52 protein-coding genes and 2 pseudogenes (1 of these 54 running past the window's edge) are annotated in these 55,438 nt (G+C 71.0%); 25 read left to right on the top strand and 29 right to left on the bottom strand.

What is annotated here, in order from left to right:
- Nucleotides 1-395: 395 nt before the first annotated feature.
- From ACFYY6_RS01220 to ACFYY6_RS01210, 3 genes are all read left to right on the top strand, one after another.
- Complete coding sequence (locus ACFYY6_RS01220) at nucleotides 396-1,976, top strand: methylmalonyl-CoA mutase family protein (protein WP_351629917.1); 1,581 nt, start codon at nucleotides 396-398, stop codon at nucleotides 1,974-1,976.
- 88 nt (nucleotides 1,977-2,064) lie between these two features.
- Nucleotides 2,065-2,730 carry a leucine efflux protein LeuE gene (gene leuE / locus ACFYY6_RS01215; protein ID WP_351524351.1) on the top strand — a complete coding sequence of 222 codons (666 nt, stop codon included), beginning with the start codon at nucleotides 2,065-2,067 and terminating at the stop codon, nucleotides 2,728-2,730.
- 137 nt (nucleotides 2,731-2,867) lie between these two features.
- A complete protein-coding gene (locus tag ACFYY6_RS01210) occupies nucleotides 2,868-3,314 on the top strand; it encodes a DUF397 domain-containing protein (protein ID WP_389191170.1) in 447 nt (148 codons plus the stop codon).
- Between the two features lie 14 nt (nucleotides 3,315-3,328).
- On the opposite strand, the gene ACFYY6_RS01205 is transcribed toward ACFYY6_RS01210, so the two are convergent.
- The 4 genes from ACFYY6_RS01205 to ACFYY6_RS01190 form a co-directional block, all read right to left on the bottom strand.
- Nucleotides 3,329-3,643: a helix-turn-helix transcriptional regulator gene (locus tag ACFYY6_RS01205; RefSeq protein ID WP_351524353.1), complete on the bottom strand. Its 315-nt coding sequence runs from the start codon at nucleotides 3,641-3,643 to the stop codon at nucleotides 3,329-3,331.
- On the bottom strand, nucleotides 3,640-4,029 hold the full coding sequence (locus ACFYY6_RS01200) for a type II toxin-antitoxin system RelE/ParE family toxin (protein ID WP_351524354.1): 390 nt from the start codon (nucleotides 4,027-4,029) through the stop codon (nucleotides 3,640-3,642). The genes ACFYY6_RS01205 and ACFYY6_RS01200 overlap by 4 nt, the downstream gene beginning before the upstream one ends.
- 194 nt (nucleotides 4,030-4,223) lie before the next feature.
- Nucleotides 4,224-5,645 carry a polysialyltransferase family glycosyltransferase gene (locus ACFYY6_RS01195; RefSeq protein ID WP_351524355.1) on the bottom strand — a complete coding sequence of 474 codons (1,422 nt, stop codon included), beginning with the start codon at nucleotides 5,643-5,645 and terminating at the stop codon, nucleotides 4,224-4,226.
- Nucleotides 5,645-6,622: a glycosyltransferase family 2 protein gene (locus tag ACFYY6_RS01190; protein WP_351629909.1), complete on the bottom strand. Its 978-nt coding sequence runs from the start codon at nucleotides 6,620-6,622 to the stop codon at nucleotides 5,645-5,647. The genes ACFYY6_RS01195 and ACFYY6_RS01190 overlap by 1 nt, the downstream gene beginning before the upstream one ends.
- A gap of 209 nt (nucleotides 6,623-6,831) precedes the next feature.
- Here ACFYY6_RS01190 and ACFYY6_RS01185 point away from each other — a divergent pair, with 209 nt between their 5' ends.
- The 4 genes from ACFYY6_RS01185 to ACFYY6_RS01170 all read left to right on the top strand — a co-directional run bounded on the left by ACFYY6_RS01185 (nucleotide 6,832) and on the right by ACFYY6_RS01170 (nucleotide 11,614).
- Nucleotides 6,832-8,181: a DUF6716 putative glycosyltransferase gene (locus ACFYY6_RS01185; protein WP_389191167.1), complete on the top strand. Its 1,350-nt coding sequence runs from the start codon at nucleotides 6,832-6,834 to the stop codon at nucleotides 8,179-8,181.
- A 166-nt stretch (nucleotides 8,182-8,347) separates the two neighbouring features.
- A complete protein-coding gene (locus tag ACFYY6_RS01180) occupies nucleotides 8,348-9,601 on the top strand; it encodes a cytidylyltransferase domain-containing protein (protein ID WP_389191164.1) in 1,254 nt (417 codons plus the stop codon).
- A gap of 13 nt (nucleotides 9,602-9,614) precedes the next feature.
- Nucleotides 9,615-10,547, top strand: a complete 933-nt coding sequence (locus ACFYY6_RS01175; protein WP_389191161.1) for an N-acetylneuraminate synthase family protein — start codon at nucleotides 9,615-9,617, stop codon at nucleotides 10,545-10,547.
- Nucleotides 10,548-10,558: 11 nt separating this feature from the next.
- The gene (locus ACFYY6_RS01170) at nucleotides 10,559-11,614 is read left to right on the top strand and encodes a hypothetical protein (protein ID WP_351524360.1); all 1,056 of its coding nucleotides are present in this window, start codon (nucleotides 10,559-10,561) and stop codon (nucleotides 11,612-11,614) included.
- Between the two features lie 130 nt (nucleotides 11,615-11,744).
- Here the strand turns inward: ACFYY6_RS01170 and ACFYY6_RS01165 are convergent, their stop codons facing one another.
- Entirely contained in the window at nucleotides 11,745-13,124 is a 1,380-nt protein-coding gene (locus tag ACFYY6_RS01165) for a N,N-dimethylformamidase beta subunit family domain-containing protein (protein ID WP_389191158.1), read from the bottom strand.
- Nucleotides 13,125-13,736: 612 nt separating this feature from the next.
- Here ACFYY6_RS01165 and ACFYY6_RS01160 point away from each other — a divergent pair.
- A complete protein-coding gene (locus ACFYY6_RS01160; protein ID WP_389191155.1) occupies nucleotides 13,737-14,354 on the top strand; it encodes a hypothetical protein in 618 nt (205 codons plus the stop codon).
- Nucleotides 14,355-14,596: 242 nt separating this feature from the next.
- Nucleotides 14,597-15,823 carry an amidohydrolase gene (locus ACFYY6_RS01155; protein ID WP_351630023.1) on the top strand — a complete coding sequence of 409 codons (1,227 nt, stop codon included), beginning with the start codon at nucleotides 14,597-14,599 and terminating at the stop codon, nucleotides 15,821-15,823.
- Between the two features lie 288 nt (nucleotides 15,824-16,111).
- On the opposite strand, the gene ACFYY6_RS01150 is transcribed toward ACFYY6_RS01155, so the two are convergent.
- The gene (locus ACFYY6_RS01150; RefSeq protein WP_351629891.1) at nucleotides 16,112-16,282 is read right to left on the bottom strand and encodes a hypothetical protein; all 171 of its coding nucleotides are present in this window, start codon (nucleotides 16,280-16,282) and stop codon (nucleotides 16,112-16,114) included.
- Between the two features lie 599 nt (nucleotides 16,283-16,881).
- Between ACFYY6_RS01150 and ACFYY6_RS01145 the strand changes: the two genes are divergently transcribed.
- The 6 genes from ACFYY6_RS01145 (at nucleotide 16,882) to ACFYY6_RS01120 (ending at nucleotide 24,179) form a co-directional block, all read left to right on the top strand.
- Nucleotides 16,882-17,922 carry a BMP family ABC transporter substrate-binding protein gene (locus ACFYY6_RS01145; RefSeq protein ID WP_351522770.1) on the top strand — a complete coding sequence of 347 codons (1,041 nt, stop codon included), beginning with the start codon at nucleotides 16,882-16,884 and terminating at the stop codon, nucleotides 17,920-17,922.
- Between the two features lie 355 nt (nucleotides 17,923-18,277).
- Nucleotides 18,278-19,858, top strand: a complete 1,581-nt coding sequence (locus tag ACFYY6_RS01140; RefSeq protein WP_386608767.1) for an ABC transporter ATP-binding protein — start codon at nucleotides 18,278-18,280, stop codon at nucleotides 19,856-19,858.
- Complete coding sequence (locus ACFYY6_RS01135) at nucleotides 19,855-20,994, top strand: ABC transporter permease (RefSeq protein WP_351629886.1); 1,140 nt, start codon at nucleotides 19,855-19,857, stop codon at nucleotides 20,992-20,994. Before ACFYY6_RS01140 ends, ACFYY6_RS01135 begins: the two co-directional genes overlap by 4 nt.
- A complete protein-coding gene (locus ACFYY6_RS01130; RefSeq protein ID WP_389191152.1) occupies nucleotides 20,991-22,280 on the top strand; it encodes an ABC transporter permease in 1,290 nt (429 codons plus the stop codon). Before ACFYY6_RS01135 ends, ACFYY6_RS01130 begins: the two co-directional genes overlap by 4 nt.
- Complete coding sequence (locus tag ACFYY6_RS01125; protein WP_073781624.1) at nucleotides 22,277-22,678, top strand: cytidine deaminase; 402 nt, start codon at nucleotides 22,277-22,279, stop codon at nucleotides 22,676-22,678. The genes ACFYY6_RS01130 and ACFYY6_RS01125 overlap by 4 nt, the downstream gene beginning before the upstream one ends.
- 223 nt (nucleotides 22,679-22,901) lie before the next feature.
- Entirely contained in the window at nucleotides 22,902-24,179 is a 1,278-nt protein-coding gene (locus ACFYY6_RS01120; RefSeq protein WP_351629880.1) for a thymidine phosphorylase, read from the top strand.
- A 202-nt stretch (nucleotides 24,180-24,381) separates the two neighbouring features.
- Here the strand turns inward: ACFYY6_RS01120 and ACFYY6_RS01115 are convergent, their stop codons facing one another.
- Nucleotides 24,382-27,654, bottom strand: coding sequence for a S8 family serine peptidase (locus ACFYY6_RS01115; protein ID WP_351630020.1), 3,273 nt, complete (start codon nucleotides 27,652-27,654; stop codon nucleotides 24,382-24,384).
- A gap of 445 nt (nucleotides 27,655-28,099) precedes the next feature.
- Between ACFYY6_RS01115 and ACFYY6_RS01110 the strand changes: the two genes are divergently transcribed.
- Nucleotides 28,100-28,501 carry an STAS domain-containing protein gene (locus ACFYY6_RS01110; protein WP_386608764.1) on the top strand — a complete coding sequence of 134 codons (402 nt, stop codon included), beginning with the start codon at nucleotides 28,100-28,102 and terminating at the stop codon, nucleotides 28,499-28,501.
- Between the two features lie 131 nt (nucleotides 28,502-28,632).
- Here ACFYY6_RS01110 and ACFYY6_RS01105 read toward each other — a convergent pair whose 3' ends face one another.
- The 3 genes from ACFYY6_RS01105 to ACFYY6_RS01095 form a co-directional block, all read right to left on the bottom strand.
- On the bottom strand, nucleotides 28,633-29,631 hold the full coding sequence (locus ACFYY6_RS01105) for a sigma-70 family RNA polymerase sigma factor (RefSeq protein ID WP_388648448.1): 999 nt from the start codon (nucleotides 29,629-29,631) through the stop codon (nucleotides 28,633-28,635).
- Between the two features lie 231 nt (nucleotides 29,632-29,862).
- Complete coding sequence (locus ACFYY6_RS01100) at nucleotides 29,863-30,579, bottom strand: L,D-transpeptidase family protein (protein ID WP_351522783.1); 717 nt, start codon at nucleotides 30,577-30,579, stop codon at nucleotides 29,863-29,865.
- Nucleotides 30,580-30,734: 155 nt separating this feature from the next.
- Entirely contained in the window at nucleotides 30,735-32,066 is a 1,332-nt protein-coding gene (locus ACFYY6_RS01095) for an MFS transporter (RefSeq protein ID WP_386608762.1), read from the bottom strand.
- Between the two features lie 62 nt (nucleotides 32,067-32,128).
- Here ACFYY6_RS01095 and ACFYY6_RS01090 point away from each other — a divergent pair, with 62 nt between their 5' ends.
- A complete protein-coding gene (locus ACFYY6_RS01090; protein ID WP_351522785.1) occupies nucleotides 32,129-33,082 on the top strand; it encodes a LysR family transcriptional regulator in 954 nt (317 codons plus the stop codon).
- 177 nt (nucleotides 33,083-33,259) lie between these two features.
- Here ACFYY6_RS01090 and ACFYY6_RS01085 read toward each other — a convergent pair whose 3' ends face one another.
- Together ACFYY6_RS01085 and ACFYY6_RS01080 are read right to left on the bottom strand one after the other, a co-directional pair.
- Nucleotides 33,260-33,475 (bottom strand): DUF397 domain-containing protein, encoded by a 216-nt coding sequence (locus tag ACFYY6_RS01085; RefSeq protein ID WP_389191149.1) that lies wholly within the window; start codon nucleotides 33,473-33,475, stop codon nucleotides 33,260-33,262.
- Entirely contained in the window at nucleotides 33,472-34,311 is an 840-nt protein-coding gene (locus tag ACFYY6_RS01080; protein ID WP_389191146.1) for a helix-turn-helix domain-containing protein, read from the bottom strand. The genes ACFYY6_RS01085 and ACFYY6_RS01080 overlap by 4 nt, the downstream gene beginning before the upstream one ends.
- A gap of 94 nt (nucleotides 34,312-34,405) precedes the next feature.
- On the opposite strand from ACFYY6_RS01080, the gene ACFYY6_RS01075 reads away from it, so the two are divergent.
- Entirely contained in the window at nucleotides 34,406-34,669 is a 264-nt protein-coding gene (locus ACFYY6_RS01075) for a hypothetical protein (RefSeq protein WP_389191143.1), read from the top strand.
- Between the two features lie 681 nt (nucleotides 34,670-35,350).
- Complete coding sequence (locus tag ACFYY6_RS01070) at nucleotides 35,351-35,734, top strand: hypothetical protein (RefSeq protein ID WP_351522791.1); 384 nt, start codon at nucleotides 35,351-35,353, stop codon at nucleotides 35,732-35,734.
- A gap of 406 nt (nucleotides 35,735-36,140) precedes the next feature.
- Here ACFYY6_RS01070 and ACFYY6_RS01065 read toward each other — a convergent pair whose 3' ends face one another.
- Entirely contained in the window at nucleotides 36,141-36,914 is a 774-nt protein-coding gene (locus ACFYY6_RS01065) for an alpha/beta hydrolase (RefSeq protein WP_351522792.1), read from the bottom strand.
- Nucleotides 36,915-37,017: 103 nt separating this feature from the next.
- Between ACFYY6_RS01065 and ACFYY6_RS01060 the strand changes: the two genes are divergently transcribed.
- Entirely contained in the window at nucleotides 37,018-38,172 is a 1,155-nt protein-coding gene (locus ACFYY6_RS01060) for an adenosine deaminase (protein ID WP_389191140.1), read from the top strand.
- 159 nt (nucleotides 38,173-38,331) lie between these two features.
- Nucleotides 38,332-38,643, top strand: coding sequence for a hypothetical protein (locus tag ACFYY6_RS01055; RefSeq protein WP_351522795.1), 312 nt, complete (start codon nucleotides 38,332-38,334; stop codon nucleotides 38,641-38,643).
- A gap of 150 nt (nucleotides 38,644-38,793) precedes the next feature.
- On the opposite strand, the gene ACFYY6_RS01050 is transcribed toward ACFYY6_RS01055, so the two are convergent.
- The 5 genes from ACFYY6_RS01050 to afsQ1 all read right to left on the bottom strand — a co-directional run bounded on the left by ACFYY6_RS01050 (nucleotide 38,794) and on the right by afsQ1 (nucleotide 42,617).
- Entirely contained in the window at nucleotides 38,794-38,997 is a 204-nt protein-coding gene (locus ACFYY6_RS01050) for a PspC domain-containing protein (protein ID WP_073781639.1), read from the bottom strand.
- Nucleotides 38,998-39,090: 93 nt separating this feature from the next.
- A complete protein-coding gene (locus tag ACFYY6_RS01045; RefSeq protein WP_351522797.1) occupies nucleotides 39,091-39,639 on the bottom strand; it encodes a VanZ family protein in 549 nt (182 codons plus the stop codon).
- 46 nt (nucleotides 39,640-39,685) lie between these two features.
- Entirely contained in the window at nucleotides 39,686-40,384 is a 699-nt protein-coding gene (locus tag ACFYY6_RS01040; protein WP_351522798.1) for a hypothetical protein, read from the bottom strand.
- Nucleotides 40,384-41,943, bottom strand: a complete 1,560-nt coding sequence (locus tag ACFYY6_RS01035; RefSeq protein ID WP_351522799.1) for a HAMP domain-containing sensor histidine kinase — start codon at nucleotides 41,941-41,943, stop codon at nucleotides 40,384-40,386. Before ACFYY6_RS01035 ends, ACFYY6_RS01040 begins: the two co-directional genes overlap by 1 nt.
- A complete protein-coding gene (afsQ1, locus tag ACFYY6_RS01030) occupies nucleotides 41,940-42,617 on the bottom strand; it encodes a two-component system response regulator AfsQ1 (RefSeq protein ID WP_199883123.1) in 678 nt (225 codons plus the stop codon). The genes ACFYY6_RS01035 and afsQ1 overlap by 4 nt, the downstream gene beginning before the upstream one ends.
- A 191-nt stretch (nucleotides 42,618-42,808) precedes the next feature.
- On the opposite strand from afsQ1, the gene ACFYY6_RS01025 reads away from it, so the two are divergent.
- A complete protein-coding gene (locus tag ACFYY6_RS01025; protein ID WP_351629853.1) occupies nucleotides 42,809-43,633 on the top strand; it encodes a SigE family RNA polymerase sigma factor in 825 nt (274 codons plus the stop codon).
- Between the two features lie 243 nt (nucleotides 43,634-43,876).
- Here ACFYY6_RS01025 and ACFYY6_RS01020 read toward each other — a convergent pair whose 3' ends face one another.
- Complete coding sequence (locus ACFYY6_RS01020) at nucleotides 43,877-44,584, bottom strand: uridine kinase (protein ID WP_351629850.1); 708 nt, start codon at nucleotides 44,582-44,584, stop codon at nucleotides 43,877-43,879.
- 62 nt (nucleotides 44,585-44,646) lie between these two features.
- Between ACFYY6_RS01020 and ACFYY6_RS01015 the strand changes: the two genes are divergently transcribed.
- The gene (locus tag ACFYY6_RS01015; RefSeq protein WP_351629847.1) at nucleotides 44,647-45,051 is read left to right on the top strand and encodes a hypothetical protein; all 405 of its coding nucleotides are present in this window, start codon (nucleotides 44,647-44,649) and stop codon (nucleotides 45,049-45,051) included.
- A gap of 332 nt (nucleotides 45,052-45,383) precedes the next feature.
- Here ACFYY6_RS01015 and ACFYY6_RS01010 read toward each other — a convergent pair whose 3' ends face one another.
- From ACFYY6_RS01010 to deoC, 3 genes are read right to left on the bottom strand one after another with little or no spacing between them, the layout of a single operon-like run.
- Entirely contained in the window at nucleotides 45,384-46,322 is a 939-nt protein-coding gene (locus ACFYY6_RS01010) for an aldehyde dehydrogenase family protein (RefSeq protein WP_351525792.1), read from the bottom strand.
- The gene (locus ACFYY6_RS01005; RefSeq protein ID WP_351628103.1) at nucleotides 46,312-47,781 is read right to left on the bottom strand and encodes an aldehyde dehydrogenase family protein; all 1,470 of its coding nucleotides are present in this window, start codon (nucleotides 47,779-47,781) and stop codon (nucleotides 46,312-46,314) included. The genes ACFYY6_RS01010 and ACFYY6_RS01005 overlap by 11 nt, the downstream gene beginning before the upstream one ends.
- 5 nt (nucleotides 47,782-47,786) lie before the next feature.
- Nucleotides 47,787-48,836 (bottom strand): deoxyribose-phosphate aldolase, encoded by a 1,050-nt coding sequence (deoC, locus tag ACFYY6_RS01000; RefSeq protein ID WP_351628300.1) that lies wholly within the window; start codon nucleotides 48,834-48,836, stop codon nucleotides 47,787-47,789.
- A 215-nt stretch (nucleotides 48,837-49,051) separates the two neighbouring features.
- On the opposite strand from deoC, the gene ACFYY6_RS00995 reads away from it, so the two are divergent.
- Complete coding sequence (locus ACFYY6_RS00995; RefSeq protein ID WP_351628106.1) at nucleotides 49,052-49,705, top strand: PH domain-containing protein; 654 nt, start codon at nucleotides 49,052-49,054, stop codon at nucleotides 49,703-49,705.
- A 79-nt stretch (nucleotides 49,706-49,784) separates the two neighbouring features.
- Here ACFYY6_RS00995 and ACFYY6_RS00990 read toward each other — a convergent pair whose 3' ends face one another.
- The 3 genes and pseudogenes from ACFYY6_RS00990 to ACFYY6_RS00980 form a co-directional block, all read right to left on the bottom strand.
- Nucleotides 49,785-50,558 carry a GNAT family N-acetyltransferase gene (locus tag ACFYY6_RS00990; RefSeq protein ID WP_351525786.1) on the bottom strand — a complete coding sequence of 258 codons (774 nt, stop codon included), beginning with the start codon at nucleotides 50,556-50,558 and terminating at the stop codon, nucleotides 49,785-49,787.
- A 317-nt stretch (nucleotides 50,559-50,875) separates the two neighbouring features.
- Nucleotides 50,876-51,478, bottom strand: coding sequence for a dihydrofolate reductase family protein (locus tag ACFYY6_RS00985; RefSeq protein WP_351628303.1), 603 nt, complete (start codon nucleotides 51,476-51,478; stop codon nucleotides 50,876-50,878).
- Nucleotides 51,479-51,631: 153 nt separating this feature from the next.
- Nucleotides 51,632-51,857: pseudogene (locus ACFYY6_RS00980) on the bottom strand (transcriptional regulator); the annotation flags it as partial.
- Here ACFYY6_RS00980 and ACFYY6_RS00975 point away from each other — a divergent pair.
- Nucleotides 51,856-52,178 (top strand): annotated as a pseudogene (locus ACFYY6_RS00975) (ABC transporter ATP-binding protein); the annotation flags it as partial. The pseudogenes ACFYY6_RS00980 and ACFYY6_RS00975 sit on opposite strands and share 2 nt — an antisense overlap.
- Before the next feature lie 44 nt (nucleotides 52,179-52,222).
- Here the strand turns inward: ACFYY6_RS00975 and ACFYY6_RS00970 are convergent.
- The 4 genes from ACFYY6_RS00970 to ACFYY6_RS00955 all read right to left on the bottom strand — a co-directional run.
- Nucleotides 52,223-53,323 (bottom strand): DMT family transporter, encoded by a 1,101-nt coding sequence (locus ACFYY6_RS00970; RefSeq protein ID WP_389191135.1) that lies wholly within the window; start codon nucleotides 53,321-53,323, stop codon nucleotides 52,223-52,225.
- Nucleotides 53,320-53,931: a TetR/AcrR family transcriptional regulator gene (locus tag ACFYY6_RS00965; RefSeq protein WP_389191132.1), complete on the bottom strand. Its 612-nt coding sequence runs from the start codon at nucleotides 53,929-53,931 to the stop codon at nucleotides 53,320-53,322. Before ACFYY6_RS00965 ends, ACFYY6_RS00970 begins: the two co-directional genes overlap by 4 nt.
- 140 nt (nucleotides 53,932-54,071) lie before the next feature.
- The gene (locus ACFYY6_RS00960; RefSeq protein ID WP_389191129.1) at nucleotides 54,072-54,812 is read right to left on the bottom strand and encodes a hypothetical protein; all 741 of its coding nucleotides are present in this window, start codon (nucleotides 54,810-54,812) and stop codon (nucleotides 54,072-54,074) included.
- A 374-nt stretch (nucleotides 54,813-55,186) separates the two neighbouring features.
- Nucleotides 55,187-55,438, bottom strand: the 3' portion of a protein-coding gene (locus ACFYY6_RS00955) for a phospho-sugar mutase (RefSeq protein WP_351518500.1). 1,398 nt of this gene lie beyond the right edge of the window; only the last 252 of its 1,650 coding nucleotides appear in the window; its start codon lies off the right edge, out of view — the gene reads right to left on this strand; it ends in the stop codon at nucleotides 55,187-55,189.

Raw genomic sequence — 55,438 nt, 5'->3', positions numbered from 1 at the left:
CCTGGCGGGCGCGCGACGACGGCTGCGGCACCTCGCCGCGTGGTCGGAACGTCCGTATACATCCGGTATGCCAACGCCCCTCCGCCTTGCGATGCACCACATCCGACGCCGCACGCCGATCCACCATGGATTACGGGGCACCCCTCAGGGGCGGATTCCCGCCCTTCCCGGTCGCCAAAGCCCGCACACGGCGGGGCAACCCGCGCATGATGGGGGGAAGCGGTCACGGCGACCCCCCGGGCCGGGCGGGTGCTGTGAGCAAGGTCCCAGCGTCCGCCCCTCCATCGGCCTCGTGCCCGCCGATACAGTCCGTCGCGGGAACCCCATCATTACCGGTAAGTAGCTTGTGGTCGACAAGCGGCTTGGTGAAGCAGCTTCAGCGGGAGGCACAGCAGATGACGCGTGAGTCGGAGTCGGGACTGCCGATCGAGCCGGTGTACGGACCGGACGCACTCGACGGCTGGGACCCCGCGGAGAAGCTGGGGGAGCCGGGCTCGTACCCCTTCACCCGCGGGGTCTACCCGACGATGTACACCGGCCGCCCGTGGACGATGCGGCAGTACGCGGGCTTCGGGACGGCCACCGAGTCCAACGCCCGGTACAAGCAGCTGATCGCCAACGGCACCATGGGGCTCTCCGTCGCCTTCGACCTCCCCACCCAGATGGGCCACGACTCCGACGCGCCCATCGCGTCCGGCGAGGTCGGCAAGGTCGGGGTCGCGATCGACTCGGTCGACGACATGCGGGTCCTGTTCGACGGCATCCCGCTGGACAAGGTCTCCACGTCCATGACGATCAACGCCCCGGCCGCCCTGCTGCTGCTCCTGTACCAACTGGTCGCGGAGGAGCAGGGCGTCGGCGCCGGGAAGCTGACGGGCACGATCCAGAACGACGTGCTCAAGGAGTACATCGCGCGCGGCACGTACATCTTCCCGCCGGGCCCCTCGCTCCGCCTGATCGCGGACATCTTCAAGTACTGCCGGGCCGAGATCCCGAAGTGGAACACCATCTCGATCTCCGGGTACCACATGGCGGAGGCCGGTGCCTCGCCCGCGCAGGAGATCGCGTTCACGCTCGCCGACGGCATCGAGTACGTCCGCACCGCCGTCGCCGCGGGCATGGACGTCGACGACTTCGCGCCCCGCCTCTCCTTCTTCTTCGTCTCCCGTACGACGATCCTCGAAGAGGTCGCGAAGTTCCGCGCCGCCCGCCGGATCTGGGCCCGGGTGATGAAGGAGGAGTTCGGCGCGAAGAACCCCAAGTCGCTGATGCTGCGCTTCCACACCCAGACGGCCGGGGTGCAGCTGACGGCCCAGCAGCCCGAGGTCAACCTGGTGCGCGTCGCGGTCCAGGGCCTGGCGGCGGTCCTCGGCGGCACCCAGTCGCTGCACACCAACTCCTTCGACGAGGCGATCGCGCTGCCGACCGACAAGTCCGCCCGCCTCGCGCTGCGCACTCAGCAGGTCCTGGCGTACGAGACGGACGTCACCGCGACCGTCGACCCGTTCGCCGGTTCGTACGTCGTGGAGAAGATGACGGACGACGTCGAGACGGCGGCCCTGGAACTGATGCGGAAGGTCGAGGACCTGGGCGGCGCGGTGCAGGCGATCGAGCACGGCTTCCAGAAGAACGAGATCGAGCGCAACGCGTACCGGATCGCTCAGGAGACCGACAGCGCCGAGCGCGTGGTGGTCGGTGTCAACCGCTTCCAGCTCGACGAGGAGGAGCCGTACGAGCCGCTGCGCGTCGACCCGGCGATCGAGGCGGAGCAGGCGGCCCGCCTCGCGAAGCTCCGCGCGGAGCGCGACCAGGGCGCGGTGGACGCGGCGTTGACCGAGCTGCGGAAGGCGGCTGCGGGCACGGACAACGTCCTGTACCCGATGAAGGACGCGCTCAGGGCGCGGGCCACCGTCGGCGAGGTCTGCAACGCGCTGCGGGAGGTGTGGGGGGCGTACGTGCCGACGGACGCGTTCTGAGGCCCTCTCTCCCAGAAATCACCGCCTCTCCGAGAATTCACCGCTTCCGTCTGGACGGAGTGTCGTACTCACGTGCGACACTCCGTTCATGCTGGGTGTCACCGACCTTCCTACCTATCTCGCCGGTCTGGCAGTGATCGTGCTGCTGCCGGGACCGAATTCGCTGTACGTGCTGTCCGTCGCCGCCCGGCGCGGGGTGCGCACCGGGTACGTGGCGGCGGCCGGGGTGTGGACCGGGGACACCGTGCTGATGACGCTGTCCGCGCTGGGTGCCTCGTCGCTGCTGCGGACCACGCCGGTGCTGTTCGCCGTCGTCAAGTTCGCCGGTGCTGGATATCTGACCTGGCTGGCCATCGGCATGCTGCGGTCGGCTGTGGCGATGTGGCGCGAACGCCACCGGCGGGTGGCCGAGCTGACGGAGGAGAGCGCGGGGGCGGAAGCCGCCGGGGCGATGGAGCGGCCCTTCCGCCGGGCTCTGGTGGTCAGCCTCTTCAACCCGAAGGCCATCCTGTTCCTGGTCTCCTTCTTCGTGCAGTTCGTCGACCCCGGATACGCGTACCCGGCCCTGTCGTTCCTGCTGCTGGGCACGCTGCTGCAGATAGCCAGCGTCCTCTACCTGTCGACGCTGATATTCGGTGGCACCCGCCTGTCCGCCGCGTTCCGCCGCCGCAGGAGGCTGTCGGCGGGCGCGACCTCGGCGGCGGGGCTGCTGTTCCTCGGGTTCGCGGCGAAGCTGTCGTTCAGCAGCGTGTGACGGCGTATCTGGTGTCCCTGGCGTCCCCGAGTCGTTGTCCTCGCGAGGGCGCCCACGGAGTGCGGGAGCGCGGGGGGAGTGCATGCGGGGCGTGTGGTGTGTGCTGTCCGTGAGGAGTCGTCCATCTTTCGTTGCTTATGGTGACGAACTCCTCACGTGCTGCCGTCGCTACCTCTACCGTGAAGGGGCTTTCCGCTCCACTTGGCACAGCGCGAAAGGTGGTCAACCATGGCTACGCGCAAGGAGATCGACGGCTCCGAGGGCGTCCCGCAGTTCTACGGACGGCTACCTGGCGCAAGAGCAGCTACAGCAACGGCGACGGCGGTGATTGCCTCGAAGTCGCGGACGGCCACCTCGGTCTCGTCCCCGTCCGCGACTCCAAGTGCCGACGGCCCGGTGCTCGTGCTTCCCGCGTCCGCGTGGACGCCGTTCGTCGAGTCCGTCAAGGCGGCCTGACCACCGCACGCCTGACGGAACACGATCCCGGGCCCGCCCCTCTCGTGCGATGTCCGCACCGCCCGGCGGCTCCATCGGTCCCGCCGTCGACGGCGCGCCCGCGAGACCGTGCTGACGGCAGCCCATAGATGCGCCAGGACCCTTATGCGGCGTGGCGGTGCGGGGTGAGATCGATGGTCAGGTCGGCGTCGAGCGCGCGGGCCAGGCGGCGCAGAAGGGGGATGGTGGGTACGGTGCCGCCACCTTCGATACGGGAGATCTGCGGCTGCTTCATGCCGCAGCGCTCGGCGAGTTCGGTCTGCGACAGGCCGAGGGCGGTGCGCCGGTCGTACACCATCTGGCCCAGATCGTGGGCGAGTTCGGCTTCTTCGTAGAGACGGTCGAACTCGGGGTTGTCCTCGGTCGCCTCACCCAGGAGCGCGCGGTGGCGGCGGGTCTTCCACTCGGCGTGGTTCATGACTGGTCCTCCTTGATGTCGCGGCTGTAGGCGGCGTGCTCAGCGGCCGGCTCATGGCGGGCCTCACAGATGGACAGGGCCACCTGCGCGCGCTCGACCTCCGTGGATTCGCGCATCCTGGTCTTGCGGAACACGGTCAGGAGCACGACGCGGCGACCGGGTGCGATCCAGTAGGTGATGCGCTGGGCGTTGCCGTCAAGGTCGAAGCGCAGTTCGCGGAGCTTGCCGCCGAGATGGCGCGTGTAGGGCTCGCCGAGCGTGGTGGCGTTCGCCGCGAGCCGGTCCACTTTCTGCTCGACGAGGACGTACTGGCGGGCAGGGATGCCCTCCAGCCAAAGCCGCACCTCGGGCTCGATCTCGATTGCGTACCGCTCACCATCGGCCATAACAGGAATGATATATGGCGGCGATGATATGAGTCCTGCGATGTCGGTCCCTGGCTGGTCCGATCGCGCGCCGGCGTCGCCGGTAAACGCCTCAGGGGCTCTATCGAACGTTCGGTCGATAGAGTCCCTGAAGTTCTCCGCGAGGCTGCTTCGCGCCTCGGGCCGCCCGCACCGCACCGGGGCGGCCCCACCCGTCAGCCCGTCGCCGCTCGCCTCAGCGTGCGGGCCTTGCGGGCGAGGCGGCGGACCGTCGCGTTGCGCGGGATGAACGCGAGCTGCTGGGGCACGGCGCCCGGCAGGCCCAGCGCGGTCAGCCGGCGCCGCTTGAAGTAGCGCCGGATGTCGTCCCGGTACCGGCTCAGGTAGCGCTCGGCCTCGGGCCGCAGCCCGGCCTGGAGCTGCGGCTGCATGGCGTATCCAACCGCGCTGATCAGCCCGGTCGGCTTCCCCCGGACCTCGTCGGCGGAGGGCGGCGACCAGCCGGTGACGGCGGACGGATCCTCCAGGTCGGGCAGCAGCGCGTCGACGATCGTCAGCGGGATGCGGTTGCTGTTCTGGTACGGAGTGAGCCGTTCCAGCACGGTGTCGGTGCCGACGCGGGCCACCGGGAGCCCGTAGAACGACGCGGCGGTCAGCAGCGCGGTGGAGAAGCAGCCGACGACCAGGGCCGGCCGCATCGTCCCGAACAGCGTCTCGGCGAGGACGGGGCTGTCCAGGACGGTCAGGTCGGCGCCGAGCCGTTCCGCCTCCAGCTCCAGCAGCCGCGCCCAGTGGGCCGGTGCGCTGGGGTGCGGCTTGAAGACGACCCGGGTGTGGCCGAGGGCGACGGCGCCGCGCAGCATCCGCGCGTGCAGCTCCTCCTCCTGCTGGGGCGTGAGGATGCCCAGCGTGGAGAGGTACTGGCCGAGCAGCAGGGCCGGGGCCGATGCCGGTCCCAAGGAGGTGGGAGAGGCGCCGAACGTGGCATCCAGCGAGGCGTCGAGGGCCGCGGATCCGGCCAGTTCGTCCAGCACCTCCAGGAAGACATCGGTTGGTACGACCTCGGACTCGACGCCGAACTCGGTGAGCAGCAGCGGTCGCAGGCCAGGCACCAGGTCCAGATGGAGCAGCCTGCGGATGCGGGTGCCGAGCAGCTGGTCGAGCCGGCTGCGGGTCGGGCCGTAGCTCATCAGGCCGTCGGCGTAGATGTGCACGGGGCTGTCGCCGAAGACCACGGCGAGGGCCTGGGCGGGGTTGGCCTGGATGGACTCGCAGGCGATCTCGACGGGCCCGTCCCCGAGGTGCCACTCCCTGCGCACGGCGCGCTGCCACAGCGAGGCGTCCTGCTCCCGGGGCGACCATCCGGCGGGGTGGAACGGACGGATGAATTCGTTCCAGGAATACACGTCATCGAATTCGGACTCCAGTTTCTCGAAACCGGGCCTGCGGTGGAGCGGTGTGCCCAGTTCGGGAGAGGCGGAGGTGTCGCTCACGACGAGAATGCGACGGTGTTCGGACCGGGGACCGAACAGGCCCGCACGCAACGCGGCGACGACCGTCGCGGCGGCGTACTGCGTGCACGCGGAGAAGATCTGAGTGGTGGACCGGCCGACCGGCGCCGTGTACGTACCGGACATCAGGCCGCGACCTCCCGCGACACGGAGCGGCGGCGTACCCGGCGCAGCCGGTCCGCACGGCGGTCGCCCAGCGAATTCAGCGTGTCCGAGAGAATGTCCTGGGGCATGCGCCGCAGAGAGGCCGCGCTCAGAGTGCGCAATTTCCGTGCCACTGCCGGTTCGAACCTTTCGATGGATTCCAGGTGATGTGCCATGACCGCGCAATAGGTCCGTACGGCCTTCGGCAGCAGCCGGTCGGCCTCCGGATCCCGCGCCGTTTCTTCGAGCACCTGGTCGAAGGCCCGGATGAAGTCGAGCTGTCGCACGTCGCCGATCTGCGTGAGCGAGGACGCCACCCCGCGCCGGTAGAAGACCCCCTGGAGCCCGACCACCGCGAAGGACTCGGCCTCGCGGTGCAGGCGCCAGATCCAGGGCCGGTCCTCGGCAGTGCGCAGCCCGTCCCGGAAACGGAGCAGCCCCGACTCGACGAGTCGGCGGTGATAGGCGCCGGCCCAGGCGTACGCGTAGTCCACGGGCGTCGACCGGTCGGCCGGCAGGATCACGTCGCGCGGCCGCATGACGGTGTCGCGCAGGCCGTGCGGGACCTGGTGGACCGTGCGCGTCCGGTCCGTGAACTGCACATGGTCCGTACGGACGAAGTCGCAGCCCAGCCCGGTGATGGCGGCGAGCAGCCGCTCGTAGTAGCCGGGAACCACCCAGTCGTCGCCGTCGAGGAAGGTGAGGTATTCGCCCCGCGCCGCGTCGATCCCGGTGTTGCGGGCGGTGGCCAGGCCCCCGTTCGTCTCGTGTCCGACCAGGACGGCACCCGGGATCTCGCGCTCCGCGCGCGCGAGGATCTCCGGCGTCCCGTCGGTCGAACAGTCGTCGACGAGGATGAATTCGAAATCCTCGCGGGCGTTGGCCCGCAGACTTCGCAAGGTATCGGAAGCATATGCCTGCACGTTGTAGAACGGCACGATGACGGAGAGCTTGACCACGTGCCACACGCTAGGCGCGGGGCCGTCATTTGCCTTGGCCCCGGAAAGGACGGCAGGTGAACGAAGAATGTCGAAATGATGAACCGGTTCGATTGCCTGTCCGGCCCGGGGTTTTTGTGAGGGTGATTCGCCGATCGTCGGCGGGCTGTTAACCAGCTGTTGTGGTCGCGTTGGGCCGCGAATCGAAATGCCTTCCTAAGTTCTGGGGCGTGGCTCCACGTACCGATAAGACGACCGCCCTCCGGGTAGCCGTGCTCGCCGACTCCGACACCCGGTGGAAATGGGGCGCGCTCACCGCGCGCCGACTCACCGCCGGCGACCGGGGCGGTCCGGCGCAGCGCGTCGAGATCAGCGGACTGCTGCTGCGCGGCCGGGCCACCCCGACCCCGCGCCAGCTCGCCGAGGTCGGAGACGTCGGCATAGCGTCCGACCGGGTGCGCGAGGTCACGGCCGTCGAGTTCCTGCACGCGGTACGGGACGAGGGGTACGACGTCATCGTCCTCGCCCTCGTCGGGGGAGCCGTCCAGGCGATGCTGCACGGACTGGCCGCGCTGGGCCCGGCGGCCCGGCCGGTGGTCGTCACCGGCTATGTCGGCGTCGTCTACGAGAAGCTCGCCGACGGGCTGCTGCTGCGGCACGGCGCGGACGTCGTGCTCGCCAACTCCCGCCACGACGCGGAGCGTTTCCGCGCGGTGTACGAGGGGGTCGGCGCCGACGCCTCGGCCGTCACGGAGGCCGCCCTGCCGTTCCTCGGCGGCGAGCCGTACCGCCCGAAGGAGGGCCGCGACACCGTCGTCTTCGCCGCCCAGCCGTCCGTTCCGGCCTCCCGAGCCGAACGCACGTACCTGCTGCGCCGGCTCGTCGAGCACGCCCGGCTGCACCCGGACCGCGAGGTGCTGCTGAAACTGCGGTCCAAGCCGGGCGAGCACACCACGCACATCGAGGAAATCCCGTACCAGCGGCTCGCCGAGAGGATCCCCGGCGGACCGCCGCCCAACTTCCGTCTGATGTACGGGCACATGGGCGAGGTCCTGGACGGCGCCGACCTGCTGGTCACGGTCTCCTCGACGGCCGCCCTGGAGTCCCTGCACCGGTGCATCCCGACCGCGGTCCTCACCGACCTCGGCGTCCGCGAGGCCCTCGGCAACCACCACTTCATCGGCTCGGGCCTGCTCACCTCCTGGGACCACCTGGACGGCGGCCACCGCCCGGAGCCCGACGCCGGATGGCTGGCCCGCCAGGGGGTCGCCGCCGACGGTACGTACGCCACCGCCTACGACGCCGCCCGCGCCCGCGTGGAGGACCTGCTCGCCGCCGGCCGGCTGCCCGGGATCGCCCCGTACTACACGCCCGCCACCGCCCCCGGCTACCTCCCCGGCATCCTCGCCCGCCACCACCTGGGCCCCGACGGCCGCCCGCTGCCGGGCACGCAGCGGTCGCGCGAGACCGGCGGGCTGCGCGGCGCGGTCCGCGAGGCGGTACGGGAGGCGGCACGGGGCGCGTACCGGCAGGGCGTCCAGCGGGTCGCCCCCGTCATCCGGCGGATGGGCGAGCTGTGACCGTCGCGCCCGGGCCCCCGGACCCACCACCGGCCCGTCCGACACCGCCGGAGTCGCCGACACCGGCGCTTCCGGAGCAGCCTCGCCGACCACCCCCGGACCCGCCGCCCCGTACTCACCCGTCCACCGGCCCCACCACCCACCGACCCCGACCCCAGGAGCAGCGATGACGCCGCCCACCGTGCTCGCCGTGATCCCCGCCCGCGGCGGATCCAAGGGCGTCCCGGCCAAGAACCTCGCCCAGGTCGGCGGCGTACCGCTGGTCGCCCGCGCGGTACGCGCCTGCCTGGCCTCCCACGAGGTCACGGACGTCGTCGTGACGACCGACGACGCGGCCATCGCGGACGCCGCCCGCGCGGCCGGTGACACCTCCGGCACCCCGGAGCGGCTGCACATCGTGCGGCGTCCCACGGCCATCGCGGGGGACAGGGCGAGCAGCGAGGACGCGGTGCTGCACGCCCTGGACGCGTACGAGGCGATGCGTGACCGTGCCGCCGACGTGGTGCTGCTGGTCCAGTGCACCAGCCCCTTCGTCACGCGGGAGGACATCGACGGCGTCGCCGCCGCGGTCGCCCGCGAGGGGGCCGACACGGCGGTCACGGTCGCCCCCTTCCACGGCTTCCTCTGGCGCGACGGCAGCGCCCTGGAGGAGGGCAACTACGGCGTCAACCACGACAAGTCCGTCCGCCAGATGCGTCAGGACCGCCCCGAGGACCTGCTGGAGACCGGCGCCGCGTACGCCATGGACGTCGCCGGGTTCCGCGCCCACCGCCACCGCTTCTTCGGCCACACCGCCCTGGTGCGCACCGACCCCGCGCGGGTCCTGGAGATCGACGACCCGCACGACCTGGCCCGCGCCCGCGCGCTCGCGCCGCTGCTGGACCCCTCCCCGCTGCCCACCCTCGCCGACGTCGACGCGGTCGTCCTCGACTTCGACGGCACCCAGACCGACGACCGGGTCCTCATCGACGCCGACGGACGCGAGATCGTCGCCGTCCACCGCGGCGACGGCCTGGGCATCGCCGCCCTGCGCAAGGCCGGGCTGCCGCTGTTGATCCTCTCCACGGAACAGAACCCGGTCGTCGCGGCCCGCGCCCACAAGCTCCGCATCCCGGTCCTGCACGGCATCGGCCGCAAGGACCTGGCCCTCAAGCAGTGGTGCGACGAACAGTCCATCGCTCCCGAGCGCGTCCTCTACGTGGGCAACGACGTCAACGACCTGCCGTGCTTCGCACTCGCCGGCTGGCCCGTCGCCGTAGCGAGCGCCCACGACTCGGTGCGCGCCGCGGCGCGTGCCGTCACCACCACGCCGGGCGGCTCCGGCGCGATCCGCGAGATCGCCGCCTGGCTGCTGGGCCCCACCCTCACGAACACCACCCCAGTGATCCCGGGTCCCCCCAAGACCCACACCCCGAGTTAAGGAAACACACCTCATGAACACCTCCCGCCTGCGCACCCTCGGCACCCGCACCGCGGGCCCCGGCCGCCCCGTCTACGTCACCGGTGAGATCGGCATCAACCACAACGGTGACCTCGACAACGCGCTCGCCCTGATCGACGTGGCCGCCGAAGCCGGCTGCGACGCCGTCAAGTTCCAGAAGCGCACCCCGGAGATCTGCACCCCGCGCGACCAGTGGGACATCGAGCGCGACACCCCCTGGGGCCGCATGACGTACATCGACTACCGCCACCGCGTCGAGTTCGGCGAGGACGAGTACCGGGCCATCTCCGAGCACTGCGCCCGGCGCGGCATCGACTGGTTCGCTTCCCCGTGGGACACTGAGGCCGTCGCCTTCCTGGAGAAGTTCGACGTGCCCGCCCACAAAGTCGCCTCGGCCTCCCTCACCGACGACGAGCTGCTGCGCGCCCTGCGGGCCACCGGCCGCACCGTCATCCTCTCCACCGGCATGTCGACCCCGAAGCAGATCCGGCACGCGGTCGAGGTCCTCGGCTCGGACAACATCCTTCTCTGCCACGCCACTTCGACGTACCCGGCCAAGGCCGAGGAACTGAACCTGCGGGTCATCAACACCCTCCAGCAGGAGTACCCCAACGTGCCGATCGGCTACAGCGGCCACGAGACCGGCCTCCAGACGACCCTCGCCGCCGTCGCCCTCGGCGCCGTGTTCGTCGAGCGCCACATCACCCTCGACCGCGCCATGTGGGGCTCCGACCAGGCCGCCTCCGTCGAGCCGCAGGGCCTCAGCCGCCTGGTGCGCGACATCCGCACCATCGAGGCGTCGCTCGGCGACGGTGTCAAGAAGGTGTACGAGTCCGAGCTCGGCCCGATGAAGAAGCTCCGCCGGGTCGCGGGCGTCGTCGCCGAGAACGAGGCGGCCCCGGCCACCGAGCCGGTCGCGGTCTGACGGGCCGACCGGTGAACCTCGCCTTCGTCGAGAGCCCGGTCCAGCTCCTGAACGTCCTGGAGTGGGCCTACGCAGAGGGAGGCGACGACCACGTCCTGGCGGACGTCACGGTCGTCGTCCTCCCCCCGGTCGACCCGATGTCGCGCGGCCAGCTGCGCCGGATGGCGGAGCTGGCCCGCGACGAGGGCGTCAACGTCCGATGGCAGGAGGCGCGCGGCGGTGCGGGCGCGCCCCTGAAGACCCTGCGCGCCCTGACCGGACTGCTGCGCGGCGCGGACCGGATCGTCATAGGGGACCCGTTCTCCCGTTACGTCCAGCTCCTGCTGACCATGGTCCGCGCCCGCCGCATCACGGTGGTCGACGACGGCACGGCCACCATGGAGTTCGTCGCCCAGCTCGCCCGCGGCGAACGCCTGGTGCGCTGGCACCGCAAGGGCAGCTCGGGCCCGCGCGAACTGGTCCTGGCCCCGGTCACGGCACGCGCCCGCAGCCGCTTCACCCCCTCTGCGACGCGTACCGTCGAGGTCTTCACGGCGATGCCGGTCGAGGCCCCGCCCGGCGTCACCGTCACCCCCAACACCTTCGCCTGGACCCGTGCCCGCTTCGGCCCGCCGCGGCTCACCAAGGGCGCCGACCTGGTCGGCACCTCCCTCGTCGAGACCGGCGTGGTCGACCAGGACCGCTACCTGGAGGCCGTCGCCTCCCTGGCCCGCACCCACCAGGCCGCCCGCTACTTCGCCCACCGCCGCGAGTCCGCCGAGAAGCTCCATGCCCTGGAGGCGGCCACCGGCCTGGAGATCGTCCGCCCCGACCTCCCCCTCGAACTCATCGCCCGCCGCGGCCCCATCGGCCGCACCGTCCTGAGCTTCCCCTCCACGGTCGTCCACACCCTGCCGCTCGCCCTGGCGGGCACGGAGGCCAGGGTCGCGGTCTGCGACATAGCCCCGGAATGGCTCCGCGACACCGCCTCCCCCCGCGCCCACGGCTTCCTGACCGGGGTCACGGAGACCGCTCGCGACGTCCAACGCCTGGCGCCCTGGCGGGCGACGGCGGTCGGGGAGGCGTGAGAGCGGCCTGACGCGGGCCCGACGGAAAAGGGCGCGGAACGGGGCCCGCGCGTGATCGGACCGTGCCCCCGGGGCGCCATCACGGGGTGCCCCGGGGGGTTCGTCGGGGACGCGGCGCGCGGCCTTGCCCTCAGGCGTTCCGGCGCTCCAGCATGCGGGACAGCAGGTTGCGGGTGGCCCGCTGCACGTGCGGGTTCACGAAGCCGGGCTCGTAGAGCGCCAGCGGCCAGTAGAACGTTCCGGCGACGAAGACCTGCGTGCCCCGCCCGTCGATGCACAGGCTGGTGTTCTGCACGGTATGGCCCCGGCCCAGCCGGTCGTCGTAGGGGGACGCGGAGAGCAGCGTCTGCGTGGTGCCCGCGGGCCGGGGCATGGCCGGATCGAAGCCATCGGCCTCGACGGCGATCAGGTCCGGAATCCTGTCGCCGTCCCGCAGACCGGTGCCCGACCAGAACCAGTGGCCGCTCTCCCGGACGACCAGGGGCGCGGGCGTCTTGAGTATGCCGTTGTACTGGACGCCGAGCAGCCCCTGCTCCGCGTGCCGGTGCTTCGTACCGAGCTCGCGCCACCGCACCGTGGGCCCGCTCGGCCCCGGTTCGGGGTCGGTGTTCTCCTTGTAGCAGGTCACCACACGGTTCGGACCACCGCCGTCGGCTTCCTCGACGCGGATCTGGAAGTAGACGTTGTTGGCGGTGAGGAACGCGAGATGGGTTCCGGCGGAGACGGCGTGCTCGGCGCAGTCGCGCATCTCCCTGGACCAGTACTCGTCGTGTCCGGAGAACATCATCACGCGGTGCTTCGAGGGGTCGACCCGGCCCTCGTGCAGGTCCACGCTGCTGGCATACGTGATGTCGTAACCGGCGCTCTCCGCCCACCGCGCCGCGCTGGTGTCCAGCTCGAACCAGTGCGGCGTACCGGACAGCGGGTAGGGCCGGTCGAAGGAGACCTTGAACGCGCGGTCCTCGGGTGCGCCCCACACGCCTTCGGTGCTGTAGCCGCGGTACAGGTTCTTTCCGGTGCGTCCGTCGTAGGGCCAGAGGTTGTACGCCTGGTACGTGGTGAAGGGGACGACCATCAGGATGTCGGAGCGGCGCTCGGTGTCGCGTACGACGAAGGGCGTGCAACTGCCGTACCCGTCCTCGGTCGTGAAGACCGCCACGTAGATCCCCGACCCCCACGACCCCGGTACGCGCAGCGTCCACGAGACCGGCCAGTCGCAGGCGATGAGCCGGGCGTCGCCCTCGGCAGCCGGCCTGGTTCGCGGGTGCACGGGCACCGGCTCGCTGGTCAGCAGATGCCGGGTTCCCGTTCCGCCGTAGTGCCCCACGCGGTGGACGGCCACCGTGCACGTCTGGCTGCGGTGCGACGACAGGTGGAAGTCGATCGACTCCCCGCGGCCGACGGAGGTCTTCGACGCGTAGCCCTGGATCTGGCCGACGGTGTCGGAGACCTTCTTCGTGCCGCCCCGCAGCCTGTCCCATTCCTTCGGGACCGCACGACTGCGCGGCACCGGGGGGCTGTTGCTGACGTGTGTGGCCGGGGTGGTTCCGTCCTGCACCCGGCATCCGGCAAGAGCGGCAGCACCGATTCCGAACGCAGCCAACGCCTCTCTACGGGACACCTTCGACACAGACACGCTCCGAGACCTGGACGCCGGGCCTGGTGCCCCGCACGCGGACATGGGCGACCGGCCGACGCGGGAGTCCCGGCGCCGTACCCGTCGGCGACCGTTCCCACTCCTGGTGAATGTGACCGATCGTGAAGGATGATGGGGAGAAGATGTGGTTGGTTGCCTGCGGAAGGCATCGCGATGAACAGAGCGCCTGAAATGTAATTTTTAGTCCGAAATCACGTCACTCTCGCCGATTCGGTTTGATGCGAGGCGTGATGGCCCGCTTCCGTCGCCCCTTCCGTCGGTCTTCCTTCCGCCGAGCCCGCCTGTCGGCCCTCTCCTTCGGCTCCCGCTTCCGGTCCGGGGCGGGCGGAGGAACCGGTGTCCGCGCGCCCCGTGCCGGAGGTGTGGCGGGAAGGTGCCACCCCGAGCTCGGAGCGGCCCGCGCTCAGGGTTCGTCGGGGGCCATCCCTGATGGTGGAAGGGGCGGCCCGGAGCGAGTATCGGCCCATGGAACGAAGTGAAGTGACAGCCCGTCATATTCCTTTCCTCGGTGCGGCCCTGATCGCCGGACCCGTCCTGATGGCGGCGTACGGGGTGGTGCGACTCGTCGGGCGGGGGCTCGGCGACTACGGGCCCGGGGTGTGGTGGTCGGCGGCCCATCTGCTGTTCCTGGCCGGGGTGTTGGCGTTCGTGCCGGTCTTCTTGGGGCTGTGGAGGGCGGCGAGCGTACGGGGTGGCAGGGGGGTGGCGGTCGGGGCGGCGGCCCTGATCGGGCTGGCCGGTGCGGCGGCGGTCGCGGTGCAGGCGGGGATCGACCTGGTCGTCGGGTTCCTCGCGGCGGACGAGGACGCCATGAGCGAACTGTTCGAGAGGGTGCAGGACGTGCCCGGGGTGGTGCCGCTCGTCTACACCGTGGTGCCGGTGCTGTTCTGGCTCGGCCTGCTGGCCCTCGTCACCCTGCTCGCCGTCTTCCGTCGGGACCTGGTGCCGGGGTGGACCCCGCCGCTGGTGCTGGTCGCGACGGTGCTGATGGCGGTGAGCCTGGACCTGCTGCCGGTCGGCGGGCTGTGCCTCGGGCTCGCACTGCTGCCGGTGCGGCGTGCGCTGTCCGGCGCGCGGAGGTGAGGGAGGTGAGGCAGAGGAGGGGTGGGAGGCGGACGAGGTGAGGGGGTGCGGGCCCGTTCACTCGAACGGGCCCGTCTTGCGCCCCGCGTGCGCCCGGCGATCGAAATGCGCGAGTTTACCCACCTCGTCTTCAGCTCACACGCGGCAACCCGGTCATTTATTCGTCTGTGTGGCTGAACTTTTCTTGTTTCATGGTCAGTTGAAGGGGGAAGAGACGTACCCTTCACCAGGTGAACCACTTGATGTCCCGCGCGTCCGATGCTGTTCCCACGACCTCTGGCGACCCCCTCCCCGGCACCCTGTCCGACACCCTGCGCGCCGAGTTGATCGCCTTCCGGCGCGACCTGCACATGCACCCCGAGCTGGGCAACCAGGAGTTCCGCACCACCGCGGCCATCAAGGCCCGGCTGGAGAAGGCCGGGCTGCGGCCCCGGGTCCTCTCCACCGGGACCGGACTCGTCTGCGACGTGGGCACGCGGGACGACTCCACCCGGCCGATGCTCGCCCTGCGCGCGGACATCGACGCCCTGCCGATCCCGGACACCAAGTCGGGGGTCCCGTACCGCTCCACCGTCCCCGACCGGGCGCACGCCTGCGGACACGACGTCCACACCGTCTCGGTCCTCGGCGCCGGGCTCGTGCTCGCCGAGCTCGACCGCGAGGGGCTGCTCCCGAACCCCGTGCGCCTGATCTTCCAGCCGGCCGAGGAGGTGCTGCCCGGCGGGGCGCCCGACGCCATCACGTCCGGGGCGCTGGAGGGCGTCGGCCGGATCATCGCCGTGCACTGCGACCCGCGGGTGGACGTGGGCCGGATCGGGCTGAAGGTCGGCGCGATCACCTCCGCCTGCGACCGGCTGGAGATCGGCCTCGACGGCCCCGGCGGGCACACCGCCCGGCCGCACCTGACCACCGACCTGGTCACCGCCGCCGCCAAGGTCGCCACCGAGGTGCCCGCGCTGCTGTCCCGCCGCGTCGACGCCCGCGCCGGACTCGCCGTCACCTGGGGACGGCTGCGCGTCGGGCACGCGTGCAACGTGATCCCGCAGCACGCCGAGCTCTCCGGCACCGTGCGCTGCCTGGAGCTGGCCGCCTGGCGCGATGCGCCCGACCTGGTGCACGCGGCGGTCGACGAGGTCGCCGGGATGTACGGCGCCAAGACCTTGATCAACTATGTCCGCGGCGTCCCGCCCGTCGTGAACGACGCCTCCGTCACCGATCTGCTCGCCGCCGCGATGACCGCGCGCCGCGGCGCCGACGCGATCGAGAGCACCGAGCAGAGCCTGGGCGGCGAGGACTTCTCCTGGTACCTGGAGCACGTTCCCGGCTCCATGGCCCGCCTCGGCGTCCGCACCCCCGGCGACAGTGCCCGGCTCGACCTGCATCGCGGCGATTTCGACGCCGACGAACGGGCCATCACGGTCGCCGTGGAACTCTTCACTGCCTCCGCGTTGCTCGAGAAGGCCGCTTGACACTCCGGTGCGGCTTTGCGGTCTGCCCGGTGAGTTCATCGGCGGATCGTTCTTGGGCGTGGCCGCGTCGGCCTGGTGCCTGCTGTCGGCGCCAGTCGGACCAGTGCAGGGCATATGTCATGGCCGAGGCCACCACACGGCCCCGGGAGTCCCCGGTGATCGCGCGGTGGCCTCAGCCGTTCCCGGCAGGGTCTGCCACCGGGCCGAAGCCAGGGCGCCCTCAGGCCGAGCGGGATTGTGCGGGACACTGCCCTTGCCGGCACAGGCCGGACAGCGCCCTCGGCACCGTCAGATGCGGTAGACGTTCACGCCCACCTTGTACACACCGACATCCGGGCTGTCCGAGCACTTCGCGCTGGACGTGTCTCCGTTGCCCCGGCCCCGGCGGTACACGACCCACTGCTTCCCGCGAGGGTCGATGCAGGTGACCTTCACGCGGAACTTGTCGAAATTCGCCATGCCGCTGCAGTAGGCAGAACCGGACCATGGTGCACTGTTGGACGCCCAGGGGTTGCAGTCGCCGACTCGTGCCTTGGCCGATGCGCTGGCGCCGGCGTGAGTGTTCCCGCAGCGAGAGTGAGAGGGATTCCCGCGATGGCGGAGATCCCCTTTTTCACGGTTCCCCCTCCGTTTTCTTTCCAGAAAAGCCTGGCCGGGCGGTCGGCGCAGTGCCCGGTTTTCGGATGGTGAGATATTTTTCCCATTGCAGTGCGCAACTCTTTGAAAGGTCCGCACCGGCGTGGGTGAAATGGTCGGTAAATTCTTGTCGGCGCACAATCCGGCTTGGCAATGGGATAGAAAAAATGCGCAGGCGAGGTCGCTGAATGGAGGATTCCGCTCCGGATTCACGCGACTCCTCCGCCCTGCGACTTTGAGTGACGGTTGCGATGAGTGGTCGAATGGTTACTCCAAGGCGCCTGGGGGTTGACCCCGTCGTGGTTCGCGACGATCCGATAACGACTGGTGAACGGGTGCTTAAGTGACATCTACGCGCGTTACGATCGCCGCGAAACCAGCGCCGGAAGAGGCGCTTCGGTCAGGTTTGAAGGAGCCTTCCCTTGCGCCGGGTATCCAAGATCACCGCTGCGTGTGCCGTCACCGCGACCCTCGCGCTCACCGCCTCCGCGTGCGGTGAGTCGTCCACCGAGAGCTCCGGCTCCGACAAGGGCAAGATGAAGATCGGCATGGCCTACGACGTCGGCGGCCGTGGCGACAACTCGTTCAACGACTCCGCGGCGCGCGGTCTCGACAAGGCCAAGTCCGAGTTCGGAGCCGAGACGAAGGAGCTCACCGCCAAGAGCGGTGAGACCCCCGCCGACCGTGAGCAGCGCCTCCAGTCGCTGGCCGAGGGCGGCTACAACCCGGTGGTCGCGGTCGGTTTCGCGTACAAGGACGCGGTCGACAAGATCGCCCCCAAGTATCCGAAGGTCAGCTTCGGTCTGGTCGACTCCGTCGCCACCGCCAAGAACGTCGACAGCATCGTCTTCGCCGAGGAGCAGGGCTCCTACCTCGCCGGTGTCGCGGCGGCGCTGAAGTCGAAGGACGGCCAGGTCGGCTTCATCGGCGGCGTGGACCTGCCGCTGATCAAGAAGTTCGCCGCAGGCTTCCAGCAGGGTGTCCTGGAGACCAACCCGAAGGCCAAGGTGCAGATCCAGTACCTGTCCACCGGATCGGACCTGTCCGGCTTCGGCAGCCCCGACAAGGGTGCCGCCGCCGCGAAGGGCATGCTCGACAAGGGGGCCGACGTCATCTTCGCCGCCGCGGGCGGCTCGGGTGCCGGTTCCATCGAGGCCGTCGCGGGCAAGAAGGGTGCCTGGTCCATCGGTGTCGACTCCGACCAGGCCCTTGACCCGTCGCTGGCGAAGTACAAGGACACGATCCTCACCTCCGTCGTCAAGAATGTCGACGGCGGTGTCTACGACCTGGCCAAGTCCGTCAAGGACGGCAAGCCGCTGGCCGGCACGCGGGCGTACTCCCTGGCCGAGGACGGCGTCAGCCTGACCACCACGGGTGACCACCTCAAGGACATCCAGGCCAAGCTCGACGAGGCGAAGAAGAAGATCGTCGACGGCGCCATCACCGTCAAGTCCACCCTCTGATCCGGCCGGTCCGGCCGATTCGGACCAGATCGCGGACGGGGGCCCGGCGAGCCGCTTCGGCTGTTCGCTCGGGCCCCGCGCGTGTACGGATTCCGCTTCTTTCGTGTAGCCATACGCGCACGGGTCGCCACCTGCTGTCAGATGGTCAACGATTTGGTGATGCTACGCGCGTAGCGTGCACGGGGCGCGGTACCTTTTCACGCTCCCTGTCATGTCCGTCCTGCGGGTTTCCTCCCGCCGCGTCCGCCCCCCGTCTCCTCCGAGTCCCGAGTCACCCGTCCCCGTCCCGTCGCCTCCGCCCTCCGCTCCTGTCCAAGGAGAGTGCGCCATCAACGCGTCCAGCAGTCCCCATGCCGTGGAACTCCGCGGTATCACCAAGCGGTTCCCCGGGGTCGTGGCCAACCACGACATCGACATCACCGTGCGCCGCGGCACCGTCCACGCCCTCGTCGGCGAGAACGGCGCCGGCAAGTCCACTCTGATGAAGATCCTGTACGGCATGCAGAAGCCGGACGAGGGCACCATCGCGGTGGACGGCGAGCAGGTCTCGTTCCACAACCCCGGCGACGCCATCGCGCGCGGCATCGGCATGGTGCACCAGCACTTCATGCTCGCCGACTACCTCACCGTCCTCGAGAACGTCGTTCTCGGCTCCGAGAAGCTGTACGGGATCGGCGACCGGGCCCGCGCGAAGATCAAGGAGATCTCCGACACCTACGGGCTCGGCATCCGCCCGGACGTCATGGTCGAGGACCTCGGGGTCGCCGACCGGCAGCGCGTGGAGATCCTCAAGGTCCTCTACCGCGGCGCCCGCACCCTGATCCTGGACGAGCCGACCGCCGTCCTCGTGCCGCAGGAGGTCGACGCGCTGTTCGACAACCTGCGCGAGCTGAAGGCCGAGGGCCTGACCGTCATCTTCATCTCGCACAAGCTGGGCGAGGTGCTGTCGGTCGCCGACGACATCACCGTCATCCGGCGCGGCACGACGGTGGGCACCGCCGACCCGAGGAAGACCACGACCAAGCAGCTCGCCGAGCTGATGGTCGGCAGCGAGCTCCCGTCGCCGGAGACCCGTGAGTCGACCGTCACGGACGTGCCGATGCTGACCGTCGAGGGGCTGCGACTGAGCGCCACCGACCCGGACGGCGTGGTGCGCTCGGTGCTCGACGGCATCGGCTTCACCATCCACAAGGGTGAGGTCCTCGGCATCGCGGGGGTCGAGGGCAACGGCCAGTCCGAACTGGTCGACGCCATCATGGGGATGCGCCCTCTGGACGCCGGGACCGTCACCCTCGACGGCGCCGACATCAGCCGCGCCCCGACCCGCAGGCGCCGCGAGGGCGGCATGGGCGTCATCCCCGAGGACCGCCACCGGCACGGGCTGCTGCTGGAGGCCCCGCTCTGGGAGAACCGCATCCTCGGGCACGTCACCGAGGCCCCCAACAGCAAGGGCGCGTTCCTCGACCTCAAGGGCGCCCGCGCGGACACCGAGCGGATCGTGCGCGAGTACGACGTCCGCACCCCCGGCATCGACGTCACCGCGGCCTCCCTCTCCGGCGGCAACCAGCAGAAGCTGATCGTCGGCCGCGAGATGAGCCATCACCCCAAGCTGCTGATCGCCGCGCACCCCACCCGGGGCGTCGACGTCGGCGCGCAGGCGCAGATCTGGGACCAGATCCGCGAGGCGCGCCGCGACGGACTGGCGGTGCTGCTGATCTCCGCCGACCTGGACGAGCTGATCGGGCTCTCCGACACCCTGCGCGTCATGTACCGGGGCCGGCTGGTCGCGGACGCCGACCCGGCGACCATCACCCCGGAGGAACTCGGCTCGGCGATGACGGGCGCGGCCACCGGACACCTCGAAGCCGCGGACGGCCCGGCCGCCGACGCCGACGGCACCGACACCGACCCCCGGGACGGGGGAGAGGACCGATGAAGAAGATCGACAAGGAGCGGCTGCTCCTGGGGATCGCGGCCCCCGTACTCGCGATCGTGGTCGCCTTCCTGGTGACCGCGCTCGTGCTGGCCGCCACCGGCAAGGAGCCGTTCAGCGCCTTCGGCATCATGTTCGACTATGGCCTGAAGTCGGACAGCCAGGTCTACATCCTGAACAAGGCGACGACGTACTACCTCGCGGGTCTCGCGGTGGCCGTCGGCTTCCGCATGAACCTCTTCAACATCGGTGTCGACGGCCAGTACCGCCTCGCCGCCTTCTTCGCCGCCGCGGTCGGCGGCGCGCTGACCCTGCCCGGCGCCCTCCAGATCCCGCTGATCATTCTCACCGCGATGATCGTCGGCGCGATGTGGGCCGGGATCGCCGGTGTCCTCAAGGTCACCCGGGGCGTCAGCGAGGTCGTCGCCACGATCATGCTGAACGCCATCGCGACGGCGGTCATCGGCTACCTGCTCCAGCAGGGCCGCCTCGGCCACCTCGACGAGGCCGGTACGAAGATCTCCACCAAGCCGCTCCCCGAGTCCGCGCACTTCTTCGAGTTCCCGACCACCCCGACCCCCGTCTGGGGCTTCATCGTGGTCGCGGCCGTCGCCGGCGTCCTGTACTGGTTCACGCTCTCGCGCACCCGGTTCGGATTCGACCTGCGCACCGTCGGCCAGTCCGGCTCGGCCGCCGAGGCCAGTGGCGTGGACGTCAAGAAGATGGTCGTCACCTCGATGGTGATCTCCGGCGCGGTCGCCGGTCTGGTCGGCATGCCGACCCTCCTCAACGACAGTTACGAGTACAGCGGCGACTTCCCGGTGGGCATCGGCTTCACCGGCATCGCCATCGCGCTCCTCGGCCGCAACCACCCGGTCGGCATCGCGCTCGGCGCCCTGCTCTGGGGCTTCCTGGAGCGTGGCACCGGCAAGCTCGAATTCGAGGGCTACGACAAGGAGATCGTCGGCGTGATCCAGGGCGTGATCGTCCTGTGCGTCGTCATCGCCTACGAAGTCGTCCGCCGCTATGGACTCAAGCGCCAGCAGAGCAAGGTCGGCGCGGAACTCGCCGCACAGGCCGCCACCCGCGCCGACGACCAGGCCGCCCGTACCAACGATCAGCAGGAGGTGTCGGCGTGAGCGCCACGGCGACTTCCACCCCGCCCGCCGCGGCCCCCAAGGTCTCCGGCGGCAAGGGCGGCCGCACCCGCTTCTCCCTCCCCGTCGTCCTGCTGATCGTCGCGGGCGCCCTGCTCGCGCTGTCCGCCGTACGCGCCGTCACCGGCGCCCAGGACGTCACCTCCGCCGGGCAGATCAGCGCGGCGCTCGCGATGGCCGTGCCGATCGGCCTTGCCGGACTCGGCGGACTGTGGGCCGAGCGGGCCGGCGTGGTCAACATCGGCCTCGAAGGCATGATGATCCTGGGCACCTTCTTCGGCGCCTGGGCCGGCTGGCAGACCAGCCCCTGGCTCGGCGTCCTGGCCGGTGTCGTCGGCGGGATGCTCGGCGGACTGCTGCACGCGGTCGCGACCGTCACCTTCGGCGTCGACCACATCATCTCCGGTATCGCCATCAACATCCTGGCGCTCGGCTTCACCACCTACTTCGCCAAGCTCTGGTTCAACTCGGGAGAGGCGGCGGCCAAGGGCGGCAGCCCGAAGCAGTCCCCGCCGGCCGACGACATCACCTCGGTGACGATCCCGGGCCTCTCCGACTGGCTGCACTCCGTCGAGAAGCACCACTGGTTCTTCGTCTCCGACCTGGCAGGCGTGCTCGGCGGCCTGGTCACCAAGGTGTCGCTGCTGACGATCCTGGCCGTGGTCCTCTTCGCCCTCACGTTCTTCGTGCTGTGGAAGACCTCGTTCGGGCTGCGGCTGCGCTCCTGCGGCGAGAACCCGGTCGCCGCCGAATCGCTGGGCGTGAACGTCTACACGTACAAGTACATCGCGGTGATCGTCTCCGGCGGCCTGGCCGGACTCGGCGGCGCCTTCCTCTCGCTCGTCACCTCGCACATCTACAACGAGGGACAGACCGGCGGCCGCGGCTACATCGGCCTCGCCGCGATGATCTTCGGCAACTGGCGGCCCGGCGGACTCGCCATGGGCGCCGGGCTGTTCGGTTTCGCCGACGCGCTCCAGCTGCGCAACGGCGGCGAGTCCGTCCACGCGCTGCTCCTGCTGCTCGTGGTCGTCCTCGCGGTGCTCGCCGCCTGGAAGCTCTACCGCAAGAGCTTCGTCCAGGGCGTGGTCAGCGCCGTCGTCGCCGCCGCGGTGCTGGTCTGGTACCTCGCCACGGACAGCGTGCCCACCGAGTTCGTGAGCGCCACCCCGTACATCGTCACGCTGCTCGTCCTCTCGCTCTCCGCGCAGCGGCTGCGGATGCCGAAGGCGGACGGCATGCGCTACCGGAAGGGCCAAGGCAAGTGACCGTCCCCGCCGAGGTCGACTGGGCGGCGCTGCGCAGCGCCGCGCGGTCCGCCATGACGCGTGCGTACGTCCCCTACTCGCACTACCCGGTCGGGGCCGCCGCGCTCGTCGACGACGGTCGGATCGTGTCCGGCTGCAACGTCGAGAACGCCTCGTACGGCATCGGGCTGTGCGCCGAGTGCGGACTGGTCTCGCAGCTCCACGTCACCGGCGGCGGGCGGCTGACGCACTTCACCTGCGTGGACGGGGCGGGCGAGATCCTGGTGCCGTGCGGCAGGTGCAGGCAGTTGCTGTACGAGTTCGGCGGGCCGGAGCTGGTCCTCCAGACGCCGGACGGGCTGCGCACGCTCGACGAGATGCTGCCGCAGGCGTTCGGACCGGGGCATCTGAAGCCGTAACGACCTCGACCACGATCGGCAGTGGGAGAAGGAGCGGCGGTCTGGGGCCTTCGAATCCGAGGCGGAGGTCCCGGACGCCGCGAAGCCACTGACAATCGTGGGCGAGGTCGTAACCGGCGGCACAGGGCCACGGACAGGGCCATCCCCGCCGCCACCCTCTATGCGCGTAGAGTCATACAGGACTCTTGCGCACGTACGTACAGGCCGGAAGGACTCCCAGGACATGGACGCCATCTCCGTCATCCGCACCAAGCGCGACCGGGGCGAGCTGAGCCCCGAACAGATCGACTGGGTCATCGACGCGTACACGCGCGGTGAGGTCGCCGACGAGCAGATGTCCGCGCTGGCCATGGCGATCCTGCTGAACGGCATGAACCGCGCCGAGATCGCCCGCTGGACCGCCGCGATGATCGCCTCCGGCGAGCGCATGAGCTTCGCGTCGCTCTCCCGGCCCACCACCGACAAGCACTCCACGGGCGGCGTCGGCGACAAGATCACGCTGCCGCTCGCCCCGCTGGTCGCCGCGTGCGGCGCCGCCGTGCCGCAGCTCAGCGGCCGGGGCCTCGGCCACACCGGCGGCACGCTCGACAAGCTGGAGTCCATCCCCGGCTGGCGCGCGCACCTCACGAACGAGGAGATGCGACACGTCCTGGACACCACCGGCGCGGTGATCTGCGCCGCCGGTGACGGGCTCGCCCCCGCCGACAAGAAGCTGTACGCACTGCGCGACGTCACCGGCACCGTCGAGGCCATCCCGCTGATCGCCAGCTCGATCATGTCCAAGAAGATCGCCGAGGGCACCGGCGCACTCGTCCTGGACGTCAAGGTGGGCTCCGGCGCGTTCATGAAGACCATCGAGGACGCCCGCGAACTGGCCTCCACCATGGTCGCGCTGGGCACCGACAGCGGCGTGCGGACGGTCGCCCTGCTCACCGACATGGCCACCCCGCTCGGCCTGACCGCGGGCAACGCCCTGGAGGTGCGCGAGTCCGTCGAGGTGCTGGCGGGCGGCGGCCCGAAGGACGTCGTGGACCTCACCCTGGCCCTTGCCCGCGAGATGCTGGACGCGGCCGGACTGGAGGACGCCGACCCGGAGAAGGCCCTCGCCGACGGCTCGGCGATGGACGTCTGGCGCCGGATGATCTCCGCCCAGGGCGGCGACCCGGACGCCGCGCTCCCGGTCGCCCGCGAGCGGCACGTGGTCACGGCCCCGGCCACCGGCGTGCTGACCCGGCTGGACGCGTACGACATCGGCGTGGCCGCCTGGCGGCTCGGCGCCGGACGGGCCCGCAAGGAGGACGTGGTGCAGGCGGGCGCGGGCGTCGAACTGCACGCCAAGCCCGGCGACCCGGTCACGGCCGGTCAGCCGCTGCTGACCCTGCACACCGACACGCCCGAGAAGTTCGAGTACGCCCTGAAGGCCCTGCCCGGCGCGTACGACATCGCCCCCGAGGGCACCGACTTCACCCCGACGCCGGTCGTGCGCGAGCGCATCGCCTAACGACCTGGGGACCGATAGGGAGCGGGCTCGCGCCGCCCTGATCCACTCCCTATCGCTCCCCAGGTCGTAACGCGGACCGCGCAGGCGCGCGCGTGCCGCCCCGGACCACCGGACGGGACCCCACTCCCGTCCGGGGAACGGCAACGGCCCGTCCGGACGGATTCCTCCGCCCGGACGGGCCGTTCCCGTGTACCGGTCGGTCCTACTTGCCGAAGTAGGCGTTGTAGATCGCCACCGAGGACTTGTTGCCCTTCTTGTCGGTGACATCGGCCTTGTAGGAGATGGACTTCCCCTTGGCCGGGTTCTTCACCGAGAGCTTGCCCGACTTGACCGCGGTCTTCTTCCAGGTCTTGCCGCCGTCGTAACTGACGTACACCGTCAGTGACTTGAGGTTCTTACCGGCAGCCGTGCCCTGGACCGTCACCGGCACGGACGCGGTCTTGCCCGCGGTGACCTTGCCGTCCAGCGTCACATTGGGCGTGAAGCGGACCGTGGAGACCGGCAGCGCGGTCGGGGCGCCGGCCTTCTTCGACCGGAAGGTCCAACTGGCGTCGACACGGCTGGAGACGGCCGACACCTTGGGGGAGACCCGCACGGAGGTGGTCAGCCGATAGTCGGCCGCGCCGGACGGCACGGCGATGGGCTCGCCCTCCAGCGGGTTCTCGTTCTGGACGAGCTTCTTGCCGTTGCGGTACAGCACGGTCTTGACCGAACTGTAGGGCTGCGCCCCGAGGTTGCCGCTTCCGTCGGCCGTCAGCAGCACCTGCCCGCCGATTTCGTCGCCGTCGCGGAAGAGCCCCAGGCCGGTGCCGAGCGCGGGGCCGAACACCGCGGTGTTGGCCTTCTTGGTGTACGTGCCGCCCGCCTTGAAGGTCCGCGGGTCGCCGAGCGTGTAGCCGGACTCGATGTTCGGGTAGCCGTCCGGGTCCACCCCGCCTTCCTGCAGGAAGTCGAAGGACCACTTCACCTTGTCGGCGGTGGACACGTACGCGGTGACGATGCCGGGGATCTTGTGCGTGGACAAGTCCCCCCAGGAGCCGGACGAACCGGGGAGCAGGCCCCATGCCCCGACCGCACCGGTCTTGCCCTTGACGGACGAGCCGAGAGCGAGGTTCACCTTGGCCATCTGACCGGCGGTGAACTTCCGCTTGTACCCGGTCGCGGCCTGGGTCACCGGCCCGCCGACCGCGATGTCGTACCGGGTCGCGGCCCCCTTGGTCCACGTACCGATCCACTGCTGGGAGAGCGAGCCGTCCGTCACCTTCGGGCCCAGGTGCGCGGTGCGCAGACCCTTGTACGACTTCAGGTACCAGCCGTAGCCGTAGCCGGTCCCCTTGGTGTCGAACTGGATCTCCGGCGCGGCCAGCAGGTCCTTCGTGCCCGTGACGGGCAGGGTGATCTCCACCGGCTTCGTCGTGCGTGCGTCGAGGGTCACGCTGGTGTTCTTGTTGATGTCCAGCTTCGGCTGGGTCAGCCAGTCGGTGCCCTTGGTGCTGTCCTCCGGGTCGGTGTGCACGGCCGTGTTGAGCACGTAACCGCCCTTGGGCACGCGCAGCTTCACCGTGCCGTTGTCACCCGTCGGGTGGAGCCAGGTGCCGAGCGCCGGGCCGGAGAGTCCGGCCAGGTCGTTCTCGTAGAACGTGGCGGGCTTGCCGTCGCGTCCGATGACCTTGAGGGTGAGGTCGTACGACTCGATCTCGCGCTCGACCGCCGCGGCGGTGCGGACGGTCTGGCCGCCGCCGGTCCCGACGACGTACGCCGAGTAGCCGCCGTCGGCGTTGCCGCCGAGCCGGGTGTTCACGGTCAGCGGCACGTCGACGGTGCCGCCCGCGGGCACGGTCACCTTGTCGGAGCCGAGGGTGAAGAAGCCGGCCGGGGCGGGTGCGCCCTTCGGCCCGGTGGCGGTGACCGCGAGGTCGAGGGTGACGTCCGTCGTCCCCAGGTTGCGGTACGTGATCTGCTTGGTGACCGGGGCGTCGTCGGTGTGCGGCCACTGCTGCACGCCGAAGTTCAGCGACACCGGGTCGGCGACGACGGTCTGGGCGATCGCCCGGTCGACGGCGATCCGGCCCGAACCCTGCTGGAACGGGGTGTACGCGCCCGGCTTGGTCGAGGCCGTGAGGGCCCCCTTGAGCTCGGTGTACTTCCAGTCCGGGTGCTGCTGCTTGAGGAGCGCCGCGGCGCCCGCGACGTGCGGGGTCGCCATCGACGTACCGGAGATCGTCAGGTAGCCGGGCGGGTTCTGGCCCTCTTCCCGGTCGATGACGGAACCGGGGGCGGCGGCCGCCGTGATGTCCACGCCGGGGGCGGTGACGTCGGGCTTGATCGCACCGTCACCGACGCGCGGGCCGCGGCTGGAGAAGTCGGCCAGCTGGTCCTTGTCGTCCACCGCGCCGACGGTCAGCGCGGCGTCCGCGCTGCCCGGGGAGCCGACCGTACCGGGGTCGTCGCCCTCGTTGCCCGCCGCGATGGCGAACAGCACGCCCTTCTCGGCCGACAGCTTGTTGACCGCGGCTTCGAGCGGGTCGACCTCGGGGCTGTCCTGGCCGCCGAGGCTCAGGTTGACGACATCCGCGCCCTGCGCGACCGCCCACTCCATGCCCGCCAGGATGCCGGAGTCGTCGCCGAAGCCGCTGTCGTCGAGTACCTTGCCCGCGAGCAGCTTGGCGTCCGGGGCCACGCCCTTGAACTTCCCGCCGGACTTGGTGCCCGTACCGGCGGCGATCGATGCCACGTGGGTGCCGTGGCCGTACCGGTCCTTGGTGTCGGACGAGGTGGAGAAGTTCTTCGCCTCCAGGACCTGGCCCTTGAGGTCCGGGTGGGTGTCGTCCACGCCGGTGTCCAGGACGGCGATCTTGACGCCCTTGCCGGTGTAGCCCGCCTTCCAGGCGGCGGGGGTGCCGATCTGCGGGACGCTCTTGTCGAGGCTCGCCCTGCGTACGCCGTCCAGCCAGACCCGGTCGATCCCCGCGGCCGTGGTGCGCTGGACACCGCGCGACGACTTGTTGGTGAGCGCCTGCCAGATCTCCTGGGCGTCGTCCACCGGCGTGGTCACCGACTCGGCGTTCAGCGAGTTCAGGGTCCGGCCGACCCGGGTGGCGCCCGCGTCGTGGACCTCGGCCTTCGCGGCCGACGCCCGCGCACCCCGGTAGGAGACGATCAGCTTCAGGCCGGACTTCTGGGCCCTGCGGATCTCCGCGCGGTTCAGCTCGGTGATGTCGAACAGCCGGCGGTCCAGCTTCCCGGAGTTGATCAGCCGGTGGGCGTCGGCGGGGACGAGCAGGGTGTGCCCGTCGCGCATCTGCCGCTGCACGGGTATGTGTTCACGCCCCTTCGCGGGCAGGAACCGCAGCACCCGGCCCTTGGCGTCCACCGTGACGCGGTCGCCGGTGATGAGCGTCAGCTCGTGCGTCGCCCCGGCGGCGGTGCCCGCCGACCGGGCGGGCGTCGGCTGGGCCGCGGCCGGGGTGGTCATACCCGCCGCGAGGGCCACGGCGGCGGCCGCGGCGATGGTCGAGACACACGCGCTTCTCACGTGTTTGCGCAACTCTCCCCCTGGAGAATCAGGCGGCCCACGAGGGCCACTGGTCAGTCGGTCCGACGGCACGGCCGTGGCAGCCGAGCGACCGAGCAGCTGAAGGCTGAACAGCCGGGCGGCGAAAGGCCGAACCGTCGACCGCTGGTACAGACCGGTCGTGTAGCTAGAGGGGGAATTGATCGCACAGGTTTACAGGTGGCGCACAGATAAACGTAGTTGACGCAAGTTGTTCGCTGACGGAGCGCTTGCGGGCACCGAACGGGACCCGGAGGACGGGGTGCGGCCCGCCACGGGGCGGTGACGACGCCGCACTGCGCCGAGCGGACGGAAATCGGAAGCGATGAGTTTCGGCCGCGGGACCGGTCTGCCTGACGTGGAATCGATGACCCCGAACGTGCTCGTCGTCACCGGTCGCGTCACGCGGGCCGCGGTACCGGGACTCTGCGCCGAGCTGGAGTCCCTGCTGTACGACGCCGAGGGCGCCGTACGCGTCCCGGGCGACCGGGTGGACTGCGACGTGGGCGGCGTCGCGTGCGTGGACCTGGCCCTGGTCGAGGCCGTGGCACGCCTGGGACTGGTCGCCCGGCGCGCGGGCGGCAAGCGCCTGCGCCTGCGCAACGCACCCCCCGAACTGCTCGCCCTGCTCGACCTGTTGGGGCTGTCCGGTGCGCTGGACGTGACCCACGGGGCGGAACGTGGGGACCGCGGCCCGGGGCCCGCGGCGGGCGGGCCGACCCCCGAAGGCCGCGGCTCCGGACCGGGGCCCCGGGAGCCGGGGCCGTGACGTACGGGGGCGAGGGCCGGACCCTCGGGGCACATACGGGCGCGGGGCCGCCCCCCAGCCCGTCACGAGCCCGTTCCGTACACCGCGTCCCATGCCGCGTCGGCCGCGCTCGGTGTCGCGTCGGCCGGGTCTCACACCGCGTCGGTGTCGAGCCGGTCCGGCAGCCCGAACAGCGGGAACCAGCGGGGCGTGTCCAGGAAGCAGTGCATCCCCGTGATGGAGCCCTCCGAGATGTCGATGACCTGCACCGCCCACGGCACGAACCCCGGGCCGTCCGGATTCGGCTTGTAGTGCGCGAACGCCGGGGTGCCGTTCGCCTCCGTCGCCACCAGTCGCGAGCCCGCGCAGGCCGCGCCGATGGTCTGCATGAAGCCGGTGATGTCGGCGTGCCCCCGGAGCCAGAGGTCGAACGGCGGCATGGTCATCACGGCGTCCTCGTGGAGCAGCGCGGTCAGTGCCGCCATGTCGTACCCCTCGAAGGCGGCGACGTACCGTTCGAGGAGTTTGCGCTGCTCCTCGTCGAGCGGGTTCGCGGTGTCGACGGGCTTGCCCGCGTGCTCCGTGAGCGTGGCACGCGCCCGCTGGAGGGCGCTGTTCACTGAGGCGACCGAGGTGTCGAGCAGCTCGGCGACCTCGCTCGCCTTCCAGGCCAGCACCTCGCGCAGGATCAGCACGGCCCGCTGCTTGGGCGGCAGATGCTGCAACGCCGCGACGAACGCGAGCCGCACCGACTCGCGCGCCACCGCGGCCTCCGCCGGGTCGTCGACCGACGGCAGGATCCGCCCGTCCGGCATCAGCTCCAGCCAGGTGTTCTCCGGCAGCGGGTTGAGCGCCGCGTCGGCGAGCGGCGTCGGGCCCGACAGGTCGACCGGCCGGGCGCGCTTGCTGCCCGCGTTCAGCATGTCCAGGCAGACGTTGGTGGCGATGCGGTACAGCCAGGAGCGCAGTGACGAACGCCCTTCGAACTTCTCGAAGTTGCGCCAGGCGCGCACCAACGTGTCCTGTACGGCGTCCTCCGCCTCGAAGGCCGAGCCGAGCATCCGGTAGCAGTAGCCGGTCAGCTCGACCCGGTGCCCCTCCAGCCGGCTGTCGATGTCCGCCGTCCCCGCCGGCACCCTCGGATCACTCATCGCTCCACCCCTGTTGCCCTGTGACACCGATCACTTCGGTACTTCGGACGCTACCGGAGCCCACTGACAACGGCGGTGGGAAGCGGCCAAGCCGTGCCCGTTCCGGCACACCGCGTACGGGACGGCGAGGACGACGCGGTGCGGACGGGCCCGGATGTGGTCAGGGTCACGTGCCGACGGGTCCGGGCACGGAAGCGGTCGGACACCGACGCGCCCGGACGCCGACTCGGCTCAGGTGCCGGGCTTGCGCCCGTACACGTACACGTCGTCGCCGTTCTTCAGCAGCTTCCAGTACGCCTTCGCGTCGGCGTCCCGCATGTTGACGCAGCCGTGCGACCCCGGGTTGTTCCACATCTTCAGGCCGACCGAGTGGAACGCCTGCCCGCCGTCGAAGAACTGGGAGTACGGCATCCGCACGTGGTAGATCGACGACACGTGGTCGATGTTCCGCCAGTAGACCTTCTTCGGACCGGTGCGGGTCTCGTACCCGTCCCGCCCGGTCCGCACCGGCACCGGACCGAACTTCAGCTTCCCGCCGTCCTGGATCCAGCTCAGCTGCCGGGTCAGGTCCACACACGCGATGCGCCCCTTGTTCGTGGGGCACTTCTTGTCCTTGTTCGGGTTCTTGCCGGCCGCCTTCTGGGCCGTGAGCGTCTTCATCGTCCGCCAGGTGACCGTACCGGCGTAGCCGATCGCGGGGGTGACCCCGTAGGTGTTCTGGAAGGACCGGATCGCCTTGCAGTCGGCGGCGGACTGCTTGCCGTCGACCGGCCGGTGCAGGTACTTCTCGACCTGCTTCTGGTACGGCCCGGTGGACGCCGTGCAGGACGCGGCCTGCGCGGATCCGCCCGTGCCCAGGACGACGGCGGGCACCGCCGTCAGACCGGCCACGGACACCGCGAGTACGCGCCGCGTCCGGACCCCTCGTATCTTCCCTGCGACTCTCATGCCGCCGAACTCCTCTTCGCGCTCAGACAGGTGCTTTTGGCCACAGCACTAGACGCGCGTCGAGGAGTGGTTGGTTGTGCGCCGAATGTCTCAGTTCGATACAGGTGCCGACGTGCCTGGTCAGGTGCCGTGCCGGGTGCCCATGGACGTCGGCGTCAGTGCTGCGGGCACGCTGCCGGGGCCGTCGCGCGCCGCGCGGCCCGTGAGCCGTACAGCGTGACCGTGACGACGCCGAGAACCGCGAGCAGCCCCAGCGCAACGGTTCCGGACCAGCCGGCAGCGTGGAAGGCGACCGCGCCGAGCGTGCCGCCCGCGCTGGACCCCAGGTAGTACGCGGACTGGTAGAGCGCCGACGCCTGGGCCCGGCCCTTCGTCGCCGTACGGCTCACGGCCGAGGAGGCGACCGCGTGCCCGGCGAAGAAGCCCGCCGTGATCAGCACCAGTCCGAGGAGCACGGGGACCACGTCGTCGGCGAGCGAGAACAGCAGTCCGGCGGCGGTCGTGGACACGGCCAGGTACAGCGCGCCCCGGCGGCCGAGCCGGGCGACCAGCTTTCCGGCCGCGGCGGAGGAGACCGTACCCACGAGGTAGACGAGGAAGATCGAGCCGACGACACCCTGCGGAAGACCGAACGGCTCCGCCACCAGCCGGTAGCCGATCACGGTGTAGACCGCGCCGAATACCGTCATGAACAGCGCGCCGATCGCGTACAGCCGGCGCAGCAGCGGATCGGCGAGATGTCCGCACACCGTCCGCGCCACGGCCTTCGGGTTCAGCGAACCCGGGGTGAAGTGCCGCGCCTTGGGGATCATGAAGTGGAACGCGACCGCGCAGGCCGCGGCGAGCAGCCCGACCGCGCCGAGCGCCGCCCGCCAGCCCCACAGCTGGGCGATCCAGCCGGTGAGGATGCGGCCGCTCATACCGCCGATGCTGTTGCCCGCCACGAACAGTCCGATCGCGGCCACCAGCGCCTTGGGCCGCACCTCCTCCGCCAGGTACGCCATCGCGGAGGCGGGCAGCCCGGCCAGCGCCGCGCCCTGTACGGCGCGCAGCGCGACGAGCCAGCCCAGCGAGGGGGCGAAGGGCACGAGCAGCCCGACCAGTACGGCGACCGCCAGCGACGCGGTCATCATCTGCCGCCGCCCGAACCGCTCGGAGAGCGCGCTCAGCGGCAGCACGCACAGTGCCAGCGCACCCGTCGCGGCGGAGACCGTCCAACTGGCCTGCCCGGCCGTGGCGCCCAGCGAGGCGGAGACGGCGGGCAGCAGGGCCTGCGTGGAGTAGAGGAGCGCGAAGGTCGCGACACCCGCGGCGAAGAGGGCGAAGCTCATCCGGCGGTAGCCGGGGCGGCCGGGTTCGAGGCGGTCCGGCTCGGCGGGACCGGCCGCGGCGGCAGGTCCCGCAATGGCGGTCGCGGCGGGTACGGGGGACGGCTGGGGCGAGGCGACCACGGTGACCGTGGCCGCCCCGGTACTGGCAGGAGGCATGCTTCGAAGGTAGGCCCCACCGTTTCATGCGTCCAATGCATGAAACGGACATAATCAATCCCATGGTGCATGAACCCAGCTCACAGCCACGGCTGTCACCCAGCAGTTACGAAGAAGACATTCGGGCCGTCCTCGCACCACGCCTCGCCCACTTCGCGGCGGTGGCGCGCCACGAGCACGTCACCCGCGCCGCGCACGAACTGGGCGTTCCGCAGTCGACGCTCTCGCGGTCGATGGTCAGGCTCGAACAGGACCTGGGGGTCGCCCTGTTCGCCCGCAAGGGCCGTACCGTCTCGCTCACTCCCGCGGGCCGCACCTTCCTGGCCTCCGCGGAGCGGGCCCTGTCCGAGGTCGAGAAGGCCGCCGACTCGGTACGGGCCGACGCCGACCCAGCCACCGGCAAGGTCGCCTTCGGCTTCCTGCACACCATGGGCTCCGAGACCGTGCCCGCCCTGCTCCGCGCCTTCCGCGCCGATCATCCCGGCGTACGCTTCCAGCTCGTCCAGAACTACGGCGAGGCGATGATCGAACGCCTCCGGTCCGGCGGCCTCGACCTCTGCCTCACCTCACCCGTCCCGGACGCCCCCGACCTGGTCGCCCGCCGCCTCGACGAACAGCGGCTGCGCCTCGTCGTCCCCGAGGACCACCGTCTCGCCGCCCGCCGCCGCGTCCGCCTCGCGGAGGCCGCCGACGAGAAGTTCGTGACCCTCGAACCGGGCTACGGCCTGCGCCGGATCACCGACGACCTGTGCGCCCAGGCGGGCTTCAGGCCCCGGGTCGCCTTCGAGGGCGAGGAGGCGGAGACCCTGCGCGGTCTCGTCGCCGCCGGCCTCGGCGTGGCCCTGCTGCCCCCGCCCGCGGTGGCCCGCCCCGGCGTCGTCGAACTGACGGTGACGGCCCCGCGAGCGGCCCGTGAGATCGGGGTCGCCTGGCTCGACGGCCACCCGGACACCCCGCCCGTGGCGGCGTTCAAACGCTTCCTGCTGTCGCGCCGGGGGCACCTGCTGCCGGACTGACGGCGGGCACGCGCCGCAGAAGGGGGCGCCGCACAGCAGGCGGGTTTGACGACGCGGCTCGGGCCGCCCCGCGACGTACGGCCGCACAGTATGAGTAAAGCCCCGCCATGCCTCCCGAACCGGGGGCGTGGCGGGGCTGTGACCGTGGTCGAGATCGGTGCGTACGGGATCGGGCGGTCAGTCCGTGCCGAACTCTCCGGCCTTGACCCCCGCCACGAACGATGCGAACGCACTGGCAGGGATGATCAGCGCCGGGCCGTGCGGGTCCTTCGAGTCGCGAACGGGGACCATGCCGGTGGTGGCCGCGCTGCGCGGGGCCCACTCGACACAGGAACCGCCGTTGTTGCTGTAAGAGGATTTGACCCAGAAGAGGGACGCGGAGTCGGTCGTCACGGGGTGCCCTTTCGTAGCTCGTGAATCAGGTCCACGGAAGCTGTCTGTGACAGAGATGCGGCCTGCAACTGATGGTAGGCCCTCACCAGCGGCAACACGGACGGCAGTTCGCGGTCCAGATGCCCCTGTGTCTGTGACTCGACGTAGGAGACCACGGATCGGTCCTGAAGGGTCAGCAGGTTCACCAGCCGATCGAAGGGGCGACGCTCGCCAAGGCTGTAAGGGGCAAGCTGGAGCATGGTGTTCGGCTGCGCGGCGAAGTCGATCAGGTGTTGCAACTGTGCGTCCATGACTGCGGGGCCGCCGATAGGTCTGCGGATGCAGCTTTCGTCCAGCACCGCGACCACCAAGGGCGGCAAGGTGCGTACCAGCGCCGTCTGTCGCTCCATGAGGAACGAGACCCGTTCATCCGCCTGTTCACGTGTGATGGCACCCAACTCCACGGCGCTTTCGGCCAGGGCTTGGGCGTACTCGCGCGTCTGAAGCGGACCAGGTATCAGTCCCGACTCGAAGAGCTTGATCTCCGCGGCCCGGCCCTCAAGCCCGACGTACTCGGGGAACCCTTGCAGCAGCACACCGTGGCGGATCTCGCGCCACGCGCGTTCGAATGTGTCGGCCGTTCCTTCGAGTCCGAACGCGACATCAAGTCCGATCGAGAACTTGCGGGTTGGTGGTTTGCGACCATTTTCTACCCCGGAGACATGCCGCCCGGAATACCCGATCCGTGCGCCGAGGTCGTCCTGCTTCCAACCGCGTTCCTCCCGTGACTTGCGTAAACGTGCGCCGAACGCCGCTTCCGGGCTTGCTTCCGGGTTCAACTCATTGCGGTTTACCAATGTGCCCTCCGCTTCCGAGACGTTGAATACGGGCTCACTGTAGGCCGATGCTGAGGCGCCCTGGTAGTGGAAGCACTACGGAGAGGAGTGGCACATGCCTGCGAAGAACGACTCTTCGGGCAGCGGACAGGAGTCTCCTCAACTCCCGGCCCTCGGCGCGCTCATGGTGGATACCTCGCATGGTGCGCGGGTGGGGGAGTTCCGCGGAACCGCCGGCCCGTACTGGTCGTTGCGGCCGGTGCGGGGTGGCGCCGAGTGGGAAGCGGAGCCCGCCCACGTTCGACCCGCCGACCCTATAGAGCGACTGGGCGCCGAGATCGCCCGCGCCAATCGGCGCAGCCGTGGCGAACTTCTGTGACAGCACCGGTCCTTGCCGAGGTGTACGCGGGTGACGCACGGACGGTCATCCATCTCGGCGGAGTGCTCGTCGCGTCCCAGCACGGCTCGCCCTCCGGTGGCTGCGACGTCAGGCCGAACGGCTGGCGAACGGGCTGGACCCGGACCCCGGCACCCCGTGGATTCCCCGAGCGGCTTTACGAGCGGTGCCGCCGTCCGAACCCGACGCACCGGCCGAGTTACGCGTCTGGGCCGCCGACGACGAGTGCCAGGGCGAGGCACTTCACCGGCTCGCCTCGGGAGGCGAGTTCGAGTTCGTCGTTCGGGATGGGGTGTGCTGCTACGGGCTCACGGCTCGGCCCTTCCTCATACCGGATCTCACCCAAAGGATGGACGCGCTGATCAGCGCGTAGCCCCCGTTGCCGCACTGGGTGCTGACCACGGACCACGGGCAGACCAGCGAAAGAAGACCAGGAAAACCGTGCCTCTGCTGACCCCGTTCGTCGCCTTACGTAGTGGCGAACTAACCGTTGCTGTATCAGAGTTGACCATCGAACTCGCCACGCGCGGGCCCCAGCTCGCGTACCGCAGGCCCCGGCCGGGAGACCGCGACCATCACGGAAACCTGTGGGTTCGCATGTCGGAGTCCTCGGATGGGCGCCCCCTGTACGCGTCTATGCATGCCTGTCGGCAACGCCGGTGCATGGAAGGTCTGTTGTGTCAGGTGTGCGCCGAACCGGCCGACCGGAACGAACAGGGCTGGCTGTTCCTCGACTGGCGGCGCCTGGACGCGCCCCTGACCTGGCCCGAGAGGTCCATCACCTCCATGCCGCCCCTGTGCGCCGAACACGCCCGCGTTTCTGTCCGCCAGTGCCCGTATCTCCGCCGAGCCGAGTACGCCGTACTGCGCGTACGCAAACCCCAGCTCTACGGGGTCTCGGGCACCCTCTACCAACTCGCCGACACCGGATGGCACACCTCCGAGAACGACGTGCTCTCCCCTTACAGCAGTCCCCGTCTCCCCGGCATGCTCGCCTCCCGCCTCCACCGCCAGTTGCGCGGCGTGACGGTCGTCGACCTGCCGTAGCCCACATCGCTTCCGTCGGCGGTGAGGACTTTCCAGGGCTCCGGACCGGTCACGACTGCTGGCAGTTGCCGAGTAGTCTCCATGGCGCATGGCCGCTTTGCTGGGCATGAGCTTCGTGCGAGCTGAAGGGGGACGACTTGGTGGGCCAGATTGGTCTTTTGGTCGCAATGCCGCGATTCAAGGAAGTGAGTAAAATCGGCCATCCTGCCACTTAAACCCGCAGGTCAGGAACTGTGTTCCCCGCGCGTGCGGGGATGGTCCCTCGTTCGGGTCGGCGAACGCGATCTCACGGCAGTGTTCCCCGCGCGTGCGGGGATGGTCCCGCCGGGCGGCCCGTGGGAGTCGTCCACCCGCACTCCACGCTCAACCCGGCCTTCAAGCGCCTCGTCTCACCGCGCACGTCCCCTCACCCCCGCAGCGACTTCCCGAACCCTGCCGCAAGGGGCATCCGCAGGCCCAGTGGCGGCGGGGCCGCGAGGGCGTCGGCGACGGGGCGGGCGTAGGGGTGACCGAGGAGCGAGCCGCGGATGAAGTTCGTGGCCAGGGCCGTGACTTCGGCGCGGTGCTGGCGCAGCGAGTGGCCGTCGGAGTGGACCTCGAAGCGGCAGGTGTCGCGGTTGGTCTTCTTCGCGCGTGCGGCCAGGTGGAAGGAGAGTTCGGGGTCGGTGCGGGCGTCGTTCGTGCCGTGGACGAGCAGGACCCGGCGGCCGAGCAGGTGCTTGACCGGTTCTGGTTCCGGATTCGGTTCGTCCGTCGTGTTCGCGGGGAGCCAGGGGGCCATCGCCAGAACGGAGTTGACCGCCGTGTGGCCGCCCGCGCGGAGGGCGGCCCGGCCGCCCATGCCGTGGCCGGCGAGGCAGACGGGGACGTCGCCGTAGCGGCGTACGACTTCGTCCGCCGCCCATTCGGCGTCCGCCGAGAGCTGGGCGTCGGTCGTGTTCCAGCCGCGGCAGCGGTAGTGGACCACGTGGACGGCGAGGCCGTCCGTGCGGCCGGCGCGGGCCAGGGTCCGAGCCAGGGGGAGCTGGAAGGCGTACGAGAAGAGGGAAGGGCGGCGGTGCGAGGCGGGTTCGCCGTCCGGGAGCAGCAGGACCACGCCGCTGACCGCGGTCGGTGCTCCGGCCGTGCCGACGGCCCGTCCCAGTCTCGCGGCGGGTAGGGGGAGCGCGCGCTGTGCCATGACAGAACAGTGTCAGAAGGACGGGTGTACTCGACCCGTCTTCGCGGTCACTGTTATGTATCGACGAGCGACATTCTACGCGCGTAGGAGCTAGAGTGCCCTAATGATGAGTCCCACCCCGCACGTGCCCGGCCGGGATCAGATCCGGCGTGCTCCCAAGGTCCTTCTCCACGATCACCTCGACGGTGGTCTGCGCCCCGGAACGATCGTCGATCTCGCCCTCGCGAGCGGATACGACGGACTGCCCGAGACCGAGCCGGACAAGCTCGGCGTCTGGTTCCGCGAGGCGGCGGACTCCGGGTCGCTGGAACGCTACCTGGAGACGTTCGCGCACACCTGCGCCGTCATGCAGACCCGCGAGGCGCTGGTCCGGGTGGCCGCCGAGTGCGCCGAGGACCTCGCCGCGGACGGTGTGGTGTACGCCGAGGTGCGGTACGCCCCCGAGCAGCACCTGGAGGCCGGTCTGACGCTCGAAGAGGTCGTCGAGGCGGTCAACGAGGGGTTCCGCGAGGGCGAGCGGCGCGCTCGCCGGGACGGTCATCGCATCCGTGTCGGCGCGCTCCTCACCGCGATGCGGCACGCGGCCCGCTCCCTGGAGATCGCCGAACTCGCCAACCGCTACCGCGACCAGGGCGTCGTCGGCTTCGACATCGCGGGAGCCGAGGCGGGCTTCCCGCCCACCCGGCACCTCGACGCGTTCGAGTACCTCAAGCGCGAGAACAACCACTTCACCATCCACGCGGGCGAGGCGTTCGGTCTGCCGTCGATCTGGCAGGCCATCCAGTGGTGCGGCGCCGACCGGCTCGGCCACGGCGTCCGCATCATCGACGACATCCAGGTCGCCGAGGACGGCAGTGTGACGCTCGGCCGCCTCGCCTCGTACGTACGGGACAAGCGCATCCCGCTGGAGCTGTGCCCGACCTCCAACCTCCAGACCGGGGCCGCCGCCTCGTACGCCGAGCACCCCATCGGGCTGCTCCGGAAGCTGCATTTCCGTGCCACCGTGAACACGGACAACCGGCTGATGAGCGGCACGACCATGAGCCATGAATTCGAGAAGCTGAGCGAAGTCTTCGGATACACGCTCGACGACATGCAATGGTTCACCGTCAATGCGATGAAGTCAGCGTTCATCCCTTTTGATGAACGTCTGGCGATGATCAATGATGTGATCAAGCCCGGCTATGCCGAGCTCAAGTCGGAGTGGCTTTTCCAGCAGACCGCCGCAACCAGCGCTTCTTCCTCTCCGGGGGAGTGATACACGCGGATTTGAAGACGGCCGGTCCGCGCGGGCGTGCGGAATTCACCGGCCGTTTTCGCTGCGGGGGACGTTTGCGGGAGGGGCTGCGAGCTGACTACTTTTCAGAGCCGCTCGTTCCAGAGCCGCCCAGTCCCCCTCCCCAAGGATGAACTCCCCATGAAGCATTCTGCTGCCAGGACCCTCGGTGTCGCCGCTCTCGGTGCCGCCTTCGCCGCCGTCGCCGCGGGGACCGCCTCCGCCTCGGTGCTGCCGACCGACGCCGCGGCCACCGCGCTTCCGGTCGCCGGTTCCGCTCTCGGTGCCGCCGCCAAGCCCGGTCCGGTCGAGGAGACCGCGACCAAGCTCCTCGGCACCGGCCAGCAGAAGCTCGTCGGCAATGTCACCGCCCCGGCCAAGGGCCTCCTCGGCGGCCTGCCGGCGGGTGGCGCGAAGACCGGCGGCCTCCCGGCCGGCATCCCGCTCGGCTGATCCCGTAACGGCCACGTGTGGCACACGCCTGTGGGGCGGGCTTCCGGATTCGGCTGCCCGCCCCACAGGCGTGTCGTGTCACAGGTACGTCGTTCGTCTCGTGCGTACTGTCCCTGGTGCCCCCGCGTACCGCGGAGTCCTGCTACGCGGTCACCAGGCGGTGGCCGACGACTCCTCCTCGGACGGGAACAGCACCCACAGCGCCAGGTACAGCAGGAACTGCGGCCCGGGCAGCAGACAGGACAGCAGGAAGATCACCCGCATGGTTCCCGCGGAGGTGCCGAAGCGCCGTGCCAGCGCGGCGCACACTCCGCCGATCATGCGTCCGTCTCGGGGGCGGGCAAGTGCGGCCATGATGGGCTCCTTCGCGAACCGTTGGTGGGGAGCAGTTCCGTCGTACTCCCGATGTGTCCATCGTCGCTCGGCGAACGGGGGCAAAACGTCGCTCTACGGTGCCATCCCGACCCTGGGAATCGTCGGGGTCGAGCCCTGAGCCGTCTCGTCCGCCGGACGCGGAACGGGCTTCGTCCGCCGCCGCTTCCTGCGCCGCAGCCGCGCCCGGCACATGGGCACGACCAGGAGGTGGGCGAGTGCCACGCCGATGGTGTTCAGCAGCAGCGAGTCCACGTCGACCCGCTGCCCGGGCACCCCGGTCTGCGCCAGCTCGATGCCCAGCGAGATCAGCGCTCCGGCGGCGACCGTACGGGCCATCGAGGCCCACGGGGAGACGGACAGCCGACCCCCTGCCATGGGCAGCAGGACGCCGAGCGGGGCGAGCAGCAGCAGCCCCTCGCCGATCCGGCGGGCGGCCTCGACCGGGCCGAGGGAGAGGTCGGCTCTGATGCCGGCGAGTGGTCGCAGATTCGAAGCGGTCATCCACGGCACATCGAGTGGACGCAGGGTCAGCCACCCGACGAACAGCAGATGCGCGAGGAGGAGAAGGATCCCGGCCGCGCGGAAACGGATGACAGTCTGGCTGTCCGAACCTTGACGCACGCCCCCCTAGACGCGTCGGGCGGTGGGATCGGTTCCGGGCCCCGGCTCAGTCGCCCGTCTCCATCCCCGTTCCCGCGTCGGTGTCCGGCTCCGTACTCGCGCCCGTGCCCTGGCCCCGACCCTGGCCGGTGTCCCCGTCCGTGCGGGCCGTCAGCGGCGTCGCCGTCTGCGGCCTGGCCTTCGTCTCCGCGGTGCAGAGGTAGCCGCGCGCCGGGTACTTCCCGGGGCCGCCCAGGACCACCGTGCCGTTCGGCGCGAGTGCCGTGCTCTCCGCGTACGTGCACACGATCTGCGCGAGTGCCTCGGTCGGCAGGTCCTCCGGCTGTTCGCTCAGCCGCAGCGTGCCCCGGGGGTCGTCGGCGCGCGCCGCGCCCATCCGCAGCTTCTCCGGGACGGCCGTGGTGAACCCGGCCCGCCGCTCGTCGTCCGACGGTCTGCGCTGCAGCTCCTCCAGGAGCGCCCGCGCGACGCGGGTCCGGTCCGTGGTCGCCTCGTCGACCTGGACGGTGCGGTCCACTGTGGCCAGCTGCGAGGAGCAGACCAGATGGATCTGCATGGGTATGCCCTGAAGCGCCTGCGCGGTCACGTCCTGCGCGGGCATCGAGCACGGGACGCGGGACGGTGCGGGGCCGGCGTCCACCGGCACGGACGTGGTCCTGATCCCGCAGCCCGCGGCCAGCACAGCCGTGAGCGCGGCCCCGGCCAGCGCCGTCCCCGAACGGCGTGCCCGGTGGTTGCTGCCCATCACGTCGCGTCGTCCTCCTCGTCCGGGCACCTCGCGTCGTCCCCGCCGGTGCCGTCGGCCCCCTCGGTCCCGGAACGGGCGAGCGACTCGGCGTCGCGCGGCAGCCGCAGGACGAACACCGCGCCGTCGCCGTCCGGCGAGTTCGAGGCCGTGATGTCGCCGCCGTGGATGTGCGCGTTCTCCATCGCGATCGACAGACCGAGACCGCTGCCGTCGGAGCGCGGGCGCGAGGCGCTGGCCTTGTAGAAGCGGTCGAAGACGTGCGGCAGGACGTCCTCGGGGATGCCGGGGCCGTGGTCGCGGACCTCGATGACGAGTTCGTCGGCCTCGGTCCGCACCGCGACCCGTACCGGCGAGCCGCCGTGCTTGAGCGCGTTGCCGATCAGGTTCGCCAGGATCACGTCGAGCCGGCGCGGATCGAGACGGGCCATGATGCCGCGCTCGGCGTCCAGGTCCACCGCGTCCAGCCAGGCACGCGCGTCGACGCAGGCGGTCACCTGGTCGGAGACGTCGACCGTGTCGAGCACGAGCCGGGCCGTACCCGCGTCGAAGCGGGTGACCTCCATCAGGTTCTCCACCAGGTCGTTGAGGCGCCGCGTCTCGCTCACCACCAGATGCACCGCGGGCGCGATCATCGGATCGAGACCGTCCGCCTCGTCCTCCAGCACTTCGGTGACGGCCGTCAGCGCCGTGAGCGGGGTACGCAGTTCGTGCGACATGTCCGCTACGAACCGTCGGCTGGCCTCCTCCCGCGCGCTCATGTCCGCGACCCGCTTCTCCAGCGCGCCGGCGGTTCTGTTGAACGTCCGGGAGAGATCCGCGAGTTCGTCGGTGCCGGACACCACGAGCCGGGTGTCGAGCTTGCCCTCGCCGAGCTTGCGCGCGGCGTCGCCGAGCCGCTGCACGGGCCGCAGCACGGTCGTCGCCGCCGCCTGCGCCAACAGGGCCGAACCGATCAGCGCGAGCGCGGTGGCGATCCCCAGCGACCAGGCGAGGGAGTTCAGGTCCTGCCGCTCCTGGTCCAGCGACTTCAGCATGTAACCGGTCGGGCCGCCGCCGGTGATCCTCGTACCGCCCACCAGGTACGGCGTGCCGCGGATGCTGGTCCGCTGCCAGAACAGGTGGTACTCGTACGTGTTGTCCGCGCCCACCTTCTGTTCCTCGGTCACCGCCTTCTGCAGCGACGGCGGAACGTTGTCGAGCGTGAACGTGTCCAGGTCGGAGTTGCCGACGATGGGCTTGCCCGCGTCGCGCTCGTCGACCAGCAGCACGCTGTACCCGGGCGAACTGCTCGCCATCTGGACGGCGGCGTTCTGCAGATCGTCCTTGGTCGGCCGCAGCGGCAGCGACGCCGCCCGGTTCTGCATCTCCTGCCGGAAGTCCCCGAGCGCCGCGTCCTGGGTACGCGTCAGCACCGCCTCGCGGTTCAGCCAGTAGGCGATGCCCGAGGCCGACACCGCGGCGGTCAGCGCCACCAGTCCGAACACGACGACGAGGCGCAGACGCAGGCTCGTCCAGCGCAGCCCCGCGAGCAGGCTCCGTTCGGCGACACCGCTCACTGAGGCGAGTCCAGTCGGTAGCCCACGCCCCGAACCGTACGGATCAGGGTCGGCGACGACGGCACGTCCTCCACCTTGGCGCGCAGCCGCTGCACGCAGGCGTCCACCAGCCGGGAGTCGCCCAGGTAGTCGTGCTCCCAGACCAGCCGCAGCAACTGCTGCCGCGACAGGGCCTGGCCCGGCCGCCGGCTCAGCTCCAGCAGGAGCCGCAGCTCGGTCGGCGTGAGCTGGAGGTCCTCGCCGTTCTTCGTCACGGTCATCGCGGACCGGTCGATCACCAGGTTCCCGAAGACCGCGGAGTCGGTGGACTCGCGCTCGCCCCGGCGCAGCACCGCCCGGATGCGGGCGTCGAGCACCCGGCCCTGCACCGGCTTCACCACGTAGTCGTCGGCACCGGACTCCAGCCCGACCACCACGTCGATGTCGTCGCTGCGCGCCGTCAGCAGGATGATCGGCAGCTGGTCGGTGCGCCGGATGCGACGGCACACCTCGAAGCCGTCGATACCGGGCAGCATCACGTCCAGCACGATCAGATCGGGCCGCTGCTCGCGCAGCAGTTTCAGGCCGTCCTCTCCCGTCGCCGCGGTGGCCACACGGTGGCCCTGGCGTGACAGCGAGAGTTCGAGGGCCGTGCGGATGGAATCGTCGTCCTCGATCAGCAACAGGAAAGGCACGATGGTCATTCTGGCCCATGGTGGAGCCTCAGTTCGACCGGCGGCGCCCACACGTACACCCGCCGGGCGGGCCACGCGGCGACGACAGGCCCTGTGACAGGGCTGTGACAGTCGGGGGACAGCGTGATGAAACTGCCCCGGCAAGCTCGTTGGCACACGGACGGCCGGACTCCACCGATGGGGGGCGCGAGATGAACGCAACTCACAGCATCACCGCAAGCGCAGTTGTCACGCGTCTCCACGATGTCGGCCGGAGCGCCGAGAAGTCCGGTGCCGGAGCGGGTACGGCCCTGCTGGAACGGGGCCGGGAGCACGGGGGAGCACGGGGGTGCGCCCGCGGCGCCGGGCGTTCGCACACGTCGTCGTCCGCCTCCGCCGACCAGGGCCGACGGCCCTGGATGGCGGTGATCGACGCGTCCGTGGGGGGGAAGCACGGGGAAACCGCGTACGGGGAGGCCACGGGGGAGCGGAGGGCATCGGCGCGGGCCGAGGACGTCGACACGGCGTTCACGGCCTACGTCCGGGAGCGCCGCGCCTCCCTGTACGCGACCGCCTACCACCTGACCGGCGACCGGTTCGAGGCCGAGGACCTGCTGCAGAGCGCCCTCTTCTCGACGTACCGGGCCTGGGACCGGATCAGCGACAAGGCGGCGGTCGGTGGCTATCTGCGCCGCACCATGACCAATCTGCACATCAGCGCCTGGCGCAGGCGCAAGCTCAACGAGTACCCGACCGAGGAGCTGCCGGAGACGCCCGGTGACACGGACGCGATGCGCGGCACGGAGCTGCGCGCCGTGCTGTGGCAGGCGCTGGCCCGGCTGCCCGAACTCCAGCGCACGATGCTGGTCCTGCGTTACTACGAGGGCCGCACCGACCCGGAGATCGCGTCCATACTCGACATCAGTGTCGGCACGGTGAAGTCCAGCATCTGGCGGTCGCTCCGTCGGCTGCGCGAGGACGAGGTCCTCAGCTTCGGCCGTGACCAGCAGGAGTCCTTCGGCGAGTTGGTGGCCTGAGGGCGGGGGGAACGGGGATACGGGGGACCACGGGGGCGCCGCTTCGGGGGAGGCGGTGGAATACAGGGGGAAGGGAAACACCGCGGGGGCGGACGGGCTGGGGGGCCTGTCCGCCCCCGTCGGCGTGTGTGAGGGGTGGGCTGTCGCGCGTGGGGGTGTGCGGGGCACGTCGCCCGTGACGGTGTGCGCGGGCGTGGGCCTGTGGGGGTGTGCGCGGGGTACGACCGTGCGGGGCGTCGGCCGTCACACCGTTCCGCGTGCCGTGGGGGTGCGGCGGCAGCGGCCGGCCGCCGCGGCCGCCAGTCGCCCCAGCGCCTCCTCCTTGCCGCAGGGGTGGGCGCCCAGTGCCGCCTGCCGGGCCACGATCCGCCGCTCCGCCCGCATCAGCCGCCAACCGCGCCGCAGCAGGAACGGCACGGACTTGCGGCTCTCCCGCAGGTCCCGCAGCAGCCGGCGGCGGAACGTCGTCGTCGGGCGGCCGCGCAGGCACAGCGCGTCCGCGAGCACACCGAGCTCCTGGCAGCGCTCGACTATGTCCGCCGCGAAGATCCCCTCGGCCACGAACAGCGGTGTGCGCGCCATGTGGAGGGTCTCCCGGCCGACCCGGGAGCTCGTGGAGATGTCGTACACCGGGACGTCCGTGCGTCCGGTGCGGCACAGCTCCTGGATCGCCGCGACCGCCGCGTCGGCGTCCCAGGACCGTACGGAGTCCCAGTCGATGTCCGTGCTGCCGGGAACGAGCGGCAGCGTGGGGTCGTCGCCCTCCTTGTAGAAGTCGTCCAGCCGCAGCACCGGCAGTTCGGTGCGGGCGGCGAGGTGGGACTTGCCGGAGCCGGACGGTCCGGCGAGCAGCACGACACGGGTCGGGATCGGTTGGGAATTCACAGGACACGAGTGTGAGGCATTGACCCGGGCAGGGGATCCCCCGGTGGTCGTGTTGGTATCGAGCATCACACCTCAACTACGCTGCGCACTCAATTGATTACTCGACCGCATCGATCAGGTGGGAACTCATGGCACGTCACGCACTGAACACCTCCCGGCGCCACGCCCTGCTGAGGGCGGGTCTGGCCATCACCGCGGTGGGCGCCGCGCTGGGCGCGGGAGGCGCGGCGGCCCAGGCGGCTCCGCTGCCCCTCGTGCCGGCCACGGGTGCCGACACCGGCATCGAGGGGGCGGGCAGCGCGGTGACCGGGGCGGTCGGGCAGTCGCTCCGGAGCGGCATCGCGCCGGCCACGCAGCTGCGGCTCGACCCGCTGGCGGGCACCGGCACGGACCCGCTGGACAACACCGTCGGCACGCAGATCGCCGACTTCAAGCCGCTCACCACGGGCGTCGTCACCGACCCGCTGACCGGCGGGGGCACACTGAAGGACCTGCCGGTGGCGGGGCAGGCGGCGGGCCTCCTGAACGGCTGACATCGGCGCGCGGAGAAGGCGGCGGCCCGCTCCCCGGACTTCCGGGGAGCGGGCCGCCGCCGTGCTGCCGGAGCACTGCGGTGCGCAGTGCCGGGGCGCGCGGATGTGTACGGGAGTCAGGGGAGGGAGAGGGCGCTCGGGAACTCCGGGTGCCGACGGAACGGCAGCTCGGAGAACTACTCGTACATGTGGGCCAGGTCGTCGAACTGACTGGACATCGTGACAACCTCGTGTATTTCCGGATGATCTTCCCGGTGCCAGAAGGGTGAAACCCGTGTCCATGTCGACCGCCGTCCGGGCCCCGGCCGTCCCGCCCGGGCCCCGGCCCCGGCTCAGTACGAGGAACCCGACACGCCCAGCGCGCCCGTCGGGTGCCAGACCGTCTTGATCTCCAGGAAGGCCGTCAGCCGGTGGGTGCCCGGATCGGCCGACCAGTCGAGGGCGCCCTCCCCGCCCACAGGCTGTGGACGCAGCACGCGCTTCAGGTTGTCCGCCGCCGCGACCTCCAGCTCCTTCGCCAGGCCCGGGTCCGCGCCCGTGAGGTCGATGGCGTTGACGTCCTGGTGGGAGGCGAGCGGCGTCGCGATCTCCGCCGTCCTCCCGGACAGGATGTTCACCACGCCGCCCGGCACGTCGGAGGTGGCCAGCACCTCGCCCAGGGACAGGGCGGGCAGCGGGGACGCGGCCGAGGCGACGACGACCGCGGTGTTGCCGGTCGCGATCACCGGGGCGAGCACCGAGACCAGCCCCAGGAACGAGGACTCCTGCGGCGCCAGGACCGCGACAACCCCGGTCGGTTCGGGCGTCGACAGGTTGAAGAACGGGCCCGCGACCGGGTTCGCCCCGCCCACGATCTGGCCGATCTTGTCGGTCCAGCCCGCGTACCAGACCCAGCGGTCGACCGTCGCGTCCACGACCGCCGCCGCCTTGGACTTCGACAGGCCCTCCGCCTCCGCCACTTCGCGGACGAACTGGTCCCGGCGGCCCTCCAGCATCTCCGCGACGCGGTAGAGGACCTGACCGCGGTTGTACGCGGTCGCGCCCGACCAGCCGCCGAACGCCTTGCGGGCGGCCACGACCGCGTCCCGCGCGTCCTTGCGGGAGGACTGGGGGGCGTTCGCCAGCCACTTGCCCTTCCCCGCCGCGTCAGCGGCTGATGTTTTCGCCGTCACCTCGTACACCCGGCCGCTCTCGGAGCGGGGGAACTTGCCCCCGACGTACAGCTTGTAGGTCTTGAACACGCTCAGACGGTTCGGACGGTTATCGGACATCGAGGTACGCCTCCAGGCCGTGACGACCGCCCTCGCGGCCGAAGCCCGACTCCTTGTAGCCGCCGAACGGCGAGGTCGGGTCGAACTTGTTGAACGTGTTGGCCCAGACGACGCCCGCCCGGAGCTTGTTCGCCACCGCGAGGATGCGGGAGCCCTTCTCCGTCCAGATGCCCGCCGACAGGCCGTACTGGCTGTTGTTGGCCTTGGCGACCGCCTCGTCGGGGGTGCGGAACGTCAGCACGGACAGCACCGGGCCGAAGATCTCGTCGCGCGCGATGGTGTGCGCCTGGGTGACGTTCGTGAACAGCGTCGGCGCGAACCAGTAGCCGGCGGTGGGCAGTTCGCAGGGGGCGGTCCAGCGTTCGGCGCCCTCGGCCTCGCCCGTCTCGGTGAGCGCGGTGATCCGGGCGAGCTGCTCGGCGGAGTTGATCGCGCCGATGTCGGTGTTCTTGTCCAGCGGGTCGCCGAGCCGGAGCGTGGACAGCCGCCGCTTGAGCGCGTCCAGCAGCTCGTCCTGGACCGACTCCTGCACGAGCAGCCGCGAGCCGGCGCAGCAGACCTGGCCCTGGTTGAAGAAGATGCCCGTGACGATGCCCTCGACGGCCTGGTCGACCGGGGCGTCGTCGAAGACGATGTTGGCGCCCTTGCCGCCCAGTTCGAGGGTCACCTTCTTGGAGGTGCCGGCGACCGAGCGGGCGATCCGCTTGCCGACCGCCGTGGAGCCGGTGAACGCCACCTTGTCGACGTCCTGGTGCTCGACGAGCGCCGCGCCCGCGTCCCCGTAACCGGTGAGGATGTTCACGACGCCCTTGGGCAGGCCGGCCTGGCGGCAGATGTCCGCGAAGAACAGCGCGGACAACGGGGTCGTCTCGGCGGGCTTCAGTACCACCGTGTTGCCGGTGGCGAGCGCCGGGGCGACCTTCCACGCCAGCATCAGCAGCGGGAAGTTCCACGGGATGACCTGGCCCGCGACGCCGAGCGGGCGTGGGTCCGCGCCGAAACCGGCGTGATCCAGCTTGTCGGCCCAGCCCGCGTAGTAGAAGAAGTGCGCCGCGACCAGGGGCAGGTCCGCGTCCCGGGTCTCCTTGATCGGCTTGCCGTTGTCGAGGGTTTCGAGGACGGCGAGCTCGCGGCTGCGCTCCTGGATGATCCGGGCGATCCGGAAGAGGTACTTGGCGCGCTCGGAACCGGGCAGCGCCGACCACTTCTCGAATGCCTTGCGGGCCGCCCTCACGGCCCGGTCGACGTCCTCGGAGCCGGCCCGTGCGACCTCGGACAGCACCTCTTCGGTGCTCGGCGAGACCGTCTTGAAGACCCGGCCGTCGGCCGCGTCGGTGAACTCGCCGTCGATGAACAGGCCGTACGAGGGCGCGATGTCGACGACCGCGCGCGACTCGGGTGCGGGCGCGTACTCGAACGCGGAAGCGGATGCGCTTGCGGAAGCGGATGCGGATGTCATGGGGATCAGTCCACCGTCACGTAGTCGGGGCCGGAGTAACGGCCGGTGCTGAGCTTCTGACGTTGCATCAGCAGGTCGTTCAGCAGGCTGGAGGCGCCGAACCGGAACCAGTGGTTGTCCAGCCAGTCCGCGCCCACGGTCTCGTTCACCAGCACCAGGAACTTGATCGCGTCCTTGGACGTGCGGATGCCGCCGGCCGGCTTCACGCCGATCTGCACCCCGGTCTGCGCCCGGAAGTCGCGCACCGCCTCCAGCAGCAGCAGGGTGTTCGCGGGCGTGGCGTTCGTCCCGACCTTGCCGGTCGACGTCTTGATGAAGTCGGCGCCCGCCATCATGCCGAGCCAGGAGGCGCGGCGGATGTTGTCGTACGTGGACAGCTCGCCGGTCTCGAAGATCACCTTCAGCCGGGCGTCGGGGCCGTCGGCCCGCGCGCACTCGGCCTTCACGGCCAGGATCTCCTCGTAGACCTTGAGGTAGCGGCCGGAGAGGAAGGCGCCGCGGTCGATCACCATGTCGATCTCGTCGGCCCCGGCGGCCACGGCCTCGCGGACGTCCGCGAGCTTCACGTCGAGCGCGGCGCGCCCGGCCGGGAAGGCCGTCGCCACGGACGCCACCTTCACGCCGGAGCCGTCGAGCGCGGCGACGGCGGTCTCCACCATGTCGGGGTAGACGCAGACCGCCGCGGTGCGCGGGGTCGTGCGGTCGGGCTCGGCATCCAGGGGATCGGAGGAGAGCCGAGGCGAAGCGTAGCGAAGCGGGTCGGGGTGGACGGCCTTGGTGGCGAGGGCCCGGACCTTGCCCGGGGTGTCCGCGCCTTCCAGCGTCGTCAGGTCGATCATCGAGATGGCCAGATCGATGGCGTACGCCTTGGCCGTCGTCTTGATCGAACGGGTTCCGAGGGACGCGGCGCGCGCTTCGAGGCCGACGGCGTCGACGCCGGGCAGCCCGTGCAGGAAGCGGCGCAGCGCGCTGTCGGACGCGGTCACGTCCGAGAGAGGGGTGCCGCCCTGCTCGAACGCGGTCGAGAGCCTGGGGGAGGGAGCTGTGGTGGGCATGGTCACCAGATGAGCATATCTACGCGCGTAGCGGCGTGTACAGGGGGTGGGGTCCTCCGGGAACTCGCGCGGGGGCGACGGGGTCCGGCCCTTCCGGGGGCCCGGGGCTCCGGTTCCCGCGGGGGCTGCGGGGTCGGCGCCGGGGCGGGATCTGGTGAGATCCGGAGATCCGGCCGCCCTCCCGGACGCGGGCGACGTCAGGCAGAATCGGGCCCATGACGAGCCCCACACCGCCCGCAGAGCCGACCTACGCCGACCGGACCTTCCGGTCGTCCGCCGGGATCGTCGGCGGTGTCCTGCTGCTTCTGTTCCTCTGCTGGCTCGGCGGGGACGCCCTGGTCAAGGGGGACGGCCGGACGCCCTGGCTGGCCCTTGCCGGGCTGCTGACCGCGGTGCCGCTCGTCGTCGCGTTCTCCGTGCGGCCCGCCGTCTTCGCGAACGACCGGCGCATCCGGATCCGCAACCCGTTCCGGACGATCACGCTGCCCTGGACCGAGGTCGCGGATCTGCGCGCCGGGTATTCGAGCGAGCTGTTCACCGAGGACGGCACCAAGTACCAGATGTGGGCGGTTCCGGTGTCGCTGCGGCAGCGCAAGAGGGCGTCCCGGCAGCAGGCCCGGGACGCGGCGACGGATTCCCGCGGCCGGACCCCGGGGCTCGCCGACGTCGGCGACACCAAGTCCCGGATGGCACCGGCCGACCGGACCATGGCGGATCTGCGGGAGATGGCGGAGCGGGCCAAGGCGGTGGCTCCGGAGCCGACGGCCGAGGCTCCGGAAGCCCCCGGCTCGGTGCGGTGGGCGTACGAGGTGATCGCGCCGGCGGTGGCGGGCGTGGTGTTGTTCGTCGTGCTGCTCGCGACCGGCTGAGGCGCGCCGGGGCGGGAACGGGAAGCAGGACCGGGAAGCGGGCCCGGGGCGGGGCGTCCCGCCGCCGGGCGCGCTCCCGTCAGGCGCGTTCGAAGTGGTGCGTACGGCCGACGACCGAGAAGCCGCGGCGTTCGTACCAGTGGCGCGGCCAGTCGGCGGCATCGGCGGTGAGGAACCTCGTACCACAGTCCGCGTCGGCGGCCAGGCGCAGGGCGGTGGTCAGGACCGCGCCCGCGTGGCCTCGCCCGAGATGGGCCTCCGAGGTGATCAGGTCCTCGATCTGGGCCGTGCCCGTCGCCGGATCCAGGTAGAGGTCGGCCCAGGAGGCGACCTCTCCGTCCTCGGCACGGGCGCCGATGAAGTGCACGATGTCGGCCCCGCGGTGGCGGGCCTCGCGCCGGTCGACGAGGTGACGTATCACTTCGTCGTCGGCGTCCGGGAGGAAGCCCCGCCAGCGCCGGGCGAGCGGGATCCGGAACGCGTCGAGGTCCACCACCTCCGCGCCACCGCCCTGCGGGACCGGACCCGTGTGCTGCATGACCAGGCAGACGGAGTGGGAGTAGCCGGCCCGGACCAGCGGTCCCGCGCACGCGCTTCCGAGCTCGTCGTCGAGCACGGAGACCAGCCGGTACGGCAGATGCCCCAGCACCTCGTCCGCGACGGCGGGCAGCGCTTCGGGGCCGGCTGTCCCGTCGGCGGCCGGGTCGATGACGAGCTGGTTGTTCCCGCGGGAGTGGGCGAACGCGTCGTCGAGCACGGCGAATCCGCCCGGGACGTCGACGGTTCGAGCGGCCTGGCGGCGGGCGAAGCCCGACAGGAAGGTGTTGATCCGTTGCAGTTCCGGGGGAGGCATACGCGGCAGCCTAACGACCTCGTCCACGATTGGCAGTGGAGGAAGGAGCGGCGTCTGGAGCCTTCGAATCCAAGGCGGAGGAGGGAGTCGGATGGGGTCTCCCCTGCTCGAAAGCAGCTGAGAGCTCGGGGAAGGAGCGTCGGGGACTGACGACAACGCCGGAGGCGGAGGTCCCAGACGCCGCGACGCCGCTGACAATCGTGGACGAGGTCGTAAGGGCTGTCCCGTAATGCCTGTGTCATCAGACTGCCGCCTGCCGCCTGCCGCCTGCCGTGGTCTGACAGTGGCAGGCGGCGGGTGGCACTCCTGGGGCAGACCTACGACCCCTCGGTGGCCGGGCGGTAGACGCAGAGGTTCACGCCTGTGCCACTGGTGACGGTCGAGACCAGTTCCAGCGTGCGCAGTGCGCGATCGTCGGGGAAGATCGTCTTTCCGCCGCCGAGGAGCACCGGCATGACCATGAGCCGGAGTTCGTCGACCAATCCCTCGCCGAGCAGCGCGCGCACGAGCGTGGGACTGCCCATGACCAGCAGGTCGTCGCCGTCGGACGCGCGCAGCTCCCGGATGCGGTCCATGGCCCGGTCTCCGGGGACGCGAGTGGTGTTGTTCCAGGCCAGCGCGTCGTCGCCCAATGTATCGGACACGACGTACTTCGGGATGTCGTTCATCCGGTCGGCGAACGGGTCGCCCGCCCGCTCGGGCCAGGCGGCTGCCATCGCCTGCCAGGTCCGGCGCCCGAAGAGCAGGGCATCGGCCCGGTTCATGGACTCGCCGATGAAGCCGCCCATCACCTCCGGGTCGAAGAACGCGTGCGACCACCCGCCGTGCGCGAAGTTCCCGTCGGTGTCCTCGTCGGGTCCCCCCGGCGCCTGCACGATGCCGTCCAGGCTCATGAACTCACTGATCACGATGCGTCGCATGGGTCTCGGTTGCTCCTCGTTCGAATCGTCGGTGTACGCGAATGCCGGCGTAGGTAAGTGTCGGTGTACGCGTACCCAAGGGAGACCGCCCGGCCGTCCGGAACTCATCGGACGGTCGGGAAGCCGTGAGGTGCCTGGGGCCGGTGAGGGGCGCCGCTCGGGGGCCGACGACTGCTCACGCAGCGCGGTGAGCTGGTGCGAGGGCTCGACCGCGGGGCTCGTCGAGCGCGGCCGGCGCGAGCATCAGGGCGTCCGCGACGAGCAGTCCGGTCAGCGACTCCGCCGTGATCCCGGTCGGCGTGTGCGGCGCGGTCAGGACCGCCTCGACGCGGTCCGCGTAGGCCGCGCCCGGTTCGTCGGTCACCAGCACCACCCCGGCGGTCGGCCCCAAGACGCTGGTCCTCGACGAGGCGGTGGCCGCGCTGGACGTCTCGATCCGGGCGCAGATCCTCCAGCTCCTGGGCGAGATCCGCCGGGACACCGCAAGGCCCCGGTCTTCGTCGGCCACGACCTGGCGGCCGTCCGGCACATCACGGACGAGGTGCCGGTGATGCGCCGCGGCACGGTGGTGGAACAGGGGCCGACGGTACGGGTCCTGACGGAGGCCCGGGCACCGTACCGTCGGCCGCTGCCGGCCTCGGTGCCGCGGGCCGGATGGGGCCCGGCGGACGCGGTGGAGGTGCGGGCCGCCATGTCCTGAGAGCCAGGAGAAACCGGACAGTTCCGCGTCGGCTCAGCCCTTCCTCAGCCGTCGGCCGGGCCGCCGGTCCGGTACCCGGTCGCGGCGGCGGGCGGCGGCTGGGGCCGCGCGGGCGGGGTCACGCGGCGGTCCACCATGTCCCCGGCGCCGTCCGAGGGCGCCGGTACCGCCGCCGTCCGCCCGGAACCGGCCCGGCGAGGCGTGCGCGGGCGCGTGCGCCGGGAGGGGACGGTCAGCACCCCGAGACAGGCGACGACGAGGACGATCCCTGCCCAGCCGAGGACGGGCAGCCGCTCGCCCACGACCAGCACGGCGAACCCCGCCGCCACGGCGGGCTCCAGCAGGGACAGGGTGGTCGCCGTGCTGACCGGCACGCGGGCCAGGCCGAAGCCGAACAGGACGTACCCGGTGAACATCGGTACCAGCGCCATGTAGAGGCCCACGCCCGCGTTCGTCCAGGAGGCGACCAACGGTGCCCCGGTGGCGAACAGCACCGGCACGAGCATCAGCCCGCCCAGCCCGAAAACCGAGCCCATGGCCGCGCGCGACGGTACGCCGTGGGTGATGAGGCGGTGCGCCGCCCATGCGTACACGGCGTAGGTCGCACCCGCGAGCAGCCCGAGGCCCACGCCGACGACGGTCCGGGCGGCGGAGCCCGTACCTGGCCCGGATCCCGCGCCGGCCCCTGCCGCCTCGGCCGCGCACAGCAGCACGGTGCCGGCCACTCCCAGCGCCGCGCCCGCCATCCAGCGCCGCGACAGGCGCCGTCGGTCGATGACCCGCTCGATCAGCGCCGAGGCCAGCGGGGCGGAGCCGATGGAGACGACCGTGCCCACCGCGACACCGGCCAGACGCATGGAGGTGTAGAACGCCAGCGGGTACAGCGCCACCCCCGCCCCGCCGACGAGCACGGACCGCCACCGTGCCCGGAGGCTCGCGCGGAACCGCGCGATGCTCCGCCCGGCCACCGCCGCCTGGAGCAGCCCGCCCAGGCCCATCGCCGCGGCTCCGATCGCCAGCGGCCCCACCTGTGGCGCGAACGTCGCCGCCGTGCCCGTGGTGCCCCACAGCACCGAGGCCACCAGCACGGCGAGCGCGCCCGCCCCCGCGCCCGTGCCGACGGAGTGGTCGGCGGTCCGCGTCACAGGTCGTCCACCAGGCGCGCCGCCAGGTCGCGGGCGTGCCGCATCCGCGCGTCGTCCCCTTCGAGGCCCGCGCGCACGATGGCGCCTTCGAGCAGGAACGCCAGGTGCTCGGCCGTGGCGCGGACCTTCTCCTCCCGACCGGGCAGCAGCTCCGTCAGGTGGCTGGCCAGGATGGCCTCCACCTCTTCCTTGTGCCGCCGCACCACCGTCCGGCCCTCGTGACCGCCTGGCAGTTCGGCGGCGGCGTTGAGCAGCCCGCATCCCCGGAACCCGTGCTCGTAGGCGAGCCGGGCGTGATCGGCGTAGGCGTCGAAGACGGCGAGCACGGCCTCGCGCGGGCCCCGGGCTCCGGCCAGGCGCTCCCGGTAGAGGCCGAGCCACTCCTCGTGCCGGGCCTGGAGGTAGGCGCGGACCAGATCGGCCTTGGAGTCGAAGTTGTTGTAGAGGCTCATCTTCGCCACGCCGGCCTCGGCCGTGATCGTGTCGATCCCCGTCGCCGCCACGCCGTCGGCGTAGAACCGGCGCGCCGCGGCATCGAGGATCCGGGTCCGCGCGGCCCCGCGCCTGCGCGTCACCGGCAGTTTCCCGGTGGCTTCCGTATCGGGCATGGCTGCCCCCTCTCCGTTATTAGGTAGGTCAGTCTATCTAATAACGGAGAGGGGGCAGGATGGGCGAGGTATGTGGTGGGACCCGGCTCGATTCCGGCGATCCGGCGCCCGTGTCATGTCGTGTCGTGAGGGGGGGTGGCTCAGTAGTCCCAGTCGTCGCCCCAGCCGCCGCCGTAGCCGTGCCGGACCACCCGGAAGCTCGCGCCCACGCCGTTGAACACGGACACGCCTCCCTGGACGTGCTGCGGGATCACGCCCGAGGTGTCGCCGTACGGGCCGACGATCGCGATCGGGCCGCCGTTGTCGCAGGTCGCCCCGGAGAAGACCTCGACGGTCATCCGGCTCTCGTTGAAGATGTTGAAGCTGGTGGAACCGAGGCCGCTGGCCGCGGTGACGCAGCCGTCGGGGTAGGCGGGGTACGTGCGCTCGTTGAAGTGGATGCGGCCCACGCGGTGATGGTCCCCGCCGTGCCCTCCGTCGTGGCCCCGACCCTCGTCACCGCCCCCGCCCCCGCGCCCGCCGTCCTCGTCGTCGCCCCGGTCGCCGCCGCCGCGGCCCCGATCCTCGTCACCGCCCCCGCCCCTGCCGTTCTCGTCGTCGCCCCGGTCGCCCCCGCCGCCCTCTTCTCCTCCGCGCCCCTGTTCGTCGCCCCCGCTCTCGGCGCCGCCAGCTCCGGCAGCGTCCTTGCCTCCCTTCGGTGCGGTGGCCCCGTCGTGTGCGGCGGGCGCGGCGGGGGCCGCGGCGGCGACCGGGGGTTTCTCGGGCTTCTCCGGGGCGTCGGCCGAGGTGAGGCCGGAGCCGGTGGCGGCCAGGGCCGCCGCGGCCGCGGCGGCGACGGCGACGGTGGTGGTGGCCGTGATGATGGTGGAACGCGTGGCCATGTCACTTTCTCCTGTCTGGGAGCGGTCGGTTGAGTAATCGACCCGTGACTGAACGTACTTTTGCTCACCATTCGTGTCATGTCGGGGCATTCGAACGGATGGCGTCGGTGGGCCGCCGGGGCCGCGGACCGTGCTCGGCTCGGCGGCGCGGGGGCCGTGACGCCGCTGCCGGTGCTGCCCGGCCGGCTCCGGCCTCAGCAGGGCCCGCCCCGGTCGCAGGGGACCGGGAATCGGAGCAGGCCGCCGACCCCGGCCCGGGAACAGGGCCGAACAGGGCCAGGAACGGGTCCGGGAACGGGTCCGGGCCGTGCCCTCGTACCGGGGCCGCACAGCAGGCGGCAGTACGAGGACACGGCCCGGCGGGCCCCAAGGCGTCAGATCCCGGCGGCCACCGCCAGATCCCGCTTGATCGCGTCCAGCAGTCGCGCTCCCTCCGCGCGGGCCTCGGGCAGGCCGTCCGCCGAACCGACCGGCACCACGACCTCCAGGTAGCACTTGAGCTTCGGCTCGGTGCCGCTGGGGCGGACGATCACCCGGGCGCCCCGGAGGTGGTAGCGCAGCCCGTCCGTGGGCGGCAGCTGCGCGCTGCCCCGCGACAGGTCCTCGGCCGAGACGACGTCGAGGCC

The sequence above is a fragment of the Streptomyces sp. NPDC001750 genome (genome assembly GCF_042892615.1).
Taxonomy (GTDB): Bacteria; Actinomycetota; Actinomycetes; order Streptomycetales; family Streptomycetaceae; genus Streptomyces.
This window is presented reverse-complemented; position numbering and strand designations above follow the sequence as displayed.

Coding starts and splice junctions, on each gene's coding strand:
- ACFYY6_RS01180 (WP_389191164.1), top strand. CDS start 8,348: ATGACGCCGCCCACCGTGCTCGCCGTGATCCCCGCCCGCGGCGGATCC.
- ACFYY6_RS01105 (WP_388648448.1), bottom strand. CDS start 29,631: ATGAGTGATCCGAGGGTGCCGGCGGGGACGGCGGACATCGACAGCCGG.
- ACFYY6_RS01065 (WP_351522792.1), bottom strand. CDS start 36,914: ATGGCACAGCGCGCGCTCCCCCTACCCGCCGCGAGACTGGGACGGGCC.
- ACFYY6_RS00995 (WP_351628106.1), top strand. CDS start 49,052: ATGACGAGCCCCACACCGCCCGCAGAGCCGACCTACGCCGACCGGACC.
- ACFYY6_RS01095 (WP_386608762.1), bottom strand. CDS start 32,066: ATGCCTCCTGCCAGTACCGGGGCGGCCACGGTCACCGTGGTCGCCTCG.
- ACFYY6_RS01195 (WP_351524355.1), bottom strand. CDS start 5,645: ATGTCCGGTACGTACACGGCGCCGGTCGGCCGGTCCACCACTCAGATC.
- ACFYY6_RS01010 (WP_351525792.1), bottom strand. CDS start 46,322: ATGTCCGATAACCGTCCGAACCGTCTGAGCGTGTTCAAGACCTACAAG.
- ACFYY6_RS01020 (WP_351629850.1), bottom strand. CDS start 44,584: ATGCTCGATACCAACACGACCACCGGGGGATCCCCTGCCCGGGTCAAT.
- ACFYY6_RS01040 (WP_351522798.1), bottom strand. CDS start 40,384: ATGGGCAGCAACCACCGGGCACGCCGTTCGGGGACGGCGCTGGCCGGG.
- ACFYY6_RS01025 (WP_351629853.1), top strand. CDS start 42,809: ATGAACGCAACTCACAGCATCACCGCAAGCGCAGTTGTCACGCGTCTC.
- ACFYY6_RS01150 (WP_351629891.1), bottom strand. CDS start 16,282: ATGGCGAATTTCGACAAGTTCCGCGTGAAGGTCACCTGCATCGACCCT.
- ACFYY6_RS01090 (WP_351522785.1), top strand. CDS start 32,129: ATGGTGCATGAACCCAGCTCACAGCCACGGCTGTCACCCAGCAGTTAC.
- ACFYY6_RS01220 (WP_351629917.1), top strand. CDS start 396: ATGACGCGTGAGTCGGAGTCGGGACTGCCGATCGAGCCGGTGTACGGA.
- ACFYY6_RS01155 (WP_351630023.1), top strand. CDS start 14,597: ATGTCCCGCGCGTCCGATGCTGTTCCCACGACCTCTGGCGACCCCCTC.
- ACFYY6_RS00960 (WP_389191129.1), bottom strand. CDS start 54,812: ATGGCCACGCGTTCCACCATCATCACGGCCACCACCACCGTCGCCGTC.
- ACFYY6_RS01205 (WP_351524353.1), bottom strand. CDS start 3,643: ATGAACCACGCCGAGTGGAAGACCCGCCGCCACCGCGCGCTCCTGGGT.
- ACFYY6_RS01175 (WP_389191161.1), top strand. CDS start 9,615: ATGAACACCTCCCGCCTGCGCACCCTCGGCACCCGCACCGCGGGCCCC.
- ACFYY6_RS01070 (WP_351522791.1), top strand. CDS start 35,351: ATGGAAGGTCTGTTGTGTCAGGTGTGCGCCGAACCGGCCGACCGGAAC.
- ACFYY6_RS01015 (WP_351629847.1), top strand. CDS start 44,647: ATGGCACGTCACGCACTGAACACCTCCCGGCGCCACGCCCTGCTGAGG.
- ACFYY6_RS01100 (WP_351522783.1), bottom strand. CDS start 30,579: ATGAGAGTCGCAGGGAAGATACGAGGGGTCCGGACGCGGCGCGTACTC.
- ACFYY6_RS01160 (WP_389191155.1), top strand. CDS start 13,737: ATGGAACGAAGTGAAGTGACAGCCCGTCATATTCCTTTCCTCGGTGCG.
- leuE (WP_351524351.1), top strand. CDS start 2,065: ATGCTGGGTGTCACCGACCTTCCTACCTATCTCGCCGGTCTGGCAGTG.
- ACFYY6_RS01210 (WP_389191170.1), top strand. CDS start 2,868: ATGGTGACGAACTCCTCACGTGCTGCCGTCGCTACCTCTACCGTGAAG.
- ACFYY6_RS01115 (WP_351630020.1), bottom strand. CDS start 27,654: ATGACCACCCCGGCCGCGGCCCAGCCGACGCCCGCCCGGTCGGCGGGC.
- ACFYY6_RS01060 (WP_389191140.1), top strand. CDS start 37,018: ATGATGAGTCCCACCCCGCACGTGCCCGGCCGGGATCAGATCCGGCGT.
- ACFYY6_RS01110 (WP_386608764.1), top strand. CDS start 28,100: ATGACCCCGAACGTGCTCGTCGTCACCGGTCGCGTCACGCGGGCCGCG.
- ACFYY6_RS00990 (WP_351525786.1), bottom strand. CDS start 50,558: ATGCCTCCCCCGGAACTGCAACGGATCAACACCTTCCTGTCGGGCTTC.
- ACFYY6_RS00985 (WP_351628303.1), bottom strand. CDS start 51,478: ATGCGACGCATCGTGATCAGTGAGTTCATGAGCCTGGACGGCATCGTG.
- ACFYY6_RS01120 (WP_351629880.1), top strand. CDS start 22,902: ATGGACGCCATCTCCGTCATCCGCACCAAGCGCGACCGGGGCGAGCTG.
- ACFYY6_RS01200 (WP_351524354.1), bottom strand. CDS start 4,029: ATGGCCGATGGTGAGCGGTACGCAATCGAGATCGAGCCCGAGGTGCGG.
- ACFYY6_RS01135 (WP_351629886.1), top strand. CDS start 19,855: ATGAAGAAGATCGACAAGGAGCGGCTGCTCCTGGGGATCGCGGCCCCC.
- ACFYY6_RS00965 (WP_389191132.1), bottom strand. CDS start 53,931: ATGCCCGATACGGAAGCCACCGGGAAACTGCCGGTGACGCGCAGGCGC.
- ACFYY6_RS01075 (WP_389191143.1), top strand. CDS start 34,406: ATGCCTGCGAAGAACGACTCTTCGGGCAGCGGACAGGAGTCTCCTCAA.
- deoC (WP_351628300.1), bottom strand. CDS start 48,836: ATGCCCACCACAGCTCCCTCCCCCAGGCTCTCGACCGCGTTCGAGCAG.
- ACFYY6_RS01055 (WP_351522795.1), top strand. CDS start 38,332: ATGAAGCATTCTGCTGCCAGGACCCTCGGTGTCGCCGCTCTCGGTGCC.
- ACFYY6_RS01050 (WP_073781639.1), bottom strand. CDS start 38,997: ATGGCCGCACTTGCCCGCCCCCGAGACGGACGCATGATCGGCGGAGTG.
- ACFYY6_RS01005 (WP_351628103.1), bottom strand. CDS start 47,781: ATGACATCCGCATCCGCTTCCGCAAGCGCATCCGCTTCCGCGTTCGAG.